Genomic DNA, 56624 nt, shown 5'->3' with positions numbered 1-56624 from the left:
CGAAGGGGAGGCCCAGCCCGCGGGCGAGCGCCTCGCCGTCCTCCCCGAAGGCGATCACGCGGACCACGCGACCGCGCGCCGCCTCCCGCAGCGGGGCGAGGTCGGCGCCCTTGTCCCGCCCGCCGACGAGCCAGGCGATGGGCCCGGGCGCGCGGGTGAGGGCCGCCTCCACCGCGAGGGTCCGGGTGGCGATGGAGTCGTCGATAAAACGGACGTTCCCCACCCGCGCCACCGTCTCGAAGCGTCCGGCGACCGGGCGGGCACTCCGCAGCGCCCCCGCCAGCACCCCCGCGTCCACCGGGCGGCCCAGCCGTTCCAGCAGCGCCCCCACGGCAAGGACGGCGGCGGCGGCATTGGCGGGGTGCAGCCCTTCCGGGAGGTCGGCGGCGGGCAGCACCTCCTCCCCGCTCGCCAGGGCGATGCGGTCGGGGAGGAAGGAGCGGACCTGCGCCCGCGTCCTGACCTCTAATCCAGCCGGGACGACCAGCACGTCCTCCCCCGTCTGCCCCGCCGTGATGTTGAGCTTGGCCGCGTGGTAGGCCTCCACCGTGCGGTGGCGGTCGAGGTGATCCACGCCCAGGTTCGTGATCACGGCGACGGGCAGCCGCAGGCCGGGCACCCGCTCAAGCTGGAAGCTCGACAGCTCCACGACCGCCACCTCCGCCCGGTCCACCACGTCGAGGAGGGGGGGATCGATGTTGCCCCCCTCCAGGGCATGGATGCCGCTCGCCCGCAGCAGGTGCGCGGTCAGCACCGTCGTGCCGCCCTTGCCCGCCGTGCCCGTCACGCCGACCAGGGGCAGGCCGGGACGGGCCCGGGCCGCCAGGACCACCTCCCCGATGATCTCCGCCCCGCGCCCCGCCAGGGCCAGCAGGTCGGGGTGGTCTATCGGGACGCCCGGCGCGGCCACGACCGTCCGGTACGTTCCCCCCACGTCTCCCCGCGCGAAGCCCAGCTCCGCCATCAGGGCCTCGTCCTCCGCACTGGGGCGCGCGTCGTGCCACTCGGCGCGCCGCCCTTCCCCCGCCAGGAAGCGGGCCACGCCGCGCCCACTTCGGCCCAGCCCGTAGATCAACAGTCCCTGCCCCGCACGCTCCGTCACGCCCCAACGATACGGGAAAGGGGGCCGTGCCGGGGGAGGTCAGCCATGGGGGGCGGGCCGGACGGGACCCGGATCAGGTCACGGCATCCAGGCGGGCCGCCGCGGACTCGACCTCCACCGGGAAAGGGCTGGCCTCCTCACCCACCACCCGGTCACGCCCGGAGCGCTTGGCCTCGTACAGGCGCGCGTCCGCGGTCCCGAAGGTGCCGGAGGGACTCGTGACGTGCGGGGCGAGTCCGGCCGAGAACGTGAGGGTCCAGTCCGGTCGGCCCGCCCGGGTCCCGAGCTGCCCGCGGGTCAGGGCACGCAGCCGGTTCGCCACGCCCGCCGCGACCTCCGGGTCGGCGGTGTGCAGCAGCACCCCGAATTCCTCCCCGCCCACCCGGTACACCCGGTCGGCGCTCCGGGTGTGCGCCGTGAGCAACGCCCCGAGTTCCCGCAGCACCACGTCCCCGAAGCCGTGCCCCAGGGTGTCGTTGAGCCGTTTGAAATCGTCGAGGTCGAGCAGCAGCAGGTGGAAGCGCCCGTCGGCGGGCAGGTCGGCGAGGTCGCGGTCGAACTGGCGGCGGTTGCGCAGCCCCGTCAGGGCGTCCCGGTACGCGAGGAGGTGCAGGGTCCGGGAATGGCCCACGCTGTCAAAGCGCACGGCGATCACCGCGAAGGTCACGAGCAGGCCCAGCCCCTGGATCAGGGTCAGCGGCAGGTAGGCCGTCTGGAAGAGCTGCGCGCCGCGCCCGGGCACGAGGAGCAGGCTGAGGTTGGCGAGGGCAAAGGTCGCAAAGGGCGCCCAGGCATCCCGCCAGGTCGGGCGGCTATGGTGAAAGCGGGCGCGGAAGATGCTGGCGACGACCGCCGTGATGAGAAGCCCCATGACCCCGCCCACCGCGCCGTCGCCGCCCAGCCACGCGCGGTACAGGGCGAGGGGCAGGGCGACCCCGAGGGCGGGCAGGGGACCGCCGAAGAGACCCGCGAGCGCGACGGGCACGTGGCGGAAGTCCACGCGAACCCCCTCGCCGAGGGGAATGCCGTAGCCGATCAGGATCAGGCCGCCCGCCACCGAGACGAGGTAACGCAGCGCGCGGCGCAGGGCATGGAGGCGCTCGGTGCCCGTGTAGGTCAGGCTGCCGATGCTGGTAAAGGTCACGAGAATGCAGAAGTTGACAAAAAGGGCCGACAGCACGCGAGAACCAGAGTTCAATACCGCGCCTGCCAAATCTCTTACCCGGGGGCTGTTGATGTCAGGGCGGGTAGAAGTGCGGTCGGCGGGTGCGTGGGTTACGCGCCCAGTAGAGGAGCCGGGGGCCCGTCGTTCCAATCCTGGGGCTGAACTCTACTCCGGGGCGCCGCCACGACGTGACGCCAGAGGTTTCCCCCAGACGATGACCCACACCTCCCGGGAGTTCCCGCCGCCCGGAACGTCCGGCGGGAAGATCGGGCGTGACGGGGGAACTGCGTCCCGGGACCGCCACACGTGGGGAACAGGAGCGCCGCGGCCACGGGGACGACCCTGCACCGGTCCACCTCACCTGGGGCGGCTTTTGCTCCCCGGATGCGGGAACGGCGCCCGGGTGCCCCTCCTGATCCTCAGTAGCCCCGGTGCCGGACGGTTGCTCCCCGCGCCTCCAGCCAGCCCGCGACCGTGCCCACAGCGGCCTTGACCCCGGGCGTGACCACCGGGCCGCCGAAGCGGGCGAGGCGGACGAGGTGGGTCCCGTCCTCCCGGGCCGTGAGGTCGATCAGCACCTCCTGGGTGAGTTCGCCCTCCACGACGTGGGCGAGGATCACCCAGCTCGGCCCGAAGCGGGCGGCGGTCCCCAGGCTGCGGTACAGGTCGAGCAAAACGACGGTCCACCCCGCCGGGTCCTCGCGGGTCTGGCCGCCGCGCGCGGTGTGCTTGTGGAACTCGGCGGGCGCGAAGGGCTCGGGCAGGGTCAGGATGGCGTGGGGCACGTCCGGGGAATCCTCCTGGTCGGGGTAGCGGGTGATGGGGGCGCCCGGCACGTGGGGGTGCGCGGTCGGGACGAAGCGGGCGTGCCGCGCCCTCAGGCCCAGGTCGCGCCACTTGCGGGCGTACTTGGTCTCCAGGGCGGCGGGCGGGGGATCGGTGAGGTCTACGCGCATGACGCCGCTCGCCTCCGCCTCCCGGCGGGCGAACTCGAAATACTCCTCGTGGTCGGTGGTGAGCAGCACGGCCCCGCCGGGTTTCAGGCGGCTGGCGGCCAGGCGGAAGAAGGGGGCGCGCAGCAGGCGGTGTTCCTCGTGCCCCGCCTTGGGCCAGGGGTCGGGGAAGTTCACGATGATGGCGTCGAGCCCGCCCTCCGGCACCACCTCGCGGATGAGGGGGGTGGCGGGCATCCGAGTCAGGACCGTGTTCGTCAGCCCGGCCTGCCGCAGTCTGCGCGCGGCCTTGAGCAGTGAGACGCCGCTGATCTCCACCCCGAGGTAGTTGGGCGCCTCGGGAAAGGTCGCCGCGAAGTGGGGCCAGAAGCGCCCGTCCCCGAAGCCGACCTCCAGCACCCAGGGCCGCCCGGGCGTGTCGGGGTACAGCCGGGCCGCGCGGTCGGGGAAGTGGAAGTCCGAGAGGCGGAGGATCATGGGCTCACCCGCAGCAGCTCATCGGCCAGCCGCGCCGCGTCCCCCAGCACCGAGGCGTAGGTATGCTCGCCCGGCGTGCAGCGGCCCAGGGCATACACCCGGTCGAAGCGCGTGAGGCGAAAGCCGTCGAGTTCCGGGGGCGCGGGCGTCAGGAAGCGCACCTCGTAGGGGGGGGCGCCCTCCACCGCCGGGGCCGTCCCCTCCGCGCCGATCAGCCACACCCCCGAGCGGGCGAGGTCGTCCGCCAGGAAGTCGTAGGCGACCTCGGAGAGCCGCCCGGCCTCCTCCAGCGTGTCCCCGATCAGCAGGCGGCCCTTGAGGAAGGCGCCGACGGCGAGGACGGCCACCCGCGCCCGCAGCGTCGGCCCCTCCCAGGTCGAGAGGACCACCCCGCCGCCCTCCTCGTCGAGCGCGGTGACGGTGCTTTGCAGCAGGTGGATGCCCGCCGTGGCCTCGACCTCGGCCTTGAGATGGCGGTGGAAGCTCCAGCCGTCGGTGTCGGGGACGATTCGGGCCGCGACTCGCGCGAAGAGGCTGTCCGGGGGAAATCCGGCGCCCTCCACCGTGGGCTGGTACAGGTTGCCCAGGTGGTCGAGCGCCTGCGTGACGAGGAGCACGTCCCGCCCGGCCCGGGCCAGGCGCCAGGCGAGTTCGGTGCCGCTCAAACCCGCCCCGATCACCGCCACGTCGTACAGGTGCCCCGGCTGCGGCTGGCTGCGGGGTTGTGTTGGACCGAACATCCGGGGAAGTGTAACGCAGACGGGTCAGCCCGGAAGGGGGCGCGGCCAGCCCCGCTGGGGGCAGCGCAGGCACCTTTCTCGTGCCCGGTCCTGACAGCCCCCGGGTAGGGACAACCTTCAGAAGGTGGGTCGTTTGACCGTCTGCCCCGGGCCGCCCCCCTAGCGTGGGCGCTCAGGAGGCACCATGACCGACACGAGCCAGGCGACCCAGAACCAGAGTCAGAAGCGGGGCAAAGTGATCTTCACCACCCGGGCCACGGCCCACGGCGGCCGGGCGGGGTATATCGAGACCCCCGACCACCACCTCGGCGTGAAGCTCAGCGTGCCTCAGGAGATCGGCGGGGACGGCGGCGTGGGCACCAACCCCGAGCAGCTCTTCGCCGCCGGGTACGCCGCCTGCTTCCAGAGCGCCATCGGCAGCGTCGCCCGGCGCGAGAAGGTGAGCTTCGGGTCCTCGCGCGTGACCGGCGTGGTGGGCCTGGTCCGCGACGAACTCGGCTTCGCCCTCGACGTGGAGTTGCAGATCGTGCTCCCCGGCCTGAGCCGCGAGCAGGCGCAGCACATGGTCGAGGAGGCCCACAAGGTCTGCCCCTACAGCCGGGCCCTGCGCGGCAACGTGGACGTGCGCCTGACCGTGATCGAGGAGCCCGAACACGGCGACGTGGGCTGAGGCGGGGAGGCGGGCGGTTTGCCAAGTTCAGTGATCTTGGCAGTTCTCATTTCTCCCCTTGCGCCTCTGTGCGATGCACGTGAGCCCTCCACAGGAGGAGAATATCGTCAAGTACGACGAAAAAGCCCCTCCCGGTTGGACCTCGTAGAGCTGCTTGCAGAGGGGTGAGCGGGCCTGACCTGCGGCGCGGTGGGACGGTATGGCAGGCTGTCTTGGCGCCATTCGACTCGGTCACACGCCCCCTCACCCCAGCCCTCTCCCCCCGTGGGAGAAAAAACACCTTCACCACAGTTTTCCCTCAGCGGTCCGTCGTCGCCGTGTACGTGCCGTCCGCGTTGCCCGTGAACGTCACCGTGCCCTGACGGTCGGTGCGGTAAATGCGGATGCCGTTCGCCTTATAGAGGTCGAGGGCCGTCTTGGTCGGGTGGCCGTAGTTGTTCTCGCCCACGCCGATGACCACGTTCTCGGGGCGAACGGCGGCGAGCCAGGCCTGGTGGTCGCCGTTCGCCGCCCCGTGGTGGATGCTCTTGTAGACCTGGAAGGGACCCCGAATCTCGGCCCGGTCCTCGGCGAGCCAGGCCTGGGTCTCGGGCTTCTCGCTGTCGCCGGTCATCAGGGCCCGGAAGTCGCCGAACTCCACCCGCAGGCCGACGCTGTTGTCGTTCTGGTCGTCGCCCATCCCGGCGGGCGGGGCGATGACGCGCACCTTCACGCTGCCCAGGTTGATGACCTGCCCGTTCGCCTTCTGGAAGGTGGTTCCGTCCTTCTCCAGCGCCGCGACGAGCCGTTCCCAGGTCCGGGTGGTGCCCGCCAGCCCGTTGTTGATGAAGAGCCGGGGCTTGGCCGTCTCGGCGGCGGGGATCAGGCCCGTGATGTGGTCGGCGTCGGCGTGGCTCGCCACCATCAGGTCGATAGAATCGATGCCGTAGGTTTGCAGGTAGCCCCGCATCCGGTCGCTGCTGCGGCCCCCGTCGTACAGCAGGGTCTTGCCCTCGGGACTGCGGATCAGGACCGCGTCGCCCTGCCCCACGTCGAGAAAACGGATCGTGACCTGTCCGGCGGGTTGGGTGCCCGTCTGCCCGTCTCCCCCCTGCTCTCCCCGGTCGCGCGCCGTGCAGGCCGCGAGGCTGGCTGTCAGCACGAGCACCAGCACGCCGAGCAGGTCGGAGGGGCTGGGGCTGGCCCGCTTGCCCCCGCGCCCCGCGGGCCTGGAACGGGAGGCCGCTTTTTTGGAGGTTCCCTTTGCGGCAGGGGCCTTTTTGGCCGGGGACTTGCGGGGGGCCGTCTTCTTCTCGGTCACAGGTCGATCTCCTCCCCGGCGCCGGGCGTGCTGTTCAGGGCCTCCAGGCGGCGCTGGGCCTCCTCGCGGCGGGCCCGGGTTTCGGCGGGCAGCCGCTCGACCGTCACCCCGTCGGGGCCGTCCAGCACGCCGAGCACGTCCCCCTCGCGCACGCCCTCCGGCAGAACGTGGAGCGGCACGTCGAAGGTGAGGCCGTCCTCGCGCTCCACCCGCGCCATCGGGCCGTGCGGGCTGTCCTCGATGCCGTCCACCGTCCAGCGTTCCTGTGCTCCTCGCTGCCCTTCCTTCACGTCCCCAGCGTAGCGCACCGCCGCCATTCTGCCCCTGTGCCACACTGCCCCCATGCGGCATGGCCTCACCCTGACGGATGGAAACCTCACCCTGCGGCCCCTGGCGGAAGAGGACATCCCGGCCCTCTGCGCGCTGGCCGAAAGTTGTGCGGAAGAACTGCGGCTGATGGGCTCGCCCCCCAGTTCCCCCGCCTACTACACGGCGGCGCTGGAGGCCCCCGACGCCATGCCCCTCGTGATCGAGGTGGGCGGCGAACTGGCGGGGAGCACGCGCTACGGCGATATTCGCCCTGCCCACGCCGGTCTGGAGATCGGCTGGACCTGGCTGCACCCCCGCTGGCACGGCTCGGGTGTCAATCGCCGGATGAAGCGCCTGATGCTCGCCCACGCCTTCGAGGAGCTGGGCATGGAGCGCGTGCAGATCAAGACCGACATCCTGAACACCCGCAGCCAGCGCGCCATCGAGAAGCTCGGCGCCGTGCGCGAGGGCGTGCTGCGGCGGCACCTGCGGCGGCCCGACGGCACCCTGCGCGACACGGTGATGTACTCGGTCATCCGGGAGGAGTGGCCGGGGGTGCGGGAGCGGCTGAGCGAAATGGCCTAGCGGGAGGGCCGGGCCCGTTTTTTCAACAAACCGGCTTTCCTTTGAAAGGGGGAGGCGCCACAGTAGGGGGCGTGTCCCCCGCACCCACGACGTACATCGTTCGGAACGAGGCCCAGCTCGCGGCCCTGACCGACGTGCGCTACGGGGGACACCTGCTCGTGCAGTTCCGCGGCGGGGCCACGGCGAGCGAGGCGGCGCGCAAGCTGGGGGAACCTGCGCCGCGCGTCTCGTACCACGTGCGGAGGCTCGCCGCGCTGGGGCTGCTCGTTCCGAGTCAGGAGGGCGGGCGGGGGCGCAGGTGGAAGCCGGTCGCCGACCGCTTCGTGCTGGCGCCCGAGTTGCGGGGGCTGCTGCGCCGGGACGTGGTGCAGCCCTTCCTGGCCGCCCTCACCGATGCCTTCCTGGCGGCGGCGGAACTCGACCTTTCCGAACACCTGCCGGAGGGTCTGCTGTTCGACCTGCGCCCGGGGGCGATGCGGACGAGCACCCAGCCCTCCTCCCCTCCCCACAGCCCCCGCGCCCTGGTGCGGATGGTGCGCCTCACGCCCGCTGCCTTCGAGCGGGCCTGCGAGCAGGCGTGGGAGGTGTTTTCGGCCGTCGCCGAGGCGGACCCGGACGCGCCGGGGGCGCGCTATTTCACCCTCTCCCTGCTGGGGTTCCCGGGGACGATGCTGCCCCTCGCCAGCACAGAAAGGCCCACCCATGCTGAATGAAAGCCTCGCCCGCGAAGTCCTCACCCTCGCCCGCTCGGGCGGCGCGGACTTCGCGGAACTCTTTGTGGAAGACACGGTCTCGACCACCCTGCGCCTGCACCAGGGCGAGGTGAAGGACGCGGGCGGCGGGAACCTGTTCGGGGCGGGGCTGCGGCTGCTGTACGGCTCCCGCGTCGTCTACGCCTACACGAACGACGTGACCGAAACCGGGCTGCGCGACCTGGCCGACCAGGTCGCCCGGGCGCGCGGCGGGGCGGGTGAGACGAACCGGGCGGGTGCGGGCGGCCTGGACTTCCGCCGCCTGGACGCGGGGCCTCTCTACGTGGCCCGCGAGCATCCCCTGCACGCCGCCAAGCGCGACAAGCTCGCCCTGATGCGCCGGGCACACGGGGGCGCGGCGGGGGTCGGGGACGTGAAGACGGTGGACGTGAACTACCTCGACCGGGTGCAGCGGGTGCTGATCGCCAACTCCGAGGGCGTGTGGGCCGAGGACGAGCGGGTGTGGACGCGCCTCTCCGTCAGCGCTATCGCGCAGGACGGCACCCTGCGCGAGACGGGGCGCTATGGCCCCGGCGCCGGGCAGGGCCTGGAATTCTTCGACACGGTGACGCCCGAGAGCATCGGCGCGGAGGCGGCCCGGATAGCGAACGCGATGCTGCGCGCGGGATACGCCCCCGCCGGGAAACTGCCCGTCGTGATCGGCAACGAGTTCGGCGGCGTGATCTTCCACGAGGCCTGCGGGCACATCCTGGAGACGACCGCCGTGGAGAAGAACGCCAGCGTGTTCGCCGACAAGCTGGGGCAGAAGATCGCCCACGAATCGGTGAGCGCCATCGACGACGGCACCATCCCCGGCTCGTGGGGTATGGTCACCGTGGACGACGAGGGGATGCCGGGCGAGCGCACGGTCCTGATCGAGAACGGCGTGCTGAAGTCCTTCATGGTGGACCGGGTGGGCGAGCTGAAGACCGGGCACAAACGCACGGGCAGCGGGCGGCGGCAGAACTACACCTACGCGCCCGCGAGCCGGATGCGCTCGACCTTCATCGACAAGGGGAGCGAGACACCCGAGAGCCTGATCCGCCAGGTCCCCCTCGGCATCTACGCCCGGCGGATGGGCGGCGGCAGCGTGACGCCCGGCACCGGGGACTACAACTTCGCGGTGGACGAGGCGTACATGATTCGAAATGGCGAGATTGCTGAGCCGCTGCGGGGCGCCTCACTCGTGGGCAACGGGGCGCAGGACCTGAGGAACATCGTGGGCGTGGCGGGTGACCTGGCGCTGGGGCAGGGGATGTGCGGCAGCGTGTCCGGCTCCCTGCCGACCGACGTGGGCCAGCCACACATCCTGATCTCCGAAATCACCGTGGGAGGGCGCGCATGACCGCAACGACCGAACAACTCAGTCTCGACCAGGCCCGCGCCTACCTGCTGGGCCGTGCCCGGGAGCGCGGGGTGACGCTGGAGGTGTACGGCGAGCGGGGCACGTCCACGGGCGTGAAGGCTTTTCAGGGCGAGGTCAGCGAGTTCAAGCTCTCCGCGCGGCAGGGCGTGGCGCTGCGGGCACTGGTGAAGGGCGCGTGGGGGTACAGCTTCACGGAGAACCTGTCGCGGCCTGCCCTGGACCGGGCGCTGGACAGCGCGGTCGAGAACGCCGAACTCGTCGCGCCGGAGCCCGGGGCGGGCCTGCAAAACTGGCCCCCACCCCCCGCGCTGGACCTGTACGGCGAGGGCCTGAGCGGCGTGACGGTCGAGCAGAAGGTGGGCGTGGCCCTCGAACTCGACCGCGCGGCGCGGGAGGCCGACCCGCGCGTGACCAGCCTGCCCTACGGCGGCTACTCCGACAGCGACGCCCAGCGCCTCGTCGGCAACACCGAGGGCCTGGAGCGCGAGGCGCGCGAACTGCACGCCATGCAGTATGCCTACCCCCTCGTGAGCGAGGACGGGCAGAACAAGATGAAGGGGGACTGGCAGTTCACCCGCGAGTTCACCGAACTCGACCCCACCCGCACGGCCCTCTCGGCGGTGGAAAAGGCCCTCGCCCTGCTCGGTGCCAAACCCGCCCCCAGCGGCACCTTCCCTGCCGTGGTCAGCGGGGAGTGCCTGGGCGAACTGCTCGCCCTCTTCTCCGGCATGTTCAGCGGCAAGATGGTCGAGGAGGGCAAGAGCCCGCTGGCCGGGCGTCTGGGCGAGACGATCGCCAGCCCGCTCGTCACCCTGATCGACGACCCCACCCTGCCGCGCGGCCTGAACTCGCGCGCCTTCGACGCCGAGGGCTGCCCGAGCGCGCCCCTGACGCTGATCGAGAACGGGAAGCTCGCCGCCTTCATGCACAACGCGCAGACCGCCGCCCGGGCAGGCACGACGAGCACCGGTCACGCCGCCCGCTACGGTATTCAGGGCACGGTGGGCGTGGCCCCCAGCAATCTGATCCTGCAACCGGGCGGGACGGAGGGAACTGCCGTCGCTTCCGGCCTCACCGGCGTGCGCGTCACGGGCGTCTCCGGCGGGCACGCGGGCGCCAACCCCGTTACCGGCGACTTCTCCCTCCAGGCCGAGGGCTTCTGGGTGGAAGACGGCGAGGTCCGGCACCCGCTGGAGGTCTTTACCGTGGCGGGGAACATCCTCGACCTGCTGGCGGGCATCGAGGCCGTCGGCAACGAGCTGCACGAGACCCAGTACGCCGTGGCCGCGCCCGACGTGCGGGTGGGGGCACTGGCGGTGGGCGGGGCGTAGGCCGGTCAGCGCGGGGGTGGGGGTCAAAAACAGGCCCTCTCCCTCCCAGCCGAACGTTCACCGCTCCCCCACCCCCGGGCCGGAAGACGCCACCTGGCCCTTAAACTCCCCCCATGGTCATGAATCTGTTGCTGATCTTCATTCCGATCAGCCTGCTGCTGGAGTACGTGTTCCGGGCGCCGCCGCTGTGGGTCTTCGCCACCGCGACGGTCGCCATCATCCCGCTCGCCGACTGGCTGCGGAAGGCCACCGAGCAGGTCGCGGCGCGGGCCGGGCAGACCATCGGCGGGCTGCTCAACGTCACCTTCGGCAACCTGGCGGAACTCATCATCGCCATCTTCGTGCTGCTGGGGGGCAATATCACCGTCGTCAAGGCGCAGATCACCGGCAGCATCATCGGCAATGCGCTGCTGGGGCTGGGGCTCGCCATATTGATCGGCAGCTTCGGACGTGCCCGCCAGAAGTTCAGCGGCGAGAATGCCGGTCAGCTCAACTCCATGCTCTTCCTGGTCGTGATCGCCCTCCTGATCCCGGCGCTGTTCGACTACACCGAGCGCCTTCCCGCCTTCACGGCAGGGGGCGAGATCCTGCGGCAGAACCTGGAGGAGTACCTCAGCCTGGGCGTCGCCATCGTGCTGATCGTCGTGTACGCGTTGAACCTCGTCTATACGCTCGTCACGCACCGGGATGTGTTCGCGCTGGACGAGGGGGAAGAGCACCACGGCCCGCTGTGGCCCGTCTGGCAGGCGGGCGCCGTGCTGGTCGGCGGCACCGCGCTGATCGCCCTGGAATCCGAGATGCTCTCCGGCGCCCTGGAGGCCACGAGCAGCACGCTGGGCCTCAGCCCCTTCTTCCTGGGCATCATCGTGCTGGCGGTGGTGGGCAACTTCGCCGAGTACATCGCCGGAAGCTACTTCGCGCGGCAGGGCAAGATCGGGCTGGCGATCAACATCGCGGTCGGCGCGACCATTCAGGTGGCCCTCTTCACCGCGCCGCTGCTCGTGCTGATCTCGTACTTCATCGGAAAGCCCATGAATCTGGTCTTTTCCAGCCCGCTGGAACTCGTCGCCATCGTGGCCGTCGCCCTGACGGTGTCCACCGTGACGAGGGACGGCGAGGCGACGTGGTTCGAGGGCGTGCTGCTGCTCGCCGTGTACCTGCTGCTGGCGCTGGCCTTCTTCTTCGTGACGCCGCAGGGGACGGAGGGGCGGCCAGGGGCGCTCCAGGGTCCGGCTGTTCTTCACCCGCTGGCGGCCAGTCCTCCAGCCGGGACACTTCCCTCCCCCTTCCCGGCATAGACTCCCCCTATGAAGTGGCTGCGTGACCCAAGCCTCGCCCCGGTCGCCGAGAAGGTGGAGGCGGGCGAGCGTCTCTCGTTCGACGAGGGAATGCGGCTCTACCACACCCGCGACCTCAACGGCCTGATGCGGCTGGCGAACCTGCAAAAGGAGCGGCTACACGGGGACAAGGTGTACTTCGTCCACTCCATGCGGCTGGAGTTCACCAACATCTGCTATGTGGGCTGCACCTTCTGCGCCTTCGCCGCCCGCAAGGGCGAGGAGCGGGCCTGGGACTACTCGCCGGAGGAAGTGGTCGAGCAGGTCCGGCGCCGCTACCTCCCCGGCATCACGGAACTCCACATGAGCAGCGGGCACCACCCCAACCACCCGTGGGACTACTACCCCGAGATGGTGCGGCGGCTGCGCGCGGAGTTCCCCGAGCTTCAGGTCAAGGCGTTCACGGCGGCGGAGATCGAGCACCTGAGCAAGATCAGCAAGAAGCCCACGCTGGAGGTGCTGCGTGAACTCCAGGCGGCGGGCCTGGCGGCGATGCCGGGCGGCGGGGCGGAAATCTTCGCCGACCGGGTACGCCGTCAGGTGGCGAAGAACAAGGTGAAGGCCGAGAAGTGGCTCCAGATTCACCGGGAAGCGCACTCGCTGGGGATGCGGACGAACGCCACCATGCTCTACGGTCACATCGAGACGCTGGAGGAGCGGCTGGACCACATGCACCGCCTGCGCGACCTTCAGGACGAGACGGGCGGCTTCCACGCCTTTATCCCCCTCGCCTTCCAGCCGCTCGGAAACACGCTCGCGCAGAACCTCGGCAAGACCGACTTCACGACCGGGCTGGACGACCTGCGGAATCTCGCCGTCGCCCGGCTCTACCTCGACAACTTCCCGCACATCAAGGGCTATTGGGTGATGATCGGCTCGGAGCTGACCCAGGTGAGCCTGGACTGGGGCGTGTCCGACATCGACGGCACCATTCAGGAGGAACACATCGCGCACGCGGCGGGGGCGACCTCACCCATGGCCCTCTCGCAGGCGGGCATGGTGCGGATGATCCAGCACGCGGGGCGCCTTCCCGTGCTGCGCGACGCCTACTACAACGAGCTGGAAGTCTTCCCGAAACCCGCGGCGGAGGCGGCGGACTAGTGTGCCTGCGGACGACCTCGACGCCGTGCTCGCCCTCGACGACGCCTGGAACGCGGCCTATCACCACCGCGACCCCGGGAGGATGGCGATGATCCTCGCCGACGACTGGATGGCCTTTTTTCCCGACGGACGGGTGGTGTTCAAGCCTGACCTGCTGGAGGGGATGCGCCACAACCCCCCCGCCGCCCTGATGTACGAGCGCCACGCGGCCCGCGTCTTCGGCGACACGGCGATCACGCGCGGCACGTTGTACGCCGACGGCAGGCGGGTGCAGAGCTTCCTGCGGGTCTATGCGCGGCGGGCGGGCGAGTGGCGGGCGGTCAGCGCGCAGGTGGTGCCGTGAGGGGGGGAGTGGGGAGTGGCCCGTGGTCAGTGGGTGCTTTGGCCCCCGCTCTCTGCCCTGGCCGTGCTTTTCCCACTTCCCACTTCTCACTCCCCACCCACCGCGCGGAGCGCCGCCCATGACCTACCGCGCGGGCTGGATTCACTACACCAACGTCGCCCCCATTCTCGACCGGCTGGTGCTGCCGATCGGCGTGACGGCAGTGACGGGCGTGCCGACCGAGATGAACGCAGCCCTGCTGGAAGGCCGGGTGGACATCGCCAACATCAGCGCGGTGGAGTTCATCCGCAACGCGGACCGGCTGGAGGCGCTGCCCGACTTCTCCGTGGCGGTGCTGGGGCCGGTGTACTCGGTGAACCTCTTCCACACCGCGCCGCTCCCGGCGCTGCGGCGGGTGGCGCTGACGGCCCAGAGCGCGACGAGCGTGGCGCTGCTGGAGGTCGTGCTGGCGGCGCGGGGCCTCTCCCCCACCCTGGAACGGGCGGAGGGCGGGGCGGAGGAACTGCTGGCCTCGGGCTACGACGGGGTGCTGCGGATCGGCGACAGCGCCCTGCGCGAGTGGTACGCGGTGGCCGGGCCGCTGACCCCCGAGACGACGATGACCAGCCTGCCGCACACGGGCCGGGGCATCACCGTCACCGACCTCGCGGAGGAGTGGTTCCGGCTGACGGGGCACCCCTTCGTGTTCGCGGTGTGGGCGTACCGCAGGGACGCGCCGCCCCCGCCCGAACTCGTGCGGGCGATGCGCGAGGCGCGGCGCGAGGGGATCGGGCACCTGGCCGAGGTGGCGGCGCGTCATGCGCTCAAACTGGGGCTGCCCGAGCGGGTCGTGCAGCACTACCTCTGGAACTTCCGCTACCACCTGGAGGCGCCCGACCGCCTGGGGCTGGGCGAGTTCGCGGCGCTGGCGGTGCCGGGGCACGCGCCGCTGCGCTTCGGGCCGAGGCCGGGGGAACGGCGGGAGAGCGTCCTGCCCCCCGCCTGACGCCAAGCGGACACTCCCCGTCCGCCTCTGCGGGTAGGCTGGGAACATGAACCCGGAAACCAAGGCGATGCTCGAAACGGCGGTGGAGGCGAACAGCCGCGTGAACGACGTTCTGTGCGGCCACCTCACGCCGGAGATGATGGGGGCGGTCACGCCGGGGGGCGGCATGACGGTGGGGCAGCATCTCGCCCACATCGCGGGCACGACCCGCTTCTGGCTCCTGCAACTGGACGAGGGGGCGGCCTCCCCCCTGCCCATCCTGTACGACGACACCCGCCAGGACGCCTTCGTGGCCCAGGAGGACCCGGCCCGGGCGGCGCAGGCACTGCGCGCGGTGTGGACCGCGGCCCTCCACACCGCCCTGAGCGCGGAGGGCACCGGGCACCTCTCCCACCCCAGCACCGGGCAGTTCCTGCTGCACATGCTCGCGCACGACGCCCACCACCGGGGCCAGATGCTGCTCGCCCTCAAGGTGAACGGCTTCCCCCTCCCCGACGAGGACGCGATGTGGGGGCCGCTCCGTGGCGAGTGAGGGGCCGGAGAACGTGCCGGAGGGGACCTTCCGGGAGCGGGTCCTCGCCCTGGTGGCCCGCATTCCGCCGGGCCGGGTGATGACCTACGGGCAACTCGCGCTCCTCGCCGGGCGACCCGGGCCGGGGGGGGCACGGCTGGCGGGCTTTGTGCTGGGCAGCCTGGCGGGGGGCTCGGACCTCCCCTGGCAGCGGGTGATCAACGCGCAGGGCCGGGTCAGCACCCACAAGCTCGGCTTCGGGGACATGCAGGAGCGGCTGCTGGAGGCCGAGGGGGTCATCTTCGACGAGTCGGGCCGCTGCGACCTCGCCCGGCTGCAATGGTGGCCGCCCGAGGAGGGCCGGGACGCCCCACCGGACACCCTGTTGTAAGGACGGGTGGGGCGGCGGCATGTGCGCCCCATCACGTGCGGGTGAAGGAATTCGGAGCGCAAGGTCCTCGGGAACGGGGCGTATCCTGACCCCATGAAGCGAACGAGGCACAGCCGGTGGGTGGCGGGGGACGTGGCGTCCTGGATGCTGGGCGTGACGCTCGGCCTGATTCTGGGAGTTGCGCTCCTGATCATCGCGCCCCGCTTGGGCAAGGCGCAGGGGGAGGCGGCCCCCAGCGCCGAGGGCACCATCGCCGCGCCCGCCGCAGCGGGGGAATCGGCCGGAACATCGGGAGGCCAGGCCACCCAGGGAACGCAGTCGGGCACGGCGGGCCAGAGCGGCGCGGCCCAGGGGAATGAGGGCGCTGCCGCTCAGGGTGCCCAGACGCCGGGCGAGGGTCCCAACGGACAGGTGGGCACCCCCACTCAGGGCACCCGCGAGACCATGACGGGCGACGGCCAGACGGGCAGCGACCTCGTCTCCGAGGACGCCACGAATCCCCCCTCGGGCGCGGCGGGCGGAACCACCAGCGGCGCCAGCAACGCCAACTCAGCCGCCGCCTCCGCCGGGGAGGGCGAGGCGGCGGGCGGCACGACGGGCGGTTCCCCGGCGGGCAACGCCAGCTCCGGCAGCACCGATCAGGGCACGGGCACGGCGGCAGGGGCCACCGACGAGCGCGGGGCGGCGGGCGGCGACGCGGGCGAGTCCTCGTCCGGCACCACCGAGAGCACCCAGCAGGGCGGCAGCACGGGTGAGACGACCCCGCAGAACAGCACCAGCGAGGGCACGACCGACGGCGGAACTCGCTAGGGCGACCGCGACCCGTGGACGGAGGGGTGGGCTCGGAACCGTCCGGCCAGAAGGATCAAGAGGAGTGCCGCCCGGTCGTCCAGGGCGGCATTCCTCTTTGGAAGACCCGCATGGGCACAAAAAAGCCGCCTCTTCGGGCGGTGATGGAGAAAAGATAGCGTGAGATGCAGGGGAAGTCAACTTATGCAGCCGAAAGCTGGATAAGCATTGGTTTTCCTCCGGCATCCGGGCTTTTGCCACCCACTCCCGTGTGTGCGGGGGGCTGCTCGGAGTGGGTGCCTCGGGGCACCAGAACGGATAGAGAGGACGTTGGAGCCAGCCACAGGTAGAGGACAATTCCTTCAAATCCATTCGTCCGGTTCTCCCCTCGGGTGCCTGCCCGAGTCAAGAACGTCACCTTTCCTCTGATAGGTCGGAGTTATACTTCTTCACCTATGGCCCGGCCAGCCTGAACAGGGCGGCGGGCAGCGGCGAACCTCCTCCTGACGCCGGAGGGGTTCGGCACCGAAAGGAGCGTCGAACATGCATAAAGTGGCGATTGTGGGCCGACCCAATGTCGGCAAGTCCAGTCTGTTCAACCGTCTGGTGGGGCGGCGTGAGGCCGTGGTGGCCGACTTCCCGGGCGTGACGCGGGATGCCAAGGAAGGGCTGATGCTCTACCACAACCACCGCATCACGCTGGTGGACACGGGCGGGCTCTGGAGCGGCGACGAGTGGGAACAGGCCATCCGCGAGAAGGCCGAGTGGGCGATGGAGGGCGCGCAGGCCGTGATCTTCGTCCTCGACCCGCGCGAGGGGCTGTCCGCCGCCGACTACGAGGTGGCCGAGTGGCTGCGGAAACTCGGCAAGCCGGTGATCGTGGCCGCGAACAAGATCGACAGCCCCAAGCACGACGTGTATATGGCCGAACTGTGGGGCCTGGGCTTCGGCGACCCGGTGGCGATCAGCGCCGAACACGCCCGCGGCCTGGATGACCTGATGGAGCGGGTGATGGCGCACCTCCCCGCCGACGACGAGGACGTGCCGGAGATCGCGCCCATCCGCATCTCGCTCATCGGGCGCCCGAACGTGGGCAAGTCGAGCCTGCTGAACGCGATCACCCAGAGCGAGCGGGCCATCGTGGCCGACCAACCAGGAACGACCCGCGACAGCCTCGACGTGGAGTGGAACTACGGCGGGCAACGCTTCGTGCTGGTGGACACGGCGGGCATCCGGCGCAAGCCGGACACGGCCATCGAGGAATACTCGATCCAGCGCAGCGAGGCGGCCATCGAGCGCAGCGACCTGATCTGGCTGGTGGTGAACGCGACCGAGATCGGCGACCACGAACTCAAGCTCGCCAACCTCGCCTACGCCAGCGGCAAACCCGTGGTCGTGGTCGTGAACAAGTGGGACCTCGTGCCCGACGAGGAACTCAAGCGCACGGAAAAGGAGCTGAACCAGAAGCTTCACCACATCTCCTACGCGCCGCGCGTGTATACATCGGCGATCAACGACTACGGCATCCACGACATGCTCGCCGAGGCGATGAAGCTCCACGAGAAGTGGCAGAGCCGCATCCCGACCGCCGAACTCAACCGCTGGCTGGAAATCTGGCAGATGCGCCAGGCCGTGCCCAACTTCGGCGGCAAGAAGCTCAAGATGTACTTCATGACGCAGGTGGAGACGGCCCCGCCCACCTTTGCCATCTTCTGCAACCGCGCCGACTTCGTGACCCGGGCGTACGAGGGCTTCCTCCAGAACCGGATTCGGGAGGATTTGCAACTCGCCGGGGTGCCGGTGCGCCTGAAGTGGAAGGAGAAGGGCCCGTACAAGAGGGGCAAGAAGGGCGAGGCGGCGGAGGCATAGGCTGGCCCGTCAGCGGAGGCCGTCCACACTCCTGGGCGGCCTTCGTCCATTTACCGGCGGTGCCGACGCGACGAGCAAGAGGGCACCCACACCGCCCACGCAGGCGAACAATGACCCCACCACCCCGGGCGGCGCGGCGGGTGACGAGGCCAGCATCCGGAGTATTCCCAGCGCGAGGAGAGTGACGCAGCCGAACTTCAGACCTGCCGAGACCTCCCGCGCGGCGGCCCGGTTGCGCTCGGGCGAGCCCAGGTCGGGCAGGTTGAGGGCGCCCGTCCTCTCGGTATACGAGAGCAGGACATAGAGGAACAGCATGACCAGCGGCAGGATCAACAGCCGTTCCTTCCCCCCCTCGGTGGGCGGGGAGGCCAGATTCGTCCGCAGGGGCAGCCGTTCGGGGATGGCCGTCCAGAGGTACGCCAGCCAGAGCAGCGTGCCCAGGAGGACGGCGAGCGCCGCCCCATTCAGCACCCGGCGCGAGGGGGAGGCCGAACCTCCTTCCCCGGTCACTCCGGCCTCTCCTCCCGCAGCGCTGCCCAGTCCTCCCAGGCGAGGGCGGGCAGCAGCGCGAAGCTGCCGATGAACAGGGCGGCGAGGGCAGCGGGGAGGCGCACCCGCGTCCGGCCCTTCAACACGAGGTACAGGGCGCCCAGGGTACTCAGCACGCCGATGTCCATGAACATCACCCGGGCAAAGGCGCTGCGCCGCAATGTCTCCCACACGCCGAGGTCGCCGGGCCGCCCGCGCCCCAGCACGGCGGTCAGCACGAGCAGGGCGAAGAGCACGGCGTAGAGGCGCAGGCGGTCGGGACCGGGGGCGCGGTACTTCTCGAGGGCCTGGGGAGGAGTCATGCCCCAGCGTACCCGCCCGGGAGAGGCTTCGGGCCTTCCCCTTCCTGCGCAGGCCCGTTTGCCCCGTTACAGTCGTTCCCCACAGGGTCAGGCCACACTGATTCATGTCCCCCCGACTTCGCCGCGCCGCGCTGGTCCTCGGCACCGCCCTGCTGGCCGTCTCCGTCGGCGCACAGAACAACGTGCCCCTGGTTCGCTTCGTCCCCTTCGTGAGCGGGCTGGAAGGGGTCACGACCCTAACTCACGCGGGCGACGGCTCGGGGAGGCTGTACGCCACCCTGCAAGGCGGCCAGGTGCGCGTGATTCAGAACGGGAGGGTCCGGGCCGCGCCCTTCCTCGACGTGAGCAACCGGACGAGCGCGGGCGGGGAGCGCGGCCTGCTGGGCCTCGCCTTCGACCCGAACTACAAGACGAATCGCCGCCTGTACGTCCATTACACGGACCGGGGTGGGGACACGGTCCTCGCGCGGTACACCGCCACCCCCGACTTTGCGCGGGCCGATCCTGCCAGCGCGAAAACGCTCTTCACGGCCCAGCAGCCCTTTGCCAACCACAACGGCGGGCAGCTCGCCTTCGGCCCCGACGGCTTCCTGTACCTGGGGCTGGGGGACGGCGGGTCGGGGGGCGATCCGCAGGGCAACGGGCAGAAGCTGGGCACGCCGCTGGGGAAAATCCTGCGCTTCGACGTGCGGGGGGACGCCGCCAAGCCCGCCCCCGGCAATCCCTTCCTGAACCGGCAGGGCGCCAACCCCAACATCTGGGCGTACGGCCTGCGCAACCCCTGGCGTTTCTCCTTCGACCGGGCGACGGGCGACCTCATCATCGCCGATGTGGGCCAGAACTCGTTCGAGGAGGTCAACCGCCAGCCCCGCGCGAGCAAGGGTGGCGAGAACTACGGCTGGCGCATCCGGGAGGCCCGGACCTGCTACGACGCGGATATCTGCCGGACCCAGGGCCTTACCGACCCCGTGCTGCAATATGGCCGCGACGAGGGCCAGAGCATCACGGGCGGGTACGTGTACCGCGGGGGCGCCATCCCCGCCCTGAAGGGCCAGTACGTCTTCGCCGACTTCGGCAGCGGCAACGTCTGGGCCTCGCGCATGGGTGGGCAGACCTGGAGCAAGGCCAGGATCGGCAACGTGCAGAACCCCTCGACCTTCGGGGAGGACGAGGCCGGGGAACTGTACGTGGCCGAGTACGGAACGGGCCGGATTCTGAGGCTCAGCCGCTGACGCTCAGCAGGCGGTAGTTCGCCTGCCGCCGCCCCAGGTTCACCGTGAACGTCTCCCCCGCCCGGCGCCCCAGCAGTTCCCGCCCCACCGGGCTCTCGGTGCTGACGCGCGGCAGCTCGCCCGCCACGGCGGAAGCCTCCAGCGGATTCACGAGTTGCAGGCGCAGCTCGCGGCCCGTATCCACGTCGAGCAGCGTGACCACCGCGCCCAGGGCGGCCCGGTCATCCCCGTTCCCGGCCCGCTCGATGATGGTAGCCCGCGCGAGGCTGTCCTCGATCTCGGCGATGCGCCCCTGAATCGCCATCACCTCGCGCTGGGCGGCCTCCAGCCCCAGGTTCTCGTTCTCGTTGGCGTGCATCTGCTCCTGCACCACACGCCGGGCCTCGTCCAGCCGCTCGTACTCGTGCGCCAGGGTCCGCTGGAGGCGTTCAAAACCGTTCTGGGTCAGTTCGATCTTCTGGGTCACCGGGGCCTCGTTTCAGGTGCGCGCATTGTGCCATAGGCCGGCGGCGGGAACGGACGAGGTTGGGAAACCTGTCCAGCCCTGCGCCGAGTTTCCCAAGCCCCGTCCACCCGCCCTTCATCCATCCCCGCCCGGTCAGCCGTGAGACTTCCGGCCATGAAACACGCGCGTCCCGCCCTGATCCTGACGGGAGCCCTGCTCGTCGCCGCCCCGACCCAGCCCGCCCAGGCCACCGCGTTCGAGAAGGCGAAGTTCGTCTTTCACCTCGGTGCCGCCTACTACGCCTTCAACACCTGGGTCTGGAAGCCGTACCGCCAGTACAAGTTCCAGGCGGGCGCCCCCGGTCAGCGCTCCGCCATCGTCAAGGCGGGCCTGGCGCTGGCCTTCGCCGCCTATCAGGTCAACTCGGCCATCAAGATGACCCGCAACACGCAAGACCCCTTCCTGCAACGCATCGGCTCGCTGCTGCCGGGCTACCAGAAGTCGCTGACGCAGGTGGGTAACGACCTGAAGACGGGCCGCTTCAACGAGCAGGGGATTCAGAATCTCAACACCCAGACGACCTACCTGCTGAACACCGCCGAGGGGCAGGGGCAGACGATCCGGCCGGTGGCGGTGCCAATTCCAGGGCTGTGAGGGGGTTGGAAAGTTAAAAGAGGTCAGCCACTCTTTGGGAATGCTGCTTTCTCACGCACCATCGTCCTCGTCCAACTCTGGATCATCAAAGTCTGCCAGGTACTCCTGGACCACGCGCTCGAAGAACAGCGGTGCGGGTAAGTTTGTCCAATCGGCGTGGTGGCCGTACCCGCTGCGTAAGCTCTCCACGAACTCCGCCACCCGGTTCGCGTCGTCCCCCGGCTGTTGCAGCAGCACGCTAATCTCCACCGGGTTCGGCGTCGCTCGGTGTTTCATGAACGGCGGCGCGTCTTTGTCCGCCACGTATACGGTCCGGCCGTCGTGCTTCTCCTTCACACCTTTAAACACCGGAGACGAGCGGTAGCACGATACGCCCCGCTTTCCCTGAAAGGTCAGCTTGCTTCCGAACGAGAAGTACGTCGGAACTCGCGTGCCGCCAATTCGCAAGAGTTGCGCTGCGAGCCAGGTCGGCGCGTGTACCACCTGTGTCTCACCAGTCTCGATGTTCACGTACCGCACAGTCTTATCCACTACCACCTGTGGCGCGTTCTCCCGCCGCACCCGCACCAAGCGCAGGCCCGCGCGCAGCCATGGCAGTTGCATATTGCGCTTAGCCAACTCCCGGAACTGAACGTCACCCACATCAAGGCGGTTGTCCGCCAGCCACGGCCACAACCTTACGGCGTGCGTGCTGTCCACAATAACCAGTGGTCGCGTCCCGGCCCGCACTTCCGCCTCCACCAAGCCGTGAACGAACGTCTGGTATTGCGCCTGGCGCGTGCCGTTCTTGCGGTCCGCGTTGAGGTTCATGGGGCTCTTCGCCGCTACGTCCAGCAGCGTATCCCGCAGGGGCTTCCACTGTGTCACAGCGAGGTCCTTCCTCTTGTCCTCGTAGGCGAAGGCCGCCTCGACCCGGCCATCGCGAACGTGCATACGAAACGCCAGCGCGACGAATGAGGCGTCGTTCTCGAACTTCTTCCTGTTGCGTTGGATGGCCGTAAAGCCCAAGACGACCTGTGGCGCGGTGTCCACTGGAAACAGGCGCTCGGCATCCACCAACATGGGGAACAGACGCTCGGCGTTCCCGCCGACATCATCCACCCGTCCGTGATGGCCCCACACAAGATGCATCCACGCGTTGTGAAGCCGCATGCGAAAGTCCTTTACAGGGTCCTTCGTACTCTTGTCGGGGGGCAGTAGATATTGCACGGGCACCCGGCCAAGCGTGGCAAGCGCGTGCCGCCCCATGCGCTTGTTCACCCTGTCCTCGTCGCGTCGCCCGTACTCCTGCGGTGCCAACACGAGCACACCGACCACACCGCTCCGCGCGTTGAGTTCACTGACGTTTGCGGTGAAGTGCGCCCACGCCTCTTGCCGCTTTCGCGCCCGGGCCCGGGCGCCGAGGTCCGGACCCGGCAGTTCTTCGCGCAGGCCGTGCACGCCCTCGGGCAGCGGCACCGCCTCCACCTGCACCGCGTCGCCCAGCACGCGCCGCAACGTATCCCGCGCCAGCTCGGCGTCCTGCTGGCAACTCACGTGATGGGCGATCAGCAACACGCTCCCCCGGGCGTGGTACCTCGGCAACGCGTCACGTGTCTGCGCGAGCCAGGCCTCCATCCGCGCCTCATTGACCGCTTCGTCATCTATGTCGACAAAGGCGGAGGAAGCCGACGCGGCGTTTTTCGTCCTCACCGGAGTCACGTCGTCCCACTGGACGAAGCCGAGCCTTTCGAGGTGGGACCGAATTCGGGTGAACGCGTCCACCTTGTCACGCTCCGGCACCCCCGCGTCCACCTTGTGCCGCCCGTAACCCGCCCGGAGGTTGACCAATACCTCGGCGTGCTCATTGCGAATCTTCATCGCCACGCGTCCGTCGGTAGTGGGCCCGAAGTCGTACTTGCGGGCCAGTTCCTTGAACTCCCCGTTCACGGTGTATTCCCCCTGCCCCGCGCTGATTGTGAACGGGTGGGCGGTCGTCTCCCCCACCCCAAAGACGAAGCCCGTGACGTTGCCCCTCTTCGGGTATTCGTTGAGGTCTGCCACCCAACGCCGCTTGCTGAGGTCCACCTCCACCAACGGGCGGGAGAGGGTGGGGAGCGTCAGCACCCGCACCCGCACCACGAGGCTGAACGGCTCGCGCACATCCCGCCGTACCGGCTCGCTCACCAGTTCAGCCTCGCCTCGCAGGTGTGCCTGTACAACCCGGCGTGTCGCCCCGAGGCCCTCGAACAATTCCTCTCCTTCCAACGCACGCGCGACCGCATCTGCCAACGCCGAGTACGACGTGGACGTGCCAGGGCTAGCGGTGCCGTTCGGGAAAGCGCTCCAGTCGAACACCTGGCCCTGTTCCGCACGTACCCGGAGCAGCCGCCGCTCCCGGTACAGGTCGCGCAGGTCGTCGAGCGCCGCGAGCGCGCCCGGAAGCTCCGCGCAATCCTCCCCGAGCGTGCCGTTCACCCAGCGTGCCAGAGCGGTCATCGCTCCCTTGAACACGTCCGCCTGGTCGTCCGCATCCGCCCAGCCGAGTACCCCCCGACCATCCTCGCGGGTCCCGGCGCGCTCGTCCACACGCAGCAGCCTGGGTACGTGGATTTCGAGCAATGTTCGCAGCGAACGGGTAGGCAGGTACGCGGGTTTCAGGTGCGCCGCAAGCCGGGCGAGTACGTCACGCGCCTCATCTGTCCACTCCACGCAGGTGGGCGGGCGTTCGGCAGGGCGGGCCTCCTGCGGCATGAGGAACGCCAGGGGGCGCAGCTCCTCGTCCCCGGGCAACTTCACAAAACGGTCGGTCTCAATCACGGTCATTAGATCTCCTCCAGGTCGAGATCGGCGGGGGGCACGAACATGTCTACGTCCAATTCAGGGACGGCGACTGGGGGCGGCTTGCGGTTGGAACGTCTCACCCGTGGTGTGGCGGGATCGGGAAAGCGCACCCCCTCCGTGTGTTCAAGTGGTTGCAAGAACGCCGCGTACAGCTCGCGGTAGACAGAAGCACGCAGCGGGTCGGGGTCGTGTACCACCTTGCGAAGCACGTCGCGCATGCCCACCAGGACGCTGGAGGTAGGTGTCTCCGGCTGCTCCTGGGCACTTTTGCGCGCCCAGGCCGCGTCCACAAAAAACACCCACACCGGACTCCCGCCGCGCATGCCGCGCCCGATAGTCTGCAACACCGGCACCGCAAGGTTGGCACTGAACGCCTCGAACAGGTCCTCGCCCAGCAGTGATGCCTGCAACGGCGAGCCGATCAATTCGACCGACCGGGCGAACGTGCGGCGCCGCGCGTCCATCCACGCCTCCTGGGCCGCCTCCAGGCTCGCGGGCGGCGGGGCCGCGTCCGCCTCCTGGGTCGCGCGGGCCACCACGCTCAGCAGGAAAGACAGGTCGTCGCTCGCAGGGTGCGGACGCGTCAGGAAGTACAGGCAGCCGATGGCGGCCTTGCGGGCATGCGGGCCGCTGGAGAACACGACGTTCACGCCGCGGCCCAGCGCCAGCATGGGGAAGACCAGCAGTTCCACGTCTTCGTCATCACCGAGCGCCTCCACCTGAGCGGACGTAACGTAAGGACCTGCGCGGGGTGTGCGAATGACACCGCGCACCCGTCTGTGAGCCTCAGGGTGCCGGGCGCGCAGATGCTCCACGATCAATTCCACCTGCTCGTAGCTGTTCACCACGAACGCCGCCTTGCGGCGCACATCGTGCTCCGCCTCTAGCGCTGCAAGCGCCTTTCCGACCTCGCTCTCCTCCCACGGCCCCCCGACCAGACCGTCCACCATGCGCCGCAGATGTTCCCGTGCGGACCGCCCCGCGCCGCTGAAGGCCAGGGGGAGACCGGTACGCGGGTCCCGGACAGGAGCGAACGCGTAACGTGTGAGGTCGGCGCGCACGTCTGGTGTCTCGGGCGACAGCACATACCGGGGCGTGACGTTCACATGGTACGTCGTGCTGGGCTCGAGGAACGATGTGGCGCTGGTCAACAGCACGGCCGGACCAGGAACTTCCGGTCCGTTCAACTCGTGCAGGTGATAGAGCAACAGCCGAGGCGTGCTGTTCATCAGCAGGTAGTCGATGCTGGTTGTGCCGTTCGGCTCCATGCGGAAGCGAACTCCGGATAGCAGGCCCATCACGTTCACCGGCACATGTTTTTGCAGTTCGGCGCTGTCACTCCTGGACAGCACCTGCTCGTCCACCAGCCCGTCCAGAACGAGCCGCTGCGCGTGTACCGCCACCCGTTGGAACGCCACGATCATGCACGACACAGTGAGGAGCAGCCGGAGGTCGTCGTGCGCTGGGCGACTGTCGAGGCCTGCTACCCGCACGGTGACGCGCTCCACCGCAGTGCGCGCGGTTTCTCGGCGCGACAGCGTATCCGCCCTGAGGTACTCACGCAGCATCTTGTTCAGCCTCTGCCACGCTTCGCGCGCCTCGATCACACCCAACCCGAGGTCCTTGGCGTAACGCCGAGCATTTCGCCACTCGCGTGAGGGAGTAACCGCACCGAACGCGTCGTACAGCGCAGTCTGCCAGAAGTCCCACACGGCGGTCTGCCGCTCCTGCGGGGCGTCTTGCATCAGGCCCTTCAGGATGCGGTTGCTGGTAAGGAGCTGCCCCGCGTAGCGGTCGCGGGTCTCCTGGTCAAGTCTCTGAATAGTGGTGACGAGACGTTTGGTGTGCCACGAGAACTGGTCGAAGTACTCGTCGTAAGCCTCGACCCGTGGGTCGGCGAGCATGAAGTTGTCCTCGCGCGCGAGCTTGATCTGCAAGCCCTGCACGCCGCTGAAGTGCAAGCTATCCTCCGACCCGGTGAGCTTGAGGGTGACGGCACCGTGGTCGTCCAGCGATTGCTGCGCCGCGTCGCACTCGTCCACGATCACCACGTCGAAGGTGCGCGAGACCAGCTCGAAGTACCGCAACCGCGTCTTCGAGGCGTGCGTGGGCAGGGCCGTGTCGAGGCTGGCGACGTGCCCCAACCACACCGTCGCGCGCGTGAGATAGCGCGCGGCCTTGTTGCGGCCACAGGCGGACCACGCGGGGCAGAGGCAGCGAACCTCCTGCGCTTTGCTCCCAGGTTCACCCGGTTCTTGAGGCGCACGCTGGTAAACCTGCTCACACGGCGCTTCCCCCAGAGGCCACGCGTCGCTGCCGCCTGCGCTGAAGGCCGGGAGCAGACAGTTGGCCCCAAACAGGGAGGCGCCGAACACGTCCCGCCCAAAGCCGCCCTGAGGATCACCGCTCGCAATAAGTTCGCTAAGACGGGCGGCGTGCCGGGCCCGCGTCCGTCCACCCTGGCCGACCAGCATGCCGACGCTCGCGCCATAACGGTCGAGCTTTTCCAGGTAGGTCCGCGACACCTCCACACTCGTGAAGAACACCGCTGTCTTCACGTCATGCCTGGAGAGCCACACGCACAACAGCGTGATCAGCGTTGTCTTACCCGCGCCTGGCAAGCCTACTAGGTGCCTCAACCCCGCCAGAACCAACTCTCCCTCGGGTTCGAGGTGGTTATCCCGCGCAGCCCGCAGACGGGCATTAGCGAGGCGTCCCACCCAGTTCTCCGGCCTCACCCCAAGGGACGTGTCTAGCGCGTCGAGTTCCGCTGCGAGCACCTCCAGGTCCACCCAGGGAACGCGTATCTCCCCTTGGGGCCTACGCGCGATGTCGTGCCGTGGCAACGCGGGGAGACGCGCCGAGGCGAGATTCACCGGGGCGGAGATGGTAGCTGTCCCCGCCAAGCTGTCGGAACGACGAGCGGTCACCTCCACCCGGAACTCGCGGCGCATGTTTGCCAGGGGGGTCTGGTTCTCGTGATGGTCAAAGCCAGCGTGTAGGGCCTCACGTGCCCGCGCCACATCGCCGTTGGGGGCGAAGTCAACCCCACCCACCGTCCGCGTGACCCGCCGGAAGAATACGCCGTCCTCGCTCTCCTCGATCTCGTAGGCGGGTTCCTTCCGGCGCATTGGATCGACCGCGTACGCATTGAACTCCCGCACCTCGTGCAGGAGCGCTGCGCGGGTACGCAGGCCATGCAGCACATGTCGGGCCTCACGCACCAACTTCGCGTGCGGCGCGACCTGAGGGCTGCTCAAGACGCTCGCCAGCCCCTGCATCAACAGCGGTAGGTCATCCAGGCGGTCGAGGCCCAGCTCCTCCATGAGTACACACCCCCACTGGAGCCGCTGCGCGCCAGGCCAGAAGTCCGGCACCCTACGCATGGGCGAGTTCTCGAATGTCACGTTTGACCTCACGGACCGTCATCACCCGCAGGCGTGCGCCCGGGCCACGTTTGAGGCCACGCTTCAAGGCTGACAAATACCCTGGCTGCGCCGCCCGCGCGTCCGGCACCGCTAGAACCGGGACCCTGTACTCCTTCAATCCACCGGGATCAGCGCTCATCTTCCGCGCCAGCGCGTGCGCATCGCGGTAATTCTTCACGTCCACGCCGGTATTCCCCCCGAGGGACACGTCGCACTTGTCCGAATGGGGGTACAACTCCGCGGGCACTCCAGCCTCGACGGCGGCGTCAAAAATACGCAACTCGTCGATGGCCGGGTTGACCCAATACCGCAGCACGGTATTGGCCGCGACGATGGCCCCCGTTCCTCCAAACGGCTCAGCCTGGGCCTGGAAGTCCTCGCCCTCACGGCAGGCTTGCAAGGGGCACCGGCCGCCAGGGAAGCGGTCGCGGTCGGGATGCGGCCGCGTGAGGGTCCCGCAGTGTACGCAACGGTGCGGTTGTCCGCGCAGGGTCCACGCCTCGGGGACCGGGATGAACAAGTGACCGAGCACCAGGTCCGTGACCGCGTCGTCCACTCCCTCGCCGTCGAAGTGCCCGCGTAGGCCCGCGCGGGTCGTCAGGCTGTGGCGTGCCAGGAACTCCCGCACCACCCGGTATGTCCTGTCCCGCTGCCGCCCAGTATTCTTGAGCGCGTCCTGCAAACGTGCGTACAATTGCCGTTCGATCACGTCGTCGTGACTGCGTCCCCCCTCCACCATGAGGGCTCCGCACTCCTCCGTCGGCACCAACAAATCTGGATCGACCAACTGCAAGTTGGCGTAGGTGAAGTTCCCCTTGAACGCGTCGAGGTCCCACTCCCGCAGCGGAACGGTGCAGGCGTGAAGCACGTCGTGTACGCTCGCGAATCGGTCTTCTCGACCTTCTTCGAGCGCGAGGCGCCCGAGGAGGCTCATCGCGTCTTGCATCGACTTGGGAACGGTGTGATCTTGGAGGACGACGCCGTGGTCGAGCGCCACCCGGTATTGAGCGGACACTGCCAGCGCGAGTGTACGCACTGTGGTGATGGCCAAGGTGGAAGAGGAAGGGGCAGGCATTATGGCTGAACTCCTTGGGTAGTGTAACGACAGAAGACGTCACGCCCTCAATGTGAAGGGCGTAACGAAAGTATTGTATGGGTTCATTCGGCAGGCGTGGGGCAAATATGCGCGAGAAGGGGCGACCTAGGAAGATCGCCCCTCTATAGACTCTGAGGAAGTTGTAGCTCCTCAATTATTCACCCACACTTCGAGTACCCGCACGCCTGGCACTTCAGACACCCTTCCTCCCTAATCACGGCCTTTTCCTCACACACGGGGCAGCTTTCGCGGCTCATGCCGTCCATGCTCTCGACGCTGACTCCGCTTGCGGCGGCGGGGGCAACCGGGGGCAGGTCCACGCTGGCCCCGGCGAGGGGCGGGAGCGCGGCGGCCTCCGTATCCTTGGCGAAGGTCTCCAGGGCGACGGCGATCAGGTCGGCCTTGGAGCCCACCAGGCGGCCGTTATAGCTGCCGTACAACCCGCCGTTGATGCCGCGCAGCGTCTTGATGAGGGCCTGGGCGGGAACACCGTGCTGGAGGGCGATGCTGACCACGCGGCCCAACGCCTCCGAGTCCGCGTTCGCCTCGTCGCCCGCGCGCCCGCTGATCACCATGACCTCGATGGGCTTGCCGTTCAGGTGGTTGACGGTGACGAGGAAGGAGCGGCGGTGCCCGCTCGTCGGGTCGGTGAGCTTGACCATGTCGGTGATGCCGCTCAGGCGGGCGGGGCGCTCGTACACGGGGGTCGTGGGCTGGGCGGGACGTGCGGGGGCGGTGGGAACTGGGGTGGGCTGCGGCTCGACCTTCGGCGCCTCGGGGGCGCTCTCCCCCATGACCTCGGCGGCGGCCTGAGCGGGCTCGGCCTCGGCCTTCTTCTCCTTCTTCTTGCTGGTGGAGAGGACCTGGAACTGGCGCGAGCCGTCGCGGTACACGGTGATGCCCTTGCAGCCGGTGCGGTAGGCCTCGCTGTAGGCGTCCTGCACGTCCCCCACGGTGGCCGAGTTGGGCAGGTTGATGGTGTTGTGCGAGATCATGCCGTTGACGACGTAAGCGTGGCTGCCCTCGACCTCGATGTCGTACATCTCGACCATCCCGGCATCCTCGACCGCCGTGACCCGGTATGCCAGCACGCCCGTGTCCCAGCCGATCTGCTCGGCGCTGGTGTTCTTGCAGGTCAGGGCGCCCCGCCCACGAACCGACTTGAAGTTGGTGTATCCGACATGGCTGGTCGGCAAGCGGGTAGCGGCGATGGTGGCGGCGGGAACGTGAACCCGGTACCAGGACTGGGTGGGCACGACCTTCTTCCGCGACTCGACCGGCTTCAGGATTTCCTGCATCTCGTTACTGACCGAGACCAGATGGCAGGTGTTGCCGCTGGCCTCCACCCATTTGCGGCCCTGGTAGACCTTGGGCAGTCCGAAGCTGCGCGCCATCTCCGCCGCGTGGTAGGCGAGCTGTTCGGACATCCCCGCGTAGAGACACAGGCCGCCCTCCCAGACGTACCCGCCGAGCGTCAGCCCCTCCAGAAAGGCCTGCTTTTCCTCGGCGCTGCCCCGCAAGAGCTGCTTCGGCGCGTGCTTGTGGTAGGCCCCCTTCCCGATCAGGGCCTCCACATACCGTGCCAGGTTGCGGGAGGTCAGACTCAGGCAAACCACGCCGTTCCGCTGGTCAACCGTGCGGCGGGGCGTGAGGCCAAAGACCTCCTGGCACAGGCGCGTAAACTCTGTCTCCACCTCCGCGTCCTTGCAGGTCAGGCCCACGTTGCCCGTGCTTTCCGTGGTGTGACCGTCGGCGGCGAGCATCCCCAGGAACCGGGCGAGGGCGGGCGTCATGGCCTTGGGCGTCTGGACGGGGAGCGCGTTGGTCCGGTACTCGTCCGTCCACTCGATGGGGAGACCACCCGCGCCGTGCGAGGCGAGGAACTTGCCCAGCACCGTGTCGCCCGCCCGGAGTTCGGACATCAGGCGCCAGCCTTCCGGGGTCAGGACCCGGTGACTCGCCGTCGCGCCGACCAGGGTGGCGCCGCTGTCGAGGGTGATGCGGGTGGCGGGCTTCACTCCCGCGCGGTAGTGCTGGGTAATGCGGTGCCCGTCCACCGTCAACGTGCCGTCGAGCGGAGTGAAGGTATCGTCCTCCAGGGTTCGGGCGAAGTCCTCGATGGCGACGAGCCCGGCGGAGGTGGGAATCAGCGTTCCAGCGGCGATGCACTTGCTCAGGCTGTTCGCCGCGTGCTGCCCGCCGTCGTCGAAGGCCCGCTGCACGGTGCCCTGCATCCGCACGTGGTCCTCCGGCTTGATGTCGTGGGCACACACGAACACCTGTTGCAGCGCCTCGGGGATGAAGGCGAGACCCACCACCGAGCCGTGGTTCTCGGACACCGCCTCGGTCACCTTGTCCCAGTCCCAGCCGCCGTCCTTCTCCAGCCCGGCGGGCGCGGGGTACTGGTTGAGCAGCTCGACGAACAGCGGGGCGAGGAGTGCGCGGTACTCCGAGCCGATCTTGCGCCAGATAAAGGGGCTGAAGATGGGCTCGATGCCGCTGGAGACGCCCATCAGCATGCTAGTCGTCCCTGTAGGTGCAACAGTTAGGACAGCGACGTTGCGGCGCGGGCCGTGCGGAATCTTCTTCGCGTTGCGCTCGTAGACCGGGTAGACGCCGCGCTCCTGGCCCAGCCGCTCGCTCTCGGCGACGGCCTCTTCCCGCAGGGCGCTCATGATCTCGTAGATCGCCTGACGGCCCGCCTCCGAGTCGTAGCGGAGCCCCATCTTGATGAGGGCGTCGGCAAGGCCCATCACGCCCAGGCCCAATCGGCGCAGGTCCTGCGAGGCGACCCGGTTGTCCTCCAGCGCGAAGACGTTCACGTCGAGCACGTCGTCGAGAAAGCGCACGCAGGTGCGAACGTCGGCCCGGAAGGAGGCGTAGTCGAAGGTGCTGCCCTTCACGTAGGCGGCGAGATTGATGGCGCCGAGGTCACAGGGCTCGCCAACGGTGAGTGGGATCTCTCCGCATTGTCGGGTATTTACGTAGCTAAAGCGAGGTTTTTCGCCTTTGGCAGATACGGCGTGATGCCCGATGTAGTAGTTGTGGAACTCATCCACTGTGCCGTTGTACACGTCCTCCCGCCCCACGTATTCCACCGCCATGACGCGGTGGTTTGCCACGCTGGCGCGCTCGGTCAGAGCGGCGTAAGTCGGCAAGCCGCCCGGATGGAGGCGCACGGGCACTCCTGCCTCACGGCAATGCGCCTCCCACTCCGTCTTGAGCGGACGGCGGCCCAGACGGAACTTCAGGTCGTTGAAGGCCCGCACCTGGCGCTCGCTGGTGTTCTCGCTGACGCGCCCCATCGCGGCCCGCGCCCCTTCCCGTCCGGCGGCGGAGGCACGCTTCAGGCCGCAGGGACGGCAGTAGCTCACCTCACGGCGATTCCAGGGTTGCTCGTAATGGGTTCCGCAGTCCTCACAGGCGCGCGTAACGATGGGATAGAAGTTGCCCTCATGGCGCACAGCCACATAGCCGGAGGCAAGTGCGGATTGGTAGAGGTCGAAGTTGTGGACAGCCTGACGAGACTGCCCCACGCCGCGCGGCAGCACCGGGAGACCCAGATCGTTAGCCACCCGCTCGGAGAGGGCATTCACGCTCCCAAGTTCTGTCTCGCGGTGCTCCGAGAAGCTTTGAGGGAGGCCGCGTTCCTTGGCGTAGGTCTGCCATTCGCGGTTCGTGAACCCTCGGCCCAGGGCCCGGGCGAGTTCACGCGCGGCCTCCTCCAGCTCGGCATGGGTCAACCCCGAGTAACGGCCATTGCGCTCACCGGAAGTGGCGGCACTGAGGCGGGCACGGTGAGCGTCCTTGTCAGCATCCGTGAGTTGGCCCCACCACCGCTCGCGCATGGGGTTGTCGTCACCCAGCATGTCGGCTCGGTGCAGGTCATCGTGCGCCTCCACCGTCATGACTTCCAGGTTGCTGGGACGGTTGTTCTGCGCGTCGTAGTCGCGGTGATGCACGACCTCGCCCGTCTTGAGGGCGCGGCCAAGGGCGAAGGCGGCGATGAGGCGGTGCTCGCCCTTCGGCTGACCCTGACCGCTGGTAAGCCACACGTAGTCCTGGCTCCGGGTCTTCGTCATATGCGGCAACACTTCGTCGAACTTGGCATGAAACCGCGTCAGCGACGCCACCGAATCCCCCGGCTGGAGCGCCAGCGCCTCCCGGGCGGTGCCGTCCGTCAGGTTAAACCGGTGGTTTCCCGTCACCCGCACCTTCAGGCCGTCGTCGAAGGTCACCTCGTAGATCGGCTGGTCATAGCCCGTCACGCGCGGGTTACGCATCCACCGGACGGTCACGTTGCCCCGGTCATCCTGCGTGTACACGGGCACATCCACACCCGCCTCGGTCAGCTCACGGAAGCTCACCGCGCCGCGACCGTCCGCCACCGCGACGAGCGTATCCCCCGTCACGCACGGGTTCGTGCTCCTGATCTCGTACCGCTTCCCCAGGTTCTTCAGCGCGGAATACTCGTTCACCCGGTCCACGAAGATGAGCCCCGGCTCGCCCGTCGCCCAGGCGTGCTGCGCGATCTGGTCCCACAGCCACTTCGCGGGGATGCCGGGCCGCTTGTCGGCGGGGTTGTAGCGGCCCTGGGGCGCCGTCTTGTACAGCGGCACGCCGCGCGCCCCGTCCTCGGCCCGGTCGGGAAGGGTGGGCAGGCGGCCGTCGTACAGCCCGCTCTGGGGTTCGAGGTAATACTTGCCGGGCACGTCCTGCACGTCCACGTGCCACAGCCCGTCGCGCTCCAGCGTCTGCCAGAACTTCTCGGTCACCAGGATGGAGATGTTGAAGGTGGAGATGTCGCCCTCGGCGGCCTCGCGGTCGAGGTCCTTGGCCGTCAGGAAGTCGAGGACATCGGGGTGCTCGATGGAGATGGTCGCCATCCCAGCGCCGCGGCGGGTGTTGTGCGTCACGACACCGCCCGCGAGGTAGGTGTTATTCCCGTCCACGCAGATGTCCAGCGTGAGGATGCGGCCGCCCGGGACGATTTCGCGTACCGGGACGTAATACTCACCGAACTCGAAGTCGGGAATCAGCTCTGCGACCTGGACGTTTTCCTTCAGGGAAGCGTAGGCGGTGGCCGTTAGGTTCCGCTCACCGCGGACGTAGCGGCTGAGGGTCTTGCGCGCCTCGGTAAAGGGGCTGGGCGCTCCCTTGCGCCCGGCGGGCAGGGCGTCCAACGCTCCGCCGAGCAGGGCGGCGGCATGCGGCAGCGGCCAGGAGGACTCGCGCCGTGTGTCTGGCGTCACTCCGCGCAGCACCTCGAAGCGCGATCCCTCCAGCATCCCGACCCGCTCCAGGTAACGTTCTAGACCGAGCGCGGTCATGACGCGCACGCGGTAGTGTTCCTGCTTGGAGTAGCGTCCGGGTAGCGGGTTGTAACGCATCAGCTTGGCGGGGATACCCAGACCACCCAGCATGACCAGCACGTCCTGCGCGAGTTGCTCGCTGGCCGTAGTCAGCATGGGGTAGCCAGCGGTGACCGTGCCGTCCGCCTCAAAGAGGCCGCGCAGGAAGGCCGCCACCACGTTCCTTGCCGCCTGCCGAACCGCGCGGGGCAGTTCCAGGTCCCGGGCCTTGCCCTTCAGCAGCCCGTTCTGGCTGAGCCACGCGACCAGGGCGCTGCTCTTGGTGACGTACACCAGGCTGGCGTCGTCCGGTTTCTGCTCGGTGCCGACCTCCAGGCCGAACAGCTCGCGGAAGAGGCGCGGCGCGGCCTCGATCATGGGCGAACCGTGCGCCACGGCAAAGCCCACCCGGCCGTCACTCACGAAGCCGTCGCCCCACAGGTAGCCCAGCCAGAAGGCGAGGTCCTCGGTCAGTGTCTCGGGCATGGTGATGGGCTTGGCGTTGAAATGCACGTCGCCCTCACCCAGCGGCGCGAGCGTGACACTGCCACCCGTGTGCTCGTCCAGCACCTGGATCGCCCAGTCGCCCGCCCGCAGCTCGTCGAAACGCACCCACTCGCGCTCGCCGCTCTCGCGCAGCACCTTGAGCTTGTGATTGGGCGTGCCCTGGAGGGTCAGGCCGCTCTCCAACGTGACCTTCAGGGTGTCGGCCACACCGTTGTTGAAGGTCTGCGGGCTGTGCTTCCAGCCCTCGTCGGTCGCCACTTCGAGCGCGTGATCCTGCCAGCCGTAAGTGAACGGATCAGCGAGTTCACGCAGGCGAAGGGTGCCCCGGCTGGTCGTCACCAGGGTGTCGGGGTGCAGGCAGCCGCCCTGCCTCACCACCCTGAGGACGGGCGCGTACACGAACCGCAGCGTGTTGATCGGCCCGCTCGTCTCCCCTCCCCGGTTGGCCCACTCCAGGAAGTTGTCGAAAATCTCCATCAGGAAGGAGACGGGGCCGGAACTCGTGCCGCCCGAGCCCTGGATCGGCGCCCCCTCGGGCCGCATCTCCGAGAGGTCGATGCGCGGCTCGACGCCCACCTTGGCGCTCTCGGCGACCGCGCGGGCCGCGTCGATGATGCCGCCCATGTCGTCGGGAACGGGCTGCACGCCCTGGGGCAGCGCGCGGACAATCTGCACCCCGTTCTGGCGGGCGCTGGCGACGAGTTCGGGGGGAATCGCGTGGCCGTACACCACCCGGGTCCAGTTGCGCACGGCGACAGGCTGCTTCTCCCCGTCGGGCTGGGTGGGGGGCCGCATCAGGCCCTCGATGAAGTCCGTCACGTCGGGGTGGCCAGCGCTCATGTACGCCCAGCCGCGCACACCTGCGTCGGGGCGGCTGCTCACCGCGCGGGGCGTGTACACGTCGAGGTTCACGCCGTTGCCGCCGCCCACCTTGGTGACCAGCGCGAGCTTCTTGGCGACCTCCATGACGCCGTCGAAGCTCTCGGGGGCGTGCTCGGTCGCGCCCTGCACGAAGCAGTTCCCTGTCAACAGGCCGCCCTGGATCACGAAGGTCCGGGTCTGGGGCTCCTCACAGCAGAAGACTTCCTCGCGGCGGCCCGTCGGCTCCACACTCAGCACGCGGAGGCGGGCGTTGCGGGGCAGCGCCCGCCCCCCCAGGGAACGCCCGAAGCGCTCGCGCTGGTCCTCACGCAGAAAATCCTCGGGGAGGAGGGTCTGCTTGATCAACCGCAGCGCGTAGCCGGGCTTGCCGCCATATCCCGCGTCCGCCTGACGGAAGAGCTTGACGCTCGCCGCCTTCACCCCGAAACGCACGAGCTGCCGCGCGAGGCGGGCGAGTTCGTCCGCGTCCGACTGGTAGATCGCCGCTGAGCCGCGGTCGTCCACCCCCCCATCGGTAGCGAGCAGGCCGCAGAAGAAGCCGTACCAGTAGGCGTCGCTGCTCAACTCGTCGGGGAGGGCCTTCAGCTCGCCGCGCATGCCCTGCGCGACCGTGACCTCGCGGCCCGCGTAGACGGCGTCATGCACCCGGAACTCGCCAAAGTGCTGGGCGAGGGGGCGCTTGGCCCCGAAGAGCTGGACGTGATAGGTGTGGCCGTTCGTGTTCTTCGAGCCGTCGCCGTAGGTGACCCCGTGCCGCACCCCGGCCTCGAAGTCCTCATCCCGCGCCGGGCGCCTTCCGGTGGGCAGCACGGGCACGAACTGGCCGACCAGGTCCAGCGTCGTCACCTTGCGGTACTGCCCCGACTTGCCTCTCTTGCCGACGGGCCACTCGTGCCCGGCGGTCGCCTCGACCGTCTCGCCGTTCTCGAACAGCACCCGGTACAGGTCCTGGGTCCCGTAAGAACGGAAGCGAGCCGTCCGGTACAGCCCCCCTTGCGACAGCACCTCAACCTCACCGGACAGGTCAGCGATGCGCGCCTGGCCCTGCCGGGTCTCGACCAGCGTGTCGCCCTGAAGGCAGTTCAACACGTTCCCGTGCTGCGTCCCCGCGCCCGCCAGCACCCGCCCACCGGGGCAGAACTTCTTCTCCGCCATCAGGTCGTAGTACCGCTGCGCCCACCCGAGCCGCGCCTCCGGGGCCTCGGCGCCCGCCACCCAGTCGGCGATGCGGCGGAACATCCCGCCCAGGTCGCCGTCCCCCGCCTGGAGGTACTGCCGCTTGGCGATGTGGTGGGCGTTCTCGTCGAAGTTGCTCAGGATGCGGTCGGGCGTGGTCGTCATGGGGAGACTCCTTGGAAAACAGGACAGCAGAAGGCCTCACCTCCTGCGAGGAGGAGGTGGAGGGGACGGACAGGGACCCGGGCAGGGGGCCGCTCTTAGATGCCCGACTGTAGCACTCGCACGGTCCGGGTACAACCGCTTGTACCTCTTCCCGGTTTGGTGTACAAGATACGGCCCCAGGCGGGGCGGCCTGAGGCGGCGGGAAGCTCGGCAACCCTAGTTCAACTTGACGAGAAAGCGCCCGCACGAGGGGCACTTGACGGGGGGCAGCTTGCCCTGGGCGGCTTTTTGCTGCACGTTGACGGGGAGCATCACGTTGCAGCCGGTGCAGCGGCCCCCGCGAATCTCGACCAGGCCCAGGCCCTTTTTCGCCCGGCGGATCAGGTCGTATTCCTTGACGGTGCGGGAGTCGATGCCCGCGACCAGCCGGGCGCGTTCCTGGCGTGCCCCCTCGCCCTGGTCGCGCAGGCCCTGGACCCGCGCCTCGTCCTCGGCCTCCAGGGCTTCAAGCTGGGGACGCAGGGCGCGGTGCTCGCCGCGCAGGTCGGAGGCGCGCGCTGTCAGTTCGCGCTGGCGCTCGCGGAGTGGCGCGAGGTCCTCTTCCATCTCCTCGGCGCGCTCGGTGAGCATCTGGATGCGGCTGCCGTACTGGGACTGGGCGCGGGCGTCGAAGGCGTTCTTGTCCTGCTCCTCCCTCGCGCGGGCGACCTGGTCGCGGGTGCCCGCGAGATCCTGCTCGAGCTGGCGAATCTGCCGCTCCACGCCCTCCAGGGTGATCTCGGTATCCTCCAGGTCGTTGTTCAGGCGTTCCTGCTGGGCGCGGGCGCTCCTCAGGGCCTCCGGGACGCTGTCCTCCTCGGCCCGCAGCCGGTCGAGATCCAGGTCAAGCTCCTGCACGCGTTGCAGGCTCTGAAGGGGTCCGGTGTCGCTCATCGGGGCCAGTGTACCCCCGCCGCACCCGCAGGGCGCCGGGCCCCCCTTAAGAAAACGCGGCCTTCAGGGGGTGGCCTCCCCGCTGGGGCGGGCCGCCGGGTGCCCGCTGCGCCGCGCCGGGCGAAACAGCCCCAGGTAGATCAGCGCCACGCTCCCCGCGTACATCAGCAGGGTCCAGGCGAACAGCACGTTGAAGGCCAGGCCGAAGGGCAACATGCCCCGGATCACGCCCGAGAGCAGGCTGCTGACTGCCCAGCCCGCGTCCCAGGCGATGGTGTTGACGGCGGAGTACATCGGGCGGTCCTCGTCAGGGAGGGCCGTCATCGCGTAGGCGCTGTAGACGGGCCCCGCCGCGTTCATGAGCGCCCCCCGGGTGAAGAGCGCCACCGTGACCATCCACAACTCGGGCGCGAAGCCCAGCACGGCGAGGAAGGGGAGGCTGGCCGCCTGCACGGTGAGCACGGCGGTGAGTTGCCCGAAGCGCCGCACCAGGAGGGGTTGCAGCAGCGCAGTCGTCGCGGTGGCGAGGCTCGTCCAGGCGAAGAGGGTGCCCAGGCTCGCGTAGTCCACGCGGAACTTGCCCTCGATGAACACGTTCAGGAAGGGGATGGTGGCCCCCGCCCCCAGCCCCACGAGGACGTTGGGGGCGACCAGCCGGATCATCGTGAGTTTGTCGCGGATGGCGAGGGACCGGCCCTCGGGACGGGGTTTGCCGCTCGGCCTCAGGAACAGCACCGGGAGCAGCCCCGCGAGCTGAAAGGCCGCCGAGACGAGCAGCGCCACCCGCAGGGCGCCCAGGCTGTCGGGAGCCACGCCCGTCGCCGCCCCGTACAACTCCGGCACCCGCCCGCCCAGCAGGTTGCCCAGAAAGCCCGCCCCGGTCATCAGGGCGCTCTGCACGCTAAAGAGGGTGACGCGGGTGTTCTCGTCGCTGTGGTTCGCCATGAAGGGCGAGCCGGAGACGGAGAGCAGCGCCGCCCCCGCCCCCTGCACGAGTGCCCCGGCGATGGCGAGAACAGGTCCCCCCGCCATCGCCAGCAGCACGGCCCCAAGCAAACTCAGCACGCTGCCCACCTTGATCGTGTGCGCGTTGGAGATGCGCCGGGCGAGCGCCACGGCGGGGAGGCTGAGGCACGCCAGGGTGAGCGCCGGGAGCGCGTTCACCAGCCCCTGCCACTCGGCCCCCAGCCCCAGCGCCCGCAGGTAGAAGTTCAGGAAGAGCGCCGCGAACGCCTGCGAGAGCCCGAAGGTGAAGGCCGAGGTGAGGTACAGCCAGACCTGCCGGGAGAAGCGCCAGGTCATGCTCGCCCCCGCCCCGCGGCCTGGCGAGTCCGGCGGGAAGAGGTCAGTAGGGAGTGGGGCGTGGGAAAGGCATGGCGGGGGCGGAAAGCCATCGCTGAAGCCTCCACTTCCCACTTCCCACGCGCCACGGACCCCCTCACGCCGCCACCCCGACCTTCGGGCAGAAGTCCCGCATGGGGCACTCGGGGCAGCGGGGCTTGCGGGCCAGGCACACCCGGCGGCCATGCAGGATCAGCCCGTGGTGCAGGAAAACCCAGCGGTCGCGCGGAAAGAGGTGCTGGAGGTCGCGCTCCACCCTGTCCGGGTTCGTCTGGGCGCTCAGCCCCAGGCGCCGGGCGAGGCGGCCCACATGGGTATCGACCGCGATGGCGGGGTAGCCGTAGGCGTTGCTGAGGACCACGTTCGCCGTCTTGCGACCCGCGCCGGGCAGGGCGACGACCGCCCCGAAATCGTTCGGCACCTCCCCGCCGTGCCGCTCCACGAGCAGGCGGGCCAGCGCGGCGAGGTTGCGCGCCTTGGCCCGGTACAGGCCGATGGACCGGATCAGGGGTTCGAGGTCTTCCGGGGTCGCCCCGCTCATCGCGTGCGCGTCCGGGTAGCGGGCAAAGAGGGCGGGCGTGGCGGCGTTCACGCTCACGTCTGTGGCCTGGGCGCTCAGGACGGTGGCGACAAGCAGCTCGAAGGGACTGTTGAACTTCAGCTCGGTGCGGGCGTCCGGGTACAGGGTCTCCAGCGCCGAGAGCACGAGCGGGGCGCGGGCCTGGGCCCCCTCGGGAAGGGGTGGGGGTGGGCGGGTCACGCGGGGCAGCCTACACCCGCCCCACGCCGCCCGTCTGCGGGAGAGGGACGCAACTTTCACCCCCGTCATCCCGTAGCGGGGACATGCGAGTCCTCTCCCTGATCTTCGGCATTCTCGCCGCGCTGGGGCTGCTGCTGGGCCTGCTGCCCTTCTTCGGCTGGCTGAACTGGATCTTCGTGCTGCCCCCCGCCGTGCTGGGCCTGGTGTTCGGCGCGCTCGCCCGCGACCGGGGCGCGGTGACCCTGAGTGCCATCGTGGCGGGGCTCGCCGCGCTGCGGCTGATGCTGGGGGGCGGGGTGCTGTAGGGCCCTCACCCTTGCACGCCCCGGGGGCCTTTGCTATAGTGCCCGGGCTTGCGCGGGGGCTTCAGCCTCACGCCGCATCCGGGTCCTTAGCTCAGTTGGTAGAGCGGCGGTCTCCAAAACCGTAGGTCGTGGGTTCAAGTCCTACAGGGCCCGCCACAAAAAACCCCCGCCCCGCGCGGGGGCATTGCTTTTCACAGAGGGCCGTGTTCGCCCTCTCGCAGCCCCCCGGGGAAGCCGCCGCCTCCAGCCGAGTGGGGGCCTGATGCGGGCAGCCCGGGCCATGCCCGGCGGCGGAAAGGGAATCGCCCTTACCGGTCCTGCGCTACTTTGGGGCCGTGCGTACCTTGGTTGGGCTTACCCTCGTTGGCACTCTCGCTCTCCCGGCGTGCAGCCCCACTCCGCCGCCCCCAGCGGCGTACGACGCCTCGGGGGCCTGGACCGCCGAATTTATCAAACCAGGCGGTGAGACGGGGGTGCTGGGGGCAAGCATCAGCATGACGAACAAGCCCCACGAGGGGGACTTCACCATGATCCTCGCGGGGGGAGACACAGCCTTCGACTTTATGTACGGCAACTCGATCACCGGGGAACTGCACTTCTACTATGAACCCCTCAACATCTACCGGGGGAAGTTTGAGAACGGCATCTACCTCGGGGCACTGAAAGACGATTCGGGAAAGCTCGTGTCCACGCTCCGGCTCACCCGCCCTTTTTAGAACGTCCGCCGCCTGCCGCAGAAGCCCCCGGTAAACCCCCGGGCGGCGATGTTGGGCGGTCCCGCGACTGGGGCGCCACAGCTCCTTGTGCTCAGGCCGTTGGCTTCCCCGCAGGTTCTTCTGCTCGTTCCCAAGCGGTTTGTCGAGCATGGCCCCCGGGGGAGGCAAGTGGGGGCGGGGCACCCCCGCACCCGGCCAGGGGACCCCTACGAACTTAGCCGACCCCTGACTCTCGGTGGAGGCTGACCCGCCCCGCGGACCTGGCCGCATAAGGGGCACGCCGAGCGCAGCCCCCACCTCGCCGTGGCACCACGCCGCTCAGGGTGGCCCGCGTTTGGCCGCGTACATGGCGGCGTCGGCGTGCCGCAACAGCCCGTCGGGGGTGTCGGCGTCCCGGGGGGCCAGGGCCCAGCCCAGGCTGCCCCCGACCTGGAGGGAGGCCCCGCCGAGGGGAACGGGCACCCCGAGGGCGGTGCGGACGGCCTGTGCCGCCGCCTGCACCCGCTCGCCGGTCGCGTCCGGCACCAGCAGGGCGAACTCGTCGCCGCCCATGCGGGCCACGAGCGCCCCGGGCGGCAGGGTGCGCGCGATCCGCCCCGCCAGCGTGACGAGCAGGTGGTCCCCGGCGAGGTGGCCGTGCGCGTCGTTGACCCGCTTGAAGTCGTCGAGGTCCAGCAGCCCGACGGCAAAGGGCGCTTCCCCCCTGGAAACCAGGGCCAGGCAGGCCTCCTCCAGGTCGGCCATGAAGCGCGTCCGGTTCGCCAGGGCGGTCAGGGGGTCGCGGAAGGCGAGGTGTTCCAGCCGCCGCAGCCCCTGGTCGCGCGCCACGAGCAGCGCCGCGAGGTCGGCGAACTGCCCGAGCAGCTCCACCTCGGCGGGATGGGGGTCGTCCGGGCGGCGGCCATACAGGGTGAGGGCCGCCAGGGCGGGTCCCCCGGCCTCCCGCACCGGCACGCTGTAGGCACGGGCGTATCCCGCCCGGATCAGGTCGGCGCGCAGCGGGGGGGGAAACCCGGCGGGCCAGCGCGTCAGCACCGGCTGGTTGCGCCGGATGGCGCGGACGCAGGTGCAGGCCTGCGCGGCGGCCAGGGGGAGGCGCAGGTCCGTTGCCGCCGGCGGCAGGCGCGGCGAGCCCAGCAGGTGCAGGTGGTCGCCGCCCAGCAGGCTCGCGCTCGCGGCGCTGCCGGGCAGCCGCTCGTCCAGGGTGGCGGTCAGGGCGCGCAGGATGGTGCTCAGCGGCGCCCCCCGCACGGCGAGGTGAAGCGCGCGTGACTGCCCGGTGGCGAGGGCGAGGGCCTGGCGCTCGGCAGTCACGTCACGCAGCACGACCCACCAGTGGGTGGGCTCCCCATTCGCCGCGCCCGGCCCCACGTGCAGCGGCGTGGACTGCACGTCCATCCAGCGCGCCCCACCGGCGCGCAGTTGCAGGTCCACCCGGAAGCTCTCCTGGCGCCGCACGAAGTGCGCGGCGTCCGTTCCCACCAAATTGCCCCGCACCCGGGCGATCAGCTCGTCGAAGGTGGCGTGCAGGAGCGCGGCGGGCTCAGCCCCCAGCAGCCGCGCGAAGGCCCGGTTGACGAACACCGCCCGCCACGCCGCCCCGCCCTCCCCCGCGGGCGGCCCCCGTTCCAGCAGCAGCGCCGGGTCCGCCGCGTCTTCCAGTGCGGCCAGGAGCGTCCCACCCAGGCGGGCCGCGTGGGGCGGCAGGCCGGAGTCGTGCCCGGGCACGGTCATGCTCCAGTGTACCGGGACACCGTGACAGCGGGGCAGTCAGGAGAACCTCCCCAACGACCGGGCGGCTTTCCGAGTGGAAGCCGGAACGGGGGGAGCGGCCCCCTTACTCGCCGCGCAGGGCGGTGGCGCCCAGCAGCCAGCTCTGGAACTCGGGCAAGGCCCGGTCGAAGGGCAGGGCGATGATCTCGGGCACCTCGTAGGGGTGCATGGTTCGGATGCGCGCCTCCAGCTCGGGGTAGCGTTCCCCGGTGGTCTTGATCAGCAGCAGCGTCTCGGGGTCCTCCGCAATGTCCCCCTCCCAGCGGTAGATGCTGTGAACGCCGCCAATCACATTCACGCACCCCGCCAGACGCTCGCTGACCAGCGTTCGGGCAAGTTCGTGCGCGCGTTCGGGGGGCAACGTGACCAGAACCACGAGTGACATACGGGGGCAGCATACGCCCGAGCTGGGAATTTTACCGTTCACCCCTTCCAAACACCCCGGGGGCCCGCCCCCGGAGGCAAGGGCGTTGTCAGGGCAGTGGAAAGTGAGAGGGCAGGCGTTCCCTGCCAGCCCCGCAGACGCCTGATGCGAAACGCAAAGTTGCTCGGGGCAACTGTTCGTCGTCTGGCACAAGGGCGGACGGCGCTCGCCACCCCCTCTGCAAGCAGCTCTGCGAGTCCGGGCCCCCCACCAGGGGGAGGGGAATACCGCTCAAGCTTTAGCTTCTCAAAACGGCCAATGCGGACCGCCCATCCCCACAAGGCAACTGGCGCTCGCCCCGCCTTCACCCCGCCTTGCTCGCGCAGCGGGACGGTGGGCGAGCGGCTTGAGAACAGCAAGATCAAACCTTGCACGCAGAGGACAACGACCACCGGCGCGACGAGCCGAGCCCCTTGCCGAGCGCAGTGGAAAGCTCCCCTGCCCCTCTGGGGGGAGGGGGCAAACGAGGGCAAGATGCCCGGCCCCTCTCCCCTCATCCAAACGCCCCTCCCTGGGGCAGAACCGGCCGGTCCCCTGCCAAGAGGATGAGGAGCGCCCGGCCACCTCCAGCAGGACCACTCCTCAGGGCAGCCGCAGCGTCATGCAGTTCTGGAGTTCGCCCGGCGTCTCGGGCGCACCCGGCGCGACCACGACCTCCTCATTTTCCCCGACAAAGCCCTGACAGCGGGCGAGGACCTCCAGGTACGCGGGGTCCTGGGCCGCCCGCTCGGCGTCACGCAGCAGGCGCAGGTCGCGCTCCAGACCCCGGATGCGCGCCTGGGTCTGGCGGGTCTCCCGGGTCCAGGTCGCCGTGCGGTAGGCCAGGTTCCCCAGTTGGAAGCTGAGCTGCACGATGCCCAGCCCCGCGAGCAGGCTGGTGAGGATCAGCGTGAGGGGCAGCCGCTGCACCTGCCGCCAGCGCGCTCCCAGACCCCGGGGCGGCGAGGGCGGCGGGTCGGGTGGAGTCATGAGCCAGAGCATAGCGCCGCCGCGCGGGGAAGGCGTGTGAAGCCTGCCCCCCATAATGGGCCGCATGAGTGGCAACGACTCCGGTTCCCGGGGCGGGGCAGCAGCCCTGGCTGGCCTCGACTGGTCCCGCGCGCACCGCACCCCCATCCAGATGCGCTACGGCGACATCGACGCGATGGGGCACCTGAACAACGCCGTGTACGTGCAGTACCTCGAAACCTCACGGGTGATCCTGATGCGCGACCTGGGCGTGCGGGAGCAGGACGACCACTCGGTGATCGCCCGCCTGGAACTCGACTACCGCCGCGAGGTGCGCTGGGGCCAGGCGGTCGAGGTCGAGTCCCTCGTCGAGCGGGTGGGCCGCACGAGCTGGACGGTGGCCTCGCGCCTGCTGGCCGACGGGGAGCCCAGCGCCTACGCCCGCACCGTGCAGGTCCGGGTGGACGCCGATCACCGCCCCGAGCCCCTGCCCGAGCGGGTGCGCTCGGCCTTCGCGCCGCTCCTCGTCGTGCCCAGCGGGGGTGTTCCCGGATGAGCCGCGCCGAGTACGACGACCGGGTGCTGTACCAGGGCGACGTGTGGGTGCGGCTGGGCACCCTGCCCCGGCTGCTCGCCGAGGGCTGGCGGCGCACCCTCTCGGCGGGCGGTGTGGTGAGCGTGGTCCGCACCCCCTTCCAGTGGGCGATGGGCAGCCCGGTCATCGAGATCGAGACCGGGGGCTACATGGGCGACGTGGGCCTGTATGTGCCGGAAGTCCAGCTCGCCGAGGCCCTCGCCCTGCTGGAGGGCGGGGAAGACAGGGAGGAACCTTCCTGACGGGGCGCCGGGCTACAGTGCGGGCCGGAACGACAGAAACTCACGTTCGGAAGCAGTTCCGGGCGGGGACGACGTGGGCAGTGACTTGGAGGCAACCAGAGTGACGCAAACGGCAGAACAGGTCAGCATCGGCGTGGACGTGGGCGGAACCAAGATCGCCACCGGGGTCCTGCGGGGCGGCGAGCTCCACGACCGGCATGTCCAGCCCACCCCCGAAACGGGCTGGGAGGCCGTCCTCGACGCCATCGCCGCGCAGGTGGCGACGCTCCAGGCCACGCACCCCGACGCCGCGCGGGTCGGCGTGGGCGTGCCCGGCCCCCTGAACATGGAGCGCACCCGGGTGAAGTTCGCGCCGAACATCTACGGCTTCACCGACGTGCCGCTGGTGGACGGCCTGCGCGACCGCCTGGGCCAGCGTGTGGTGCTGGAGAACGACGCGAAGGCTGCCGCGCTCGCCGAGGCGTACCTGGGCGCGGCGCGCGGCACGGAGAGCAGCGTGTACGTGACGGTCAGCACCGGCATCGGCTCGGGCATCGTGCTGAACGGCCGCATCTGGCGGGGGCGGCACGGCATCGCGGGGGAACTCGGGCACGTGACCGTCATGCCGGGCGGCCCGGTGAGCGGCGCGGGGCTGGACGGGGCGCTGGAGGCCCTCGCCAGCGGCACCGCCATCGCCCGCGACGCGAGCTACGCCCTGAACCGCGAGGTAAGCACCGCCGAGGCCTTTGCCCTCGCCGCGCAGGGCCACCCGGTCGCCGGGCGGGTCGTCCACCAGGCGCTGCGGCATATCGGCGTGGCGCTCGCCGACATCCAGAAGTTCCTCGACCCGGAGGTGTTCGTGATCGGCGGAGGTGTCGCCAGCGTGGGGGACCTGTTCTTCCAGGGCGTGCAGGCGGCGGCGGACGAGTACGCCGGGTCCTTTGCCCCCGTCACCATCCGCCGCGCGCAGCTCGGGACGGAGGCGGGGGTCATCGGGGCGGCGCTCGCGGCGCAGCAGGAAGGCGCGTGACCAGCCCCCCCGCGGACCGGCGACAGGTCGCCCTGATCGCCCACGACCGCAAGAAGCTCGAACTCGCCCTCTTCGCCCTGAGCCACCGTGAAGTGCTGAGCCGCTTTCACCTCGTCGCCACCGGCACGACGGGGGGCATCCTGGCCCAGAAGACGGGCCTCACGGTCGAGCGGGTCCTCTCCGGCCCGATGGGCGGCGACCAGCAGATCGGCGCCCGCATCTCCGAGGAGCGCGTCCTGGCCGTCTTCTTCTTCCGTGACCCCCTCACCGCCCAGCCCCACGAGCCCGACGTGTCCGCCCTGGTGCGGCTGTGCGACGTGCACGACATCCCCCTCGCCACCAACCCGGCGAGCGCGGAGGCGCTGGTGCTGTGGCTGGAGAAGCAGGGATAGGAGGGGGCCTGCGGCGTTCATTGCAGGCCCCCTCCTCTTTCCCCCTCAGATCACGAACTCGCCCGCGCGCATCACCGGCTCGCGCTCGCCCGACTTCGTGATCCCGTCCACGTCCATCTCGCCCGAGCCGATCATCCAGTCCACGTGGGTGAGGGAGTCGTTGCCGCCCTTCGCGGCGAATTCCTCGGTCGTCATCTCCACGCCGCCGCGCACATTGAAGCGGTACGCGCTGCCGATGGCGATATGGGAGGCCGCGTTCTCGTCGTAAAGCGTGTTGAAGAAGAACAGCCCGGAGCGGCTGATCGGGCTGGAGTGCGGCACCAGCGCGACCTCACCCAGGCGGTGGCTGCCCTCGTCGGTGTCGATCATCTGGCGCAGCGTCTCCTGACCCTGGCGCGCCGTCGCCTCGACGACACGCCCGCCCTCGAAGCGGATGCGGATGCCCTCGATGAGCACGCCGTTGTACGAGAGCGGCTTGGTACTCACGACCGCGCCGTCCACCCGCTCGCGGTGCGGGGCGGTCCAGACCTCCTCGGTGGGGATGTTCGCCGTGAAGGTGATGCCGGAGGGGGTGTCCGCCGCCCCGCCGCCCCAGATATGGTCGTCGGCCAGGCCCACGGTGAGGTCGGTCTCGCCCCCCTTGAAGTGCAGCGCCGCGTACTGCTTTTCCGTCAGGAGGTCCCGGCGCCGCTTGAGGTCCGCGAGGTGTTGCGTCCACGCCGCCACCGGGTCGGGCTGATCCGCCCGGGTGGCGGCGAAGATCGCGTCCCACTGCTTCTGGACAGCCTCCTCTCGGGAAACACCGGGGAACATCAGCTCGGACCACTCGGGGACGGGGGCGGAGATCAGGTTCCAGTTCAGGCTGTTGGTCATCACCTGCCCCATGTAGGGCTTGCGGTAGGCGGCCAGCGCCCGCTGGTGGGTCGTCACCCGGGCCGGGTCCACGTTCGCCAGCAGGTTGGGATTTGTCGCCCGAATAGCGATCACCGCGCCGCCCGCCTCCGCCGTCTCCAGCTCGGCGTCCACCCGCCACCGGCTGATCTGCTCGAAGGATCCCTCGGGCCCCAGGCTGAAGCGGGCGAGCTGCACGTCGTCGTCGTCCCAGCGCACGTCCACAAAGCTCGCGCCCGCCGCGTAGGCCTCCCGCACGACGAGGCGGGCCAGCGGGGCCGTCTCCACCGGCGCCTGTACCAGCACGCGCTGCCCTTCGCGCACACCCAGACCGACTCGCACCGCCAGCCGCGCGTAGTTACGCAGCCTCTCCTCGAAACTCAAACTGGTCACGGGGCGCAGCATACGCCCTGACCCTCACCCTTGACGAAGCCGGGGACGCCGTCTATAGTTCTGTGGCTGGCCGTCGAGGCGTAGCGCAGCCTGGTAGCGCACTACCTTGGGGTGGTAGGGGTCGTGAGTTCAAATCTCGCCGCCTCGACCAGCAAACCCGCTCTGAGAGCGGGTTTTTTCTTTTCCCCGAATGCAGCAGGACACTCCCCGTTGGGCCGAGCAGCAACCGGTGCAGCAACTGTGTTTTCGGGGCTCAGTTCGGCAGGGTGGCCGGTTGGGCCTCTCCCCGGTCCTTCAGCAGGTCGTGCAGGCTGAGGGCAGCCCGTTCGCGCTGCTCCTCGAAGACGTGGCCATACACGTCCAGGGCCGTGCTCGCGTGGGCATGACCGAGGCGGTCGGCGAGGGCCTTGGGGTCCAGGCCCTGGTTCATGCTGGGCGCGGGGCTGTCCTCGCGGCTGAGCTGCGCGGTGGTCTTCTGACCACTCTTCACCTGGTTCACGATCTCCAACTTGAACTCACGGCTGTGGGTGAGTCCGGGCATACGGGCTCCTTCGCGGTGTAACCAGCCTACGGGCTGACGGGGGCGAAGTACCTTGCCTCCTGGTCCGGCTCTCGGCGTTCACCCCAATGCAGAGGTGGCTTACGAAGTCACTCCTGTCTAGAGGACTGAACGCCTGTGCCGAGACGCTAGAAGCCGCCAACCACCCTACGCAAACAGGGGGTTGGGGTTGTTACAGAGCAGAACGCCGGCGGCCAGGAAATGGAAGCCGACCAGCGTGGACGGCAAGCGTTCGAGGTCCCGTCCCAAGCTCCTGAAGCGTGACAACCAGGCAAAGGAGCGTTCCACGACCCAGCGTCGCGGCAGCAGGATGAAGCCCTTGGTCGCCCCCGGGCGTTTCACCACCACCAGGTCCACGCCCGCCTCGGTCGCCTCCAGGGCAGTCCGCTCTCCCGTATAGCCCTGATCCACGAACGCCACCTCAACGTTCACGCCGGTGGCTTCCTGCACCTCCAGGCACAGGTCTTTGACCTGTGCCCTGTCCTGCTCATGGGCCGGGGTCGTCAACACCGCCAGGAGATGACCCAGGGTGTCTACGGCCAGATGCACCTTGGTGCCCTTGCGCTTTTTCGCGCCATCAAACCCCGCGCGGTGGCCGCTCTCGGGCGTGCTTTGCAGCGTGCGGCTGTCGATGATGATGGCCGTCGGCTCCCCGTTTCTGGACCGCTCGACGCGGGAGAGCACCCGCAGGTCGTGGGCGGCGTTTTCGAAGCACCCGGCCTCAAACCAGCGGTGCGCCTGTTGGCACACCGTCTCCGCTGGGGGAAAATCGTGGGGGAGGTAGGCCCACGGTGCCCCCGTGCGAGCGACCCAGCCCAACGCATTCAGCACCTCCCGGACTGCATATTCCCGCTGTCGTGCGTCTTCAGGGCTGAGCAGCAGGTACGGGAGGAAGAGGTACGTGTCGTCGTCCGCATCGCTGGGGTAGCCTCGCCGGGTCACCCCTTCATTCTGCTCGCTCCAGAGTTCTGACCAGTGACTTCAAACCTGTCCTTGGCAGCCTCTAGACCCGTCTTCAACATCGCTTGGAGCCCGCCATTTTGCAATCACGACCTTCACCTCAACAAATTCGGCCGACTGTCATGGGAATGGTTTTCAAACCTTCCAGTCCTTCAGGGTCTGTTGCCTTCAAGGTCAGGTTGAAGGGCAATACGAATTCGCAATCCTCAGTGGGGCTAGAGGCTGCCAAGAACAAGGTTGAACTTCCAGGGCGAGAGTTTGGACAGGGCAGAATGAGTGGGTGACCCGGCGAGGCTATCCCAGCGACGTGGACGACGACACGTATCTCTTCCTGCTTCCGTACCTGCTGCTCAGTCCCGAGGATGCAAGGCAGCGGAAATACAGCATCCGAGAGGTTTTGAATGCCCTGCTGTGGGTGGCCCGCACCGGGGCACAGTGGGCCTACCTCCCCCACGATTTTCCCCCAGCGGAGACGGTGTGCCAACAGGCGCACCGCTGGTTTGAGGCCGGGTGCTTCGAAAACGCCGCCCACGACCTGCGGGTGCTCTCCCGCGTCGAGCGGTCCAGAAACGGGGAGCCGACGGCCATCATCATCGACAGCCGCACGCTGCAAAGCACGCCCGAGAGCGGCCACCGCGCGGGGTTTGATGGCGCGAAAAAGCGCAAGGGCACCAAGGTGCATCTGGCCGTAGACACCCTGGGTCATCTCCTGGCGGTGTTGACGACCCCGGCCCATGAGCAGGACAGGGCACAGGTCAAAGACCTGTGCCTGGAGGTGCAGGAAGCCACCGGCGTGAACGTTGAGGTGGCGTTCGTGGATCAGGGCTATACGGGAGAGCAGACCGCCCGACAGGCCACTGAGGCGGGCGTGGAGCTGGTGGTGGTCAAACGCCCGGAGGCGACCAAGGGCTTTATCCTGCTGCCACGCCGTTGGGTGGTGGAACGCTCCTTTGCATGGTTGTCACGGTTCCGACGGCTGGGACGCGATTTGGAGCGTTTGCCGTCCACGCTGGTCGGATTCCATTTCCTGGCCGCCTGCGTTCTGCTCTGTCACAACCTCAAGCCTCTTTTTGCCTAACGTCCTTGGCAGCCTCTAGGGATGGGAAGGGTCGACTGCGGAACCCACATCATTTCCGGGTCCTGACCAACCCACTTGGTGACACTCTGGCCACTCATGTCTTTGAACGTCACTTCCCAAGCGTAACTCACCACTCCTGCACCTTCCGGATCGACTGCACTCCCGCTCAACAGCACGGGTTGATCTGGTTGCACCCCTGCCCCCGCAAGAGGACTCTTAATGGTGACCACGGGTGGCCGATTCATGGGGAAGGGACCAAGGACTTGCTGCACAGCGGCGAAGGCGTTCACGTATCGGCGGACCTGCCGGTCGGGGCTCCGGTGCGCCGTGGTTAACAGGATTCGCTCGACCTCGTTCGCACTGAGTGAAGGATCGGCTGCCCAGATCAGTGCGGCGACCCCTGCGGCATACGGGGAGGAGAGGCTGGTGCCGCGTTCCACTCGCGCAGCATTCAATGGATGATCCGGATCGGGTCCGATGAAGACACTGAACGGAGCGAAAATGTCTACGTCTTCTCCACCATAATTCGACGACTTACGGCGATTTTTTGAGTTGTCAGCTAGGCCGCCCACACAAATGACACCATTATTCTCGCACGGCGAGAACCAAGTCTTCTCGATGCCGGTGCAGATGCCCAGTGGGCAGTACTGGGCATCCACGTCTTTGCCCTCGTTCCCAGCGGACGCAAAGATGAGAAGGCCGCTGCTGCGTAGGGCACGGGTCGTCAAATCCCAAGGAGTAAGCGCCCAGGTGAGATAGGACGGCACGCCCTGGCTGTTGCTTATGTTCACGATGCGAACACCGTTGAGCCGGGCGAGCAGCATGGCTTCCGTTTGGGAGACATATTCCACGGCGTACCACGCCCAGAATCTGGCGATGGGGCCAGCCGGGCCAGCGGTACCGAAGCCATTATCCGGGACAGCCATGGCTGCCTGAAGCACACTGGTGCCGTGCCACGGGCAAGAGCCTCCGGAGCAGCCGCCCAACCGGGAACGGTCGGCAGGCACACCGGGAATCGCTGAGGCAAGGTTGCCTTCTGGGAAGTCCTGATTGATACGGAACCCCCCATCCAGAATCGCCAGGTTGATCTTGTTGCCCAACTTGCCCTTGACCTCCAGCAACCGCCACGCTTCGGTCACCCCAATATCCTGCGTACTTCCGGTGTTGAGGAAATTCCAGTCGAAGGCATTCGGGCTGTAGCTGCCCGGACCAGTGGGAGCCTCGAGCGACTGTTTGTCCATGAACGTATCAGCGCGTCCCACCCCATCAATCCCCACGACCAGGCCGAGCGCCGCTTCCCGGGCGGCGACCGTCAGGAGACGCAGAGCCTCCTGACTGGACACTCGTAGGGCTCCCTGAGCGTTGGGATCCAGCGCCTGCAGTGTGGGAATCAACGTTGCAGGGTCAGCCGCGCTCGAGTTCACCTGCACGAGGTATTGACGAGGCAAGTCCGGGACACCCAGGGCACTCGCGTCAATCGTCCGCAGGATCTTGCCCTGCCACCGACTGAGAAAGCCTTGCAAAACAGAAGCTTCATTCGTACTCACAATCAACGCGTTCGCCACGAAATCTGCCTGTTCCCCGTCCTCGCCAGCGAGGGTGGCGAGGGGTTGAGGCGTTACGCCGTCCCAACCGGGTAGTTCTGACACGGACGGTTGAAGGGTAGGATCAATGACGACCATCAGGCGGGGCTCGGGCGGTTTGACCGCTTGGCAGAAGATCTTTGGACTGGCCCAGTCCGAGTGGTCATAGTGGATGCCGTCCCCCGCATTGGTCACGACCAAACGCAACTCCTGCCTGTCCCGAATGTTCAGGTCCACCGTCTTGGTTGCACTCGCTCCGGTCATCGTCCCGGAGTCGTAAGCCTTGACGCCGTCCAGGTAGACCTGGAACGCCACGCTGCCCCGGTTTCCCACCTCATCGTCCACTCCGACGTCCGCGGTGAAGCGGGTGCAGACCGCTCCCGTCCCCTTGAGGCTGAACCGCATTTCGCTGCTCGCGTGGGTTCCATAGCCCCGAGTGTACGTCTTGCCATCCAGCGTCAAGGTCCGGCCGTCGCCCGCGTAGCGGTCCCCGTTGCTGCGGTCGATCTCGATGGGACCCCAGCTGTTACTGGCTGCAAGAATGGGTTCGTAGTACAGGTTGTTCTCGCCGGGGGTGAGACTGAGGGGCGTCAGCGGACCGGGAGGCGCGTTATACGCCCAGGGGTAGGACGTGTCGTTGGCGTAGGAGTCAACCTCCGGGGGGGCTGCCCCCGGAGATTGGCCAGCGCAAGAGGCAAGCAGAAGCGTAAGGCAGGCGCCTGCAATGAGACGGCCAACATTCAGCAGCTTCATGTTGTTCTTTCTGTCCCCACGGAAAGGACGCTCCGGAGCCAGCGACTGTAGATCACCCTTAGACTGCGCTTCAGTGTGACTTCTTGAATTTAACAAGAGATCATTAAGCCCGCGTTCCGAAAGACTGCAGACCGATTTGTAGCCTAGTCCCCTTCCACAACGCTGCGAGCAGCGGCGAGCGAGGTCGACAGGAAGTCGTACGAACAGCGGTGCTCCCTAACCGCCGAAAAGCTTGATCAGGATGTTCGCCGAAGGTGCCGACAGCGTATTCCCCGATCGCCAACATCTGCATGAACGTGCTTGGCCTCCTCTACACCAAACCGCGCGATTTCCCTGACCCTCGTTCCTCGTGACCGATTTCCGGCCTGGACGCCCCCTTCCGACGACTGACAGCGAGACCCAGGAGCGCCAGCTCTACCACACCCAGCGGGCGAGCGGGGCCTGGGCCACCATGATCCGCGACGAGTCCGGCTGGCAGTGGCGGCTGCTCCGCGGCGAGGAGCCGGACGGGTACGGGCGGGGCGGTTGGCGACAACTTCAAACCTGGCTGGCAAAGTAACGGGTTGAACCCCCACGCTCTTCACGAGGGCGGGGTCAGTATCGACCCGGCAGAAGAGGAGGAGTCCCCGGCGTCTGGCGCCCCCCGGCATGTTCAAGCAGACCGAACAGAGCGTCCCAGACGGTCTTTTTGCACACTCAGGTCCTTTACTTCCCGACCTCCGACCTTCAGACTACAGACATCCGAGGAGCCGAAAAACGCCGTCTGTGACGGAGGAAACACGTTATGACCAAGACCATCACGACCGCCGCCGCAGGCCGCCGCCTGATCGCCCAGGCAGCCTCCGCGGGGCTGACGGTGACCCGGACCAGCAAGGACTGCTTCCTGGCGGACGGCGACGACAAGGCGCGCGTCACGCTCACCGAGATCCGGCGGTTGATCGCCGACGCGCATCTCCGCGCCGCCCACGAGGAGGAGCGCGCCGAGGCCCTGGCGCTCGCCGACGAGTTGCGCGATCAGGCGGCGGCCTGCGGCGGAAATAGCCAGCTCAGACCGCCGGACCACCCTGAGTCCGGCGGCCTCCAGCCGCTCCAGGGTGCGCTCGGCACCCCGGCCCAGGGCGGCGAGCGCCTCGGCTCGCGCGGCGTCCAGGTCGGGGCGCGGTATCAGGCCACCGCCCCCATGTCCCTCAGGTCCTGCTCGACGTACAAGAGCGCGGAGTACCCGTCGAGGCTCGGTTCCAGCCGATCAACCTCCCCGCCCGTTCCTGTTGCCGTCATGGCCTCGGGCTGCACGCCCTCGACAGTAGAGCGCGTGGGCTCGCAGCCCCGACTGCGGGTGGCCTGCATCCCGACGATCTTCCAGGTCACGTCGTCCATGCGCCTGGCCTCCCAGAAGAGTACGGGCCGGTTCATGCGGCCCGTCCCATCTGCCCGTAGGTGTAACCGCGGGTGAGCGCGGCCTGCTCGGTCGTCAGCGCGGCCAAGCTGGTCACCGGTACGCCCAGGACCTCGGTGGCCAGGGCGTAGTGCTGGGCGCTGCGGTAACCCATAGGCCCAGCTTGCGGTGGAGGGCGCACGCGGCGGGCTTGCCGATGGGCAGGATGATCTCTTCCAGCAGCTCGGTGCGGGTGGCCTCGTCGAGCAGCCAGGTGGCGTAGCGGTAGTCCATGGTCCGGCCGCCCGCCGTGGCGCTGAGGTGGCCCTGGCCGTCGCGGGTAAGAGTGACATGTGGGTGGCGACCTTGCGGACCACGCCGCAGTCGGTATGCAGGTTGACGGCCTTCCAGGTGCGGATGAGGATTTCAGGAGGGGGCGCTCGTTACTTGCCGGTGCCGGTATGCCCCCTCTCTGACACCGCCATAGTATCAGAGTATTGCTATGTTATTAATAGTCTAATACTATCCGACCTATGAACATACTCCATACTGCCGGGATGGTGAGATGGAAGTTGCAAGGCACCATGGACGCGCACAACATCACGCGCTACGCACTCCAGAAGGAGTCCGGTGTCGCGATGAACACGCTGCGGGCCATGTACGAGGGCAGTACACAGCGCCCGGACCTGGAGGTCCTCGACCTGATCATCAAGGCGCTCCGCAAGATTACCGGCAAGGACCTGGGGTTGTTGGACGTTCTGGAGTGGGCACAGGATGGCTGAGACAGCGGCGGGCCGCCCTGCAAGCGTCTACCTCCGCCGCTGTCGCCCGACCGGGCGCCTCCACACCAGCGCGTCAAGGGGCTTGGAGTCAAGGGCTCGCGCCCGCTTCCTGGCGTTGCAGCAACACTCGCAGCAACGCCAACCCTCTCTAATCCGCCCCAGCCTTTTCGAAATCTCTGGACCGCTGGCCGGGACGCAGGAAAACGTTTTAAATTAAAACTGCCCTAACCTGCCCCGACCGAGGGGGTGAATGAGATTAGGGTGGTAGGGGTCGTGAGTTCAAATCTCGCCGCCTCGACCAGCAAAAAAGCCCCTCCGGGAGGGACTTTTTCTTTTTTACCTTGTTCCGGTGCCGCACACCCAGGGCGCGCCATACGCGCGCAGCGGGAAGCTTTGGGCCTGGGCATGTACAACGACGCGCCCGCCGGGCTCCGGTGAACTCTGCGGGAACGCCCCACCTTTCGCCTACCCCTTGCAGCCGTCGGTCCCGTACAACTTCGGGAGCCGCTAGAGAGACGCCGGGTGGTCCGCTGCGATTCGGGAACGGGGGGCAGCGGGCTATTTTCGCCGGCGCCCGGTCATGCGGGAGGGGGTGTCAGGCGTCCCTCCGGTCACGGGGCGGTCATGGTCCGCGGCGCACCCTGCGGCTGCGGGCCGGAAGGTCCGGGGAGGGGCAGCATGAGCGGTGATGACGGCAGGCAGGCGGCGTGGGCAGCGGCGCGGCAGCAACTCGTGGCCCTGGGTTGTTACGTGGACCGGATAGGGCCAACCTGGTGGGTGGTGTTTCCCAGGGGGTGGGAGGCCCCAGCGCGGCAGGTTGTCGAGGAGTTCAAACAGCATTACCCCGACCAGCAGGTGGAGTTCAGGGAGAAACAGCCTGTCCTCCCCCCACCTCCTCTGCCGGGCAAGGACGAGCAGCCCAAGCCGTCTGATTCGGTTCCCCCCGTGCCATTCAGTGCGGCGCCGCTGCTTCCCGAACAGCTCTACCCCGCCGCCCTGCGCGGCGACCTGGGAGGAGATGTCGATGACCGCTAAGGCCGCAGATCAGCAGGGCACCGGGCAAAAAGGCGGCGCGCCGAATACGGGCGTTTTCTCGAATCTGGACGTACTCGCCCGCCTGCGGGGCACCTTGACCGGCTGGGTCACGGCCCTGACGAGCATCGCGGCGGTGGTCTTCACGGGCCTAAGCCTGGGCGAATACGTCAAGGCCCCCGCCACCGCCGATGGGGGGATTGCCGACCATGCCAAGCTGTCCCTGCTGCTCGTCATCCTGGGCGTCAGCATTATTCTGGGCGCCTCGGGGTGGGCCTCCTCGCTGCGGGCGGCGCCGCAGGATGGGGCTTTTCGGGACTCGCGCCCCGATCCACTGCGCTTTTTCCCCAGGAACTCGGCGCCGGAACTCTTGCAGGAATACAAGGACGAGGTCGCCCGGTTCAACGCCGCCCGGCTGCGCGACGATGCGGACGCCATGAAGGAGGCGGCCTCCTGGATGAACCTTCACAGCCAGCGCCTGTGGCAATGGCTGGAGGCGTACCGCACCCGCGCGGCCAGCGACGGCTTTCAGCGCGCCGCCGTCTGGATCGCCGCCGGAGTCCTGCTCGCCGGGGTGGGCACCGTGGGCTTTGCGGACGCGCTGCGTCTGATGAAGTCGCCTCTCCCCGAGGGCGTCATCGTGCAGGGCCCCAGAACCGGCAGCATCACCCTGCTTGGGTCGGCGCCCTCGGAAGCGGCCCTGAAAGGGCTGGCCGCCTGCGCGACGGTGGACACCGACGGCCAGCAGAGCCTTCCCGTGACGGTCATGAAGGTGGTCACGCCGAACGCCACTCAGCAGGAAAAGGGCATCCAGTACCTCGCCTCGGTCGTTCCCCCCATGACCGGCGCCGACGGCTGCAAGACCGAGGTGTACGAGGTGACGAGCCTGCAAGCCCGGGTCCTCGTGACACCCGAACAGCTTACGGACGCACCCGAACCAGGCCCATCGCCCACAACAGTGGCCACAGCCCCCTGAACACGCAGGTGCGGACGAATTCGGTCGAGCACGAGCAGCAGGAGACAGCAAAAAGGAAGACGCCCGGAACCTCTGGGGTTCCGGGCGTACTCGCATCGCTGGTGCGTGACGTGACCTA

General features: G+C 68.7%; 51 protein-coding genes and 2 tRNA genes (1 of these 53 running past the window's edge). 29 read left to right on the top strand and 24 right to left on the bottom strand.

Annotation, left to right across the window (positions count from 1 at the left end; genetic code table 11):
* The 4 genes from murD to DAERI_RS08335 form a co-directional block, all read right to left on the bottom strand.
* On the bottom strand, positions 1–1102 hold the 5' portion of the coding sequence (murD, locus tag DAERI_RS08350) for a UDP-N-acetylmuramoyl-L-alanine--D-glutamate ligase (protein WP_235610309.1). It extends 209 nt beyond the left edge of the window; 1102 of the gene's 1311 nt are visible here — the first part of the coding sequence; the start codon lies at positions 1100–1102; its stop codon lies beyond the left edge, outside the window.
* Positions 1103–1175: 73 nt separating this feature from the next.
* Positions 1176–2282, bottom strand: a complete 1107-nt coding sequence (locus tag DAERI_RS08345; RefSeq protein ID WP_103128984.1) for a GGDEF domain-containing protein — start codon at positions 2280–2282, stop codon at positions 1176–1178.
* A 404-nt stretch (positions 2283–2686) separates the two neighbouring features.
* Positions 2687–3697, bottom strand: a complete 1011-nt coding sequence (trmB, locus tag DAERI_RS08340) for a tRNA (guanine(46)-N(7))-methyltransferase TrmB (RefSeq protein ID WP_103128983.1) — start codon at positions 3695–3697, stop codon at positions 2687–2689.
* Entirely contained in the window at positions 3694–4437 is a 744-nt protein-coding gene (locus DAERI_RS08335) for an FAD-dependent oxidoreductase (protein ID WP_103128982.1), read from the bottom strand. The genes trmB and DAERI_RS08335 overlap by 4 nt, the downstream gene beginning before the upstream one ends.
* 184 nt (positions 4438–4621) lie before the next feature.
* Here DAERI_RS08335 and DAERI_RS08330 point away from each other — a divergent pair, with 184 nt between their 5' ends.
* Positions 4622–5107, top strand: a complete 486-nt coding sequence (locus tag DAERI_RS08330) for an organic hydroperoxide resistance protein (protein ID WP_103128981.1) — start codon at positions 4622–4624, stop codon at positions 5105–5107.
* Between the two features lie 298 nt (positions 5108–5405).
* Here DAERI_RS08330 and DAERI_RS08325 read toward each other — a convergent pair whose 3' ends face one another.
* Positions 5406–6407: a ComEC/Rec2 family competence protein gene (locus DAERI_RS08325; RefSeq protein ID WP_103128980.1), complete on the bottom strand. Its 1002-nt coding sequence runs from the start codon at positions 6405–6407 to the stop codon at positions 5406–5408.
* Complete coding sequence (locus DAERI_RS08320; RefSeq protein ID WP_235610308.1) at positions 6404–6697, bottom strand: DUF3006 domain-containing protein; 294 nt, start codon at positions 6695–6697, stop codon at positions 6404–6406. The genes DAERI_RS08325 and DAERI_RS08320 overlap by 4 nt, the downstream gene beginning before the upstream one ends.
* A 52-nt stretch (positions 6698–6749) precedes the next feature.
* Between DAERI_RS08320 and DAERI_RS08315 the strand changes: the two genes are divergently transcribed.
* The 12 genes from DAERI_RS08315 to der all read left to right on the top strand — a co-directional run bounded on the left by DAERI_RS08315 (position 6750) and on the right by der (position 18076).
* Complete coding sequence (locus DAERI_RS08315) at positions 6750–7301, top strand: GNAT family N-acetyltransferase (protein ID WP_103128978.1); 552 nt, start codon at positions 6750–6752, stop codon at positions 7299–7301.
* Positions 7302–7372: 71 nt separating this feature from the next.
* Entirely contained in the window at positions 7373–8014 is a 642-nt protein-coding gene (locus DAERI_RS08310) for a winged helix-turn-helix domain-containing protein (RefSeq protein ID WP_103128977.1), read from the top strand.
* Entirely contained in the window at positions 8004–9398 is a 1395-nt protein-coding gene (locus DAERI_RS08305; protein WP_103128976.1) for a TldD/PmbA family protein, read from the top strand. The genes DAERI_RS08310 and DAERI_RS08305 overlap by 11 nt, the downstream gene beginning before the upstream one ends.
* Positions 9395–10750: a TldD/PmbA family protein gene (locus DAERI_RS08300; protein WP_103128975.1), complete on the top strand. Its 1356-nt coding sequence runs from the start codon at positions 9395–9397 to the stop codon at positions 10748–10750. The genes DAERI_RS08305 and DAERI_RS08300 overlap by 4 nt, the downstream gene beginning before the upstream one ends.
* 113 nt (positions 10751–10863) lie before the next feature.
* Positions 10864–12048, top strand: coding sequence for a calcium/proton exchanger (gene cax / locus DAERI_RS08295; RefSeq protein WP_235610307.1), 1185 nt, complete (start codon positions 10864–10866; stop codon positions 12046–12048).
* A 9-nt stretch (positions 12049–12057) separates the two neighbouring features.
* Positions 12058–13188 (top strand): aminofutalosine synthase MqnE, encoded by a 1131-nt coding sequence (gene mqnE, locus DAERI_RS08290; RefSeq protein WP_103128974.1) that lies wholly within the window; start codon positions 12058–12060, stop codon positions 13186–13188.
* Between the two features lies 1 nt (position 13189).
* Positions 13190–13531, top strand: coding sequence for a nuclear transport factor 2 family protein (locus tag DAERI_RS08285; RefSeq protein ID WP_103128973.1), 342 nt, complete (start codon positions 13190–13192; stop codon positions 13529–13531).
* A gap of 118 nt (positions 13532–13649) precedes the next feature.
* Positions 13650–14516 carry a menaquinone biosynthetic enzyme MqnA/MqnD family protein gene (locus DAERI_RS08280; RefSeq protein WP_103128972.1) on the top strand — a complete coding sequence of 289 codons (867 nt, stop codon included), beginning with the start codon at positions 13650–13652 and terminating at the stop codon, positions 14514–14516.
* A 46-nt stretch (positions 14517–14562) separates the two neighbouring features.
* On the top strand, positions 14563–15048 hold the full coding sequence (locus tag DAERI_RS08275) for a DinB family protein (protein WP_103128971.1): 486 nt from the start codon (positions 14563–14565) through the stop codon (positions 15046–15048).
* Positions 15038–15418 carry an MGMT family protein gene (locus tag DAERI_RS08270; protein ID WP_103128970.1) on the top strand — a complete coding sequence of 127 codons (381 nt, stop codon included), beginning with the start codon at positions 15038–15040 and terminating at the stop codon, positions 15416–15418. The genes DAERI_RS08275 and DAERI_RS08270 overlap by 11 nt, the downstream gene beginning before the upstream one ends.
* 93 nt (positions 15419–15511) lie before the next feature.
* A complete protein-coding gene (locus DAERI_RS08265) occupies positions 15512–16228 on the top strand; it encodes a hypothetical protein (RefSeq protein ID WP_133161991.1) in 717 nt (238 codons plus the stop codon).
* A gap of 522 nt (positions 16229–16750) precedes the next feature.
* The gene (gene der / locus DAERI_RS08260) at positions 16751–18076 is read left to right on the top strand and encodes a ribosome biogenesis GTPase Der (protein WP_103128968.1); all 1326 of its coding nucleotides are present in this window, start codon (positions 16751–16753) and stop codon (positions 18074–18076) included.
* A 9-nt stretch (positions 18077–18085) separates the two neighbouring features.
* On the opposite strand, the gene DAERI_RS08255 is transcribed toward der, so the two are convergent.
* Together DAERI_RS08255 and DAERI_RS08250 are read right to left on the bottom strand one after the other, a co-directional pair.
* On the bottom strand, positions 18086–18586 hold the full coding sequence (locus tag DAERI_RS08255; protein WP_133161990.1) for a hypothetical protein: 501 nt from the start codon (positions 18584–18586) through the stop codon (positions 18086–18088).
* Complete coding sequence (locus DAERI_RS08250) at positions 18583–18927, bottom strand: hypothetical protein (RefSeq protein ID WP_103128966.1); 345 nt, start codon at positions 18925–18927, stop codon at positions 18583–18585. Before DAERI_RS08250 ends, DAERI_RS08255 begins: the two co-directional genes overlap by 4 nt.
* Positions 18928–19031: 104 nt before the next feature.
* On the opposite strand from DAERI_RS08250, the gene DAERI_RS08245 reads away from it, so the two are divergent.
* Positions 19032–20159, top strand: a complete 1128-nt coding sequence (locus DAERI_RS08245) for a PQQ-dependent sugar dehydrogenase (RefSeq protein ID WP_103128965.1) — start codon at positions 19032–19034, stop codon at positions 20157–20159.
* On the opposite strand, the gene DAERI_RS08240 is transcribed toward DAERI_RS08245, so the two are convergent.
* Positions 20149–20625: a GreA/GreB family elongation factor gene (locus DAERI_RS08240; RefSeq protein WP_103128964.1), complete on the bottom strand. Its 477-nt coding sequence runs from the start codon at positions 20623–20625 to the stop codon at positions 20149–20151. The two genes, DAERI_RS08245 and DAERI_RS08240, sit on opposite strands and share 11 nt — an antisense overlap.
* 153 nt (positions 20626–20778) lie before the next feature.
* On the opposite strand from DAERI_RS08240, the gene DAERI_RS08235 reads away from it, so the two are divergent.
* The gene (locus DAERI_RS08235) at positions 20779–21258 is read left to right on the top strand and encodes a hypothetical protein (protein ID WP_103128963.1); all 480 of its coding nucleotides are present in this window, start codon (positions 20779–20781) and stop codon (positions 21256–21258) included.
* Positions 21259–21309: 51 nt separating this feature from the next.
* Here the strand turns inward: DAERI_RS08235 and DAERI_RS08230 are convergent, their stop codons facing one another.
* From DAERI_RS08230 to nth, 7 genes are all read right to left on the bottom strand, one after another.
* Entirely contained in the window at positions 21310–24063 is a 2754-nt protein-coding gene (locus tag DAERI_RS08230) for an RNaseH domain-containing protein (protein ID WP_103128962.1), read from the bottom strand.
* Entirely contained in the window at positions 24063–27467 is a 3405-nt protein-coding gene (locus DAERI_RS08225) for a pPIWI_RE_Z domain-containing protein (protein WP_103128961.1), read from the bottom strand. Before DAERI_RS08225 ends, DAERI_RS08230 begins: the two co-directional genes overlap by 1 nt.
* Positions 27460–28524, bottom strand: a complete 1065-nt coding sequence (locus DAERI_RS08220; protein WP_133161989.1) for a restriction endonuclease-related protein — start codon at positions 28522–28524, stop codon at positions 27460–27462. Before DAERI_RS08220 ends, DAERI_RS08225 begins: the two co-directional genes overlap by 8 nt.
* Before the next feature lie 239 nt (positions 28525–28763).
* Positions 28764–36686, bottom strand: coding sequence for a ribonucleotide reductase barrel domain-containing protein (locus tag DAERI_RS22760; protein WP_235610306.1), 7923 nt, complete (start codon positions 36684–36686; stop codon positions 28764–28766).
* Between the two features lie 216 nt (positions 36687–36902).
* Positions 36903–37619 carry a zinc ribbon domain-containing protein gene (locus tag DAERI_RS08195; protein WP_103128959.1) on the bottom strand — a complete coding sequence of 239 codons (717 nt, stop codon included), beginning with the start codon at positions 37617–37619 and terminating at the stop codon, positions 36903–36905.
* A 63-nt stretch (positions 37620–37682) separates the two neighbouring features.
* On the bottom strand, positions 37683–38921 hold the full coding sequence (locus DAERI_RS08190; protein ID WP_103128958.1) for an MFS transporter: 1239 nt from the start codon (positions 38919–38921) through the stop codon (positions 37683–37685).
* Positions 38922–39057: 136 nt separating this feature from the next.
* The gene (gene nth, locus DAERI_RS08185; RefSeq protein ID WP_103128957.1) at positions 39058–39720 is read right to left on the bottom strand and encodes an endonuclease III; all 663 of its coding nucleotides are present in this window, start codon (positions 39718–39720) and stop codon (positions 39058–39060) included.
* A gap of 83 nt (positions 39721–39803) precedes the next feature.
* On the opposite strand from nth, the gene DAERI_RS08180 reads away from it, so the two are divergent.
* The 3 genes from DAERI_RS08180 to DAERI_RS08170 all read left to right on the top strand — a co-directional run bounded on the left by DAERI_RS08180 (position 39804) and on the right by DAERI_RS08170 (position 40741).
* On the top strand, positions 39804–40025 hold the full coding sequence (locus tag DAERI_RS08180) for a hypothetical protein (protein WP_103128956.1): 222 nt from the start codon (positions 39804–39806) through the stop codon (positions 40023–40025).
* Between the two features lie 80 nt (positions 40026–40105).
* Positions 40106–40181 (top strand) — tRNA-Trp (locus DAERI_RS08175).
* A 338-nt stretch (positions 40182–40519) separates the two neighbouring features.
* A complete protein-coding gene (locus DAERI_RS08170) occupies positions 40520–40741 on the top strand; it encodes a hypothetical protein (protein ID WP_133161988.1) in 222 nt (73 codons plus the stop codon).
* A gap of 318 nt (positions 40742–41059) precedes the next feature.
* On the opposite strand, the gene DAERI_RS08165 is transcribed toward DAERI_RS08170, so the two are convergent.
* From DAERI_RS08165 to DAERI_RS08155, 3 genes are all read right to left on the bottom strand, one after another.
* Complete coding sequence (locus DAERI_RS08165; RefSeq protein ID WP_103128954.1) at positions 41060–42475, bottom strand: diguanylate cyclase domain-containing protein; 1416 nt, start codon at positions 42473–42475, stop codon at positions 41060–41062.
* A gap of 103 nt (positions 42476–42578) precedes the next feature.
* Positions 42579–42899 carry a divalent-cation tolerance protein CutA gene (gene cutA, locus DAERI_RS08160; protein ID WP_103128953.1) on the bottom strand — a complete coding sequence of 107 codons (321 nt, stop codon included), beginning with the start codon at positions 42897–42899 and terminating at the stop codon, positions 42579–42581.
* A gap of 621 nt (positions 42900–43520) precedes the next feature.
* Positions 43521–43907: a cell division protein FtsB gene (locus DAERI_RS08155; RefSeq protein WP_235610305.1), complete on the bottom strand. Its 387-nt coding sequence runs from the start codon at positions 43905–43907 to the stop codon at positions 43521–43523.
* Positions 43908–43971: 64 nt separating this feature from the next.
* Here DAERI_RS08155 and DAERI_RS08150 point away from each other — a divergent pair, with 64 nt between their 5' ends.
* The 4 genes from DAERI_RS08150 to mgsA all read left to right on the top strand — a co-directional run bounded on the left by DAERI_RS08150 (position 43972) and on the right by mgsA (position 46124).
* Positions 43972–44442: an acyl-CoA thioesterase gene (locus DAERI_RS08150; RefSeq protein WP_103129155.1), complete on the top strand. Its 471-nt coding sequence runs from the start codon at positions 43972–43974 to the stop codon at positions 44440–44442.
* A complete protein-coding gene (locus DAERI_RS08145) occupies positions 44439–44723 on the top strand; it encodes a hypothetical protein (RefSeq protein ID WP_103128951.1) in 285 nt (94 codons plus the stop codon). The genes DAERI_RS08150 and DAERI_RS08145 overlap by 4 nt, the downstream gene beginning before the upstream one ends.
* 100 nt (positions 44724–44823) lie before the next feature.
* On the top strand, positions 44824–45732 hold the full coding sequence (locus tag DAERI_RS08140) for an ROK family protein (protein WP_235610304.1): 909 nt from the start codon (positions 44824–44826) through the stop codon (positions 45730–45732).
* Positions 45729–46124 (top strand): methylglyoxal synthase, encoded by a 396-nt coding sequence (gene mgsA / locus DAERI_RS08135; protein WP_103128950.1) that lies wholly within the window; start codon positions 45729–45731, stop codon positions 46122–46124. The genes DAERI_RS08140 and mgsA overlap by 4 nt, the downstream gene beginning before the upstream one ends.
* 45 nt (positions 46125–46169) lie before the next feature.
* Here the strand turns inward: mgsA and DAERI_RS08130 are convergent, their stop codons facing one another.
* Positions 46170–47420 (bottom strand): aminopeptidase, encoded by a 1251-nt coding sequence (locus DAERI_RS08130; RefSeq protein ID WP_103128949.1) that lies wholly within the window; start codon positions 47418–47420, stop codon positions 46170–46172.
* 62 nt (positions 47421–47482) lie between these two features.
* Between DAERI_RS08130 and DAERI_RS08125 the strand changes: the two genes are divergently transcribed.
* Positions 47483–47559, top strand: a tRNA-Pro gene (locus tag DAERI_RS08125).
* Between the two features lie 102 nt (positions 47560–47661).
* On the opposite strand, the gene DAERI_RS08120 is transcribed toward DAERI_RS08125, so the two are convergent.
* Both DAERI_RS08120 and DAERI_RS08115 read right to left on the bottom strand, forming a co-directional pair.
* Positions 47662–47949 carry a hypothetical protein gene (locus DAERI_RS08120; protein ID WP_103128948.1) on the bottom strand — a complete coding sequence of 96 codons (288 nt, stop codon included), beginning with the start codon at positions 47947–47949 and terminating at the stop codon, positions 47662–47664.
* A 165-nt stretch (positions 47950–48114) separates the two neighbouring features.
* Positions 48115–48909 (bottom strand): IS5 family transposase, encoded by a 795-nt coding sequence (locus DAERI_RS08115; RefSeq protein WP_103128947.1) that lies wholly within the window; start codon positions 48907–48909, stop codon positions 48115–48117.
* Between the two features lie 298 nt (positions 48910–49207).
* Between DAERI_RS08115 and DAERI_RS08110 the strand changes: the two genes are divergently transcribed.
* Positions 49208–50005 (top strand): IS5 family transposase, encoded by a 798-nt coding sequence (locus DAERI_RS08110; RefSeq protein WP_103128946.1) that lies wholly within the window; start codon positions 49208–49210, stop codon positions 50003–50005.
* Here DAERI_RS08110 and DAERI_RS08105 read toward each other — a convergent pair.
* Positions 50002–52341: an NPCBM/NEW2 domain-containing protein gene (locus DAERI_RS08105; RefSeq protein WP_103128945.1), complete on the bottom strand. Its 2340-nt coding sequence runs from the start codon at positions 52339–52341 to the stop codon at positions 50002–50004. The two genes, DAERI_RS08110 and DAERI_RS08105, sit on opposite strands and share 4 nt — an antisense overlap.
* Before the next feature lie 349 nt (positions 52342–52690).
* On the opposite strand from DAERI_RS08105, the gene DAERI_RS08100 reads away from it, so the two are divergent.
* Together DAERI_RS08100 and DAERI_RS08095 are read left to right on the top strand one after the other, a co-directional pair.
* Positions 52691–52900 (top strand): hypothetical protein, encoded by a 210-nt coding sequence (locus tag DAERI_RS08100; RefSeq protein WP_103128944.1) that lies wholly within the window; start codon positions 52691–52693, stop codon positions 52898–52900.
* 225 nt (positions 52901–53125) lie between these two features.
* The gene (locus DAERI_RS08095) at positions 53126–53794 is read left to right on the top strand and encodes a hypothetical protein (RefSeq protein ID WP_103128943.1); all 669 of its coding nucleotides are present in this window, start codon (positions 53126–53128) and stop codon (positions 53792–53794) included.
* A 36-nt stretch (positions 53795–53830) separates the two neighbouring features.
* On the opposite strand, the gene DAERI_RS08090 is transcribed toward DAERI_RS08095, so the two are convergent.
* A complete protein-coding gene (locus DAERI_RS08090; protein ID WP_103128942.1) occupies positions 53831–54010 on the bottom strand; it encodes a hypothetical protein in 180 nt (59 codons plus the stop codon).
* Between the two features lie 263 nt (positions 54011–54273).
* On the opposite strand from DAERI_RS08090, the gene DAERI_RS08085 reads away from it, so the two are divergent.
* The 3 genes from DAERI_RS08085 to DAERI_RS08075 all read left to right on the top strand — a co-directional run bounded on the left by DAERI_RS08085 (position 54274) and on the right by DAERI_RS08075 (position 56506).
* Complete coding sequence (locus DAERI_RS08085; protein WP_165794129.1) at positions 54274–54498, top strand: helix-turn-helix domain-containing protein; 225 nt, start codon at positions 54274–54276, stop codon at positions 54496–54498.
* Between the two features lie 678 nt (positions 54499–55176).
* Complete coding sequence (locus DAERI_RS08080) at positions 55177–55533, top strand: hypothetical protein (RefSeq protein ID WP_103128940.1); 357 nt, start codon at positions 55177–55179, stop codon at positions 55531–55533.
* Positions 55523–56506: a hypothetical protein gene (locus tag DAERI_RS08075; RefSeq protein WP_103128939.1), complete on the top strand. Its 984-nt coding sequence runs from the start codon at positions 55523–55525 to the stop codon at positions 56504–56506. The genes DAERI_RS08080 and DAERI_RS08075 overlap by 11 nt, the downstream gene beginning before the upstream one ends.
* Positions 56507–56624 lie beyond the last annotated feature (118 nt).

Origin of the sequence: Deinococcus aerius (assembly GCF_002897375.1) — a bacterium.
Lineage (GTDB): Bacteria > Deinococcota > Deinococci > Deinococcales > Deinococcaceae > Deinococcus > Deinococcus aerius.
This window is presented reverse-complemented; position numbering and strand designations above follow the sequence as displayed.

Excerpts from the sequence above, each read along its gene's own strand:
- trmB (WP_103128983.1), bottom strand. The coding sequence starts at position 3,697 with ATGATCCTCCGCCTCTCGGACTTCCACTTCCCCGACCGCGCGGCCCGG.
- DAERI_RS08335 (WP_103128982.1), bottom strand. The coding sequence starts at position 4,437 with ATGTTCGGTCCAACACAACCCCGCAGCCAGCCGCAGCCGGGGCACCTG.
- DAERI_RS08330 (WP_103128981.1), top strand. The coding sequence starts at position 4,622 with ATGACCGACACGAGCCAGGCGACCCAGAACCAGAGTCAGAAGCGGGGC.
- DAERI_RS08315 (WP_103128978.1), top strand. The coding sequence starts at position 6,750 with ATGCGGCATGGCCTCACCCTGACGGATGGAAACCTCACCCTGCGGCCC.
- DAERI_RS08305 (WP_103128976.1), top strand. The coding sequence starts at position 8,004 with ATGCTGAATGAAAGCCTCGCCCGCGAAGTCCTCACCCTCGCCCGCTCG.
- DAERI_RS08300 (WP_103128975.1), top strand. The coding sequence starts at position 9,395 with ATGACCGCAACGACCGAACAACTCAGTCTCGACCAGGCCCGCGCCTAC.
- cax (WP_235610307.1), top strand. The coding sequence starts at position 10,864 with ATGGTCATGAATCTGTTGCTGATCTTCATTCCGATCAGCCTGCTGCTG.
- mqnE (WP_103128974.1), top strand. The coding sequence starts at position 12,058 with ATGAAGTGGCTGCGTGACCCAAGCCTCGCCCCGGTCGCCGAGAAGGTG.
- DAERI_RS08280 (WP_103128972.1), top strand. The coding sequence starts at position 13,650 with ATGACCTACCGCGCGGGCTGGATTCACTACACCAACGTCGCCCCCATT.
- DAERI_RS08275 (WP_103128971.1), top strand. The coding sequence starts at position 14,563 with ATGAACCCGGAAACCAAGGCGATGCTCGAAACGGCGGTGGAGGCGAAC.
- DAERI_RS08265 (WP_133161991.1), top strand. The coding sequence starts at position 15,512 with ATGAAGCGAACGAGGCACAGCCGGTGGGTGGCGGGGGACGTGGCGTCC.
- der (WP_103128968.1), top strand. The coding sequence starts at position 16,751 with ATGCATAAAGTGGCGATTGTGGGCCGACCCAATGTCGGCAAGTCCAGT.
- DAERI_RS08250 (WP_103128966.1), bottom strand. The coding sequence starts at position 18,927 with ATGACTCCTCCCCAGGCCCTCGAGAAGTACCGCGCCCCCGGTCCCGAC.
- DAERI_RS08245 (WP_103128965.1), top strand. The coding sequence starts at position 19,032 with ATGTCCCCCCGACTTCGCCGCGCCGCGCTGGTCCTCGGCACCGCCCTG.
- DAERI_RS08235 (WP_103128963.1), top strand. The coding sequence starts at position 20,779 with ATGAAACACGCGCGTCCCGCCCTGATCCTGACGGGAGCCCTGCTCGTC.
- DAERI_RS08230 (WP_103128962.1), bottom strand. The coding sequence starts at position 24,063 with ATGACCGTGATTGAGACCGACCGTTTTGTGAAGTTGCCCGGGGACGAG.
- DAERI_RS08225 (WP_103128961.1), bottom strand. The coding sequence starts at position 27,467 with ATGCGTAGGGTGCCGGACTTCTGGCCTGGCGCGCAGCGGCTCCAGTGG.
- DAERI_RS22760 (WP_235610306.1), bottom strand. The coding sequence starts at position 36,686 with ATGACGACCACGCCCGACCGCATCCTGAGCAACTTCGACGAGAACGCC.
- DAERI_RS08195 (WP_103128959.1), bottom strand. The coding sequence starts at position 37,619 with ATGAGCGACACCGGACCCCTTCAGAGCCTGCAACGCGTGCAGGAGCTT.
- DAERI_RS08190 (WP_103128958.1), bottom strand. The coding sequence starts at position 38,921 with ATGACCTGGCGCTTCTCCCGGCAGGTCTGGCTGTACCTCACCTCGGCC.
- DAERI_RS08180 (WP_103128956.1), top strand. The coding sequence starts at position 39,804 with ATGCGAGTCCTCTCCCTGATCTTCGGCATTCTCGCCGCGCTGGGGCTG.
- DAERI_RS08170 (WP_133161988.1), top strand. The coding sequence starts at position 40,520 with ATGACGAACAAGCCCCACGAGGGGGACTTCACCATGATCCTCGCGGGG.
- DAERI_RS08165 (WP_103128954.1), bottom strand. The coding sequence starts at position 42,475 with ATGACCGTGCCCGGGCACGACTCCGGCCTGCCGCCCCACGCGGCCCGC.
- cutA (WP_103128953.1), bottom strand. The coding sequence starts at position 42,899 with ATGTCACTCGTGGTTCTGGTCACGTTGCCCCCCGAACGCGCGCACGAA.
- DAERI_RS08155 (WP_235610305.1), bottom strand. The coding sequence starts at position 43,907 with ATGACTCCACCCGACCCGCCGCCCTCGCCGCCCCGGGGTCTGGGAGCG.
- DAERI_RS08150 (WP_103129155.1), top strand. The coding sequence starts at position 43,972 with ATGAGTGGCAACGACTCCGGTTCCCGGGGCGGGGCAGCAGCCCTGGCT.
- DAERI_RS08145 (WP_103128951.1), top strand. The coding sequence starts at position 44,439 with ATGAGCCGCGCCGAGTACGACGACCGGGTGCTGTACCAGGGCGACGTG.
- DAERI_RS08130 (WP_103128949.1), bottom strand. The coding sequence starts at position 47,420 with ATGCTGCGCCCCGTGACCAGTTTGAGTTTCGAGGAGAGGCTGCGTAAC.
- DAERI_RS08120 (WP_103128948.1), bottom strand. The coding sequence starts at position 47,949 with ATGCCCGGACTCACCCACAGCCGTGAGTTCAAGTTGGAGATCGTGAAC.
- DAERI_RS08105 (WP_103128945.1), bottom strand. The coding sequence starts at position 52,341 with ATGAAGCTGCTGAATGTTGGCCGTCTCATTGCAGGCGCCTGCCTTACG.
- DAERI_RS08095 (WP_103128943.1), top strand. The coding sequence starts at position 53,126 with ATGACCAAGACCATCACGACCGCCGCCGCAGGCCGCCGCCTGATCGCC.
- DAERI_RS08090 (WP_103128942.1), bottom strand. The coding sequence starts at position 54,010 with ATGGACTACCGCTACGCCACCTGGCTGCTCGACGAGGCCACCCGCACC.
- DAERI_RS08085 (WP_165794129.1), top strand. The coding sequence starts at position 54,274 with ATGGTGAGATGGAAGTTGCAAGGCACCATGGACGCGCACAACATCACG.
- DAERI_RS08080 (WP_103128940.1), top strand. The coding sequence starts at position 55,177 with ATGAGCGGTGATGACGGCAGGCAGGCGGCGTGGGCAGCGGCGCGGCAG.
- DAERI_RS08075 (WP_103128939.1), top strand. The coding sequence starts at position 55,523 with ATGACCGCTAAGGCCGCAGATCAGCAGGGCACCGGGCAAAAAGGCGGC.